General features: G+C 45.5%; 42 protein-coding genes (1 of these 42 running past the window's edge). 24 read left to right on the top strand and 18 right to left on the bottom strand.

The window, feature by feature from the left end:
- Positions 1-2450, bottom strand: partial view of a glycogen/starch/alpha-glucan phosphorylase gene (locus tag R7Q09_RS12315; RefSeq protein ID WP_005374836.1) — the 5' portion only. The gene continues 4 nt to the left of window position 1, outside the view; the window shows 2450 of its 2454 coding nt (coding positions 1-2450); its start codon is at positions 2448-2450; its stop codon lies beyond the left edge, outside the window.
- A 734-nt stretch (positions 2451-3184) separates the two neighbouring features.
- Here R7Q09_RS12315 and malT point away from each other — a divergent pair.
- From malT to sstT, 7 genes are all read left to right on the top strand, one after another.
- Complete coding sequence (gene malT / locus R7Q09_RS12310; protein ID WP_005374834.1) at positions 3185-5893, top strand: HTH-type transcriptional regulator MalT; 2709 nt, start codon at positions 3185-3187, stop codon at positions 5891-5893.
- Between the two features lie 578 nt (positions 5894-6471).
- A complete protein-coding gene (locus tag R7Q09_RS12305) occupies positions 6472-7389 on the top strand; it encodes a DUF368 domain-containing protein (RefSeq protein ID WP_031778872.1) in 918 nt (305 codons plus the stop codon).
- 243 nt (positions 7390-7632) lie between these two features.
- Complete coding sequence (locus tag R7Q09_RS12300; RefSeq protein ID WP_025768641.1) at positions 7633-8058, top strand: hypothetical protein; 426 nt, start codon at positions 7633-7635, stop codon at positions 8056-8058.
- Positions 8059-8067: 9 nt separating this feature from the next.
- Positions 8068-8682 (top strand): SCO family protein, encoded by a 615-nt coding sequence (locus R7Q09_RS12295; RefSeq protein ID WP_042522188.1) that lies wholly within the window; start codon positions 8068-8070, stop codon positions 8680-8682.
- Positions 8672-8980, top strand: coding sequence for a PTS transporter subunit EIIB (locus R7Q09_RS12290; protein ID WP_005384641.1), 309 nt, complete (start codon positions 8672-8674; stop codon positions 8978-8980). The genes R7Q09_RS12295 and R7Q09_RS12290 overlap by 11 nt, the downstream gene beginning before the upstream one ends.
- A gap of 276 nt (positions 8981-9256) precedes the next feature.
- Positions 9257-10333: a ribosome small subunit-dependent GTPase A gene (gene rsgA / locus R7Q09_RS12285; protein ID WP_258655931.1), complete on the top strand. Its 1077-nt coding sequence runs from the start codon at positions 9257-9259 to the stop codon at positions 10331-10333.
- Between the two features lie 356 nt (positions 10334-10689).
- Positions 10690-11907, top strand: coding sequence for a serine/threonine transporter SstT (sstT, locus tag R7Q09_RS12280; RefSeq protein WP_005374821.1), 1218 nt, complete (start codon positions 10690-10692; stop codon positions 11905-11907).
- A gap of 65 nt (positions 11908-11972) precedes the next feature.
- Here sstT and pdxY read toward each other — a convergent pair whose 3' ends face one another.
- The 6 genes from pdxY to R7Q09_RS12250 form a co-directional block, all read right to left on the bottom strand.
- Positions 11973-12842: a pyridoxal kinase PdxY gene (pdxY, locus tag R7Q09_RS12275; protein ID WP_318070910.1), complete on the bottom strand. Its 870-nt coding sequence runs from the start codon at positions 12840-12842 to the stop codon at positions 11973-11975.
- A gap of 101 nt (positions 12843-12943) precedes the next feature.
- Positions 12944-13132 carry an AbrB/MazE/SpoVT family DNA-binding domain-containing protein gene (locus R7Q09_RS12270; protein WP_005458312.1) on the bottom strand — a complete coding sequence of 63 codons (189 nt, stop codon included), beginning with the start codon at positions 13130-13132 and terminating at the stop codon, positions 12944-12946.
- 147 nt (positions 13133-13279) lie between these two features.
- Positions 13280-14590: a putrescine-ornithine antiporter gene (potE, locus tag R7Q09_RS12265; RefSeq protein ID WP_005374814.1), complete on the bottom strand. Its 1311-nt coding sequence runs from the start codon at positions 14588-14590 to the stop codon at positions 13280-13282.
- Between the two features lie 61 nt (positions 14591-14651).
- Entirely contained in the window at positions 14652-16832 is a 2181-nt protein-coding gene (gene speF, locus R7Q09_RS12260) for an ornithine decarboxylase SpeF (RefSeq protein WP_318070912.1), read from the bottom strand.
- A gap of 410 nt (positions 16833-17242) precedes the next feature.
- The gene (locus R7Q09_RS12255; RefSeq protein WP_005374797.1) at positions 17243-17689 is read right to left on the bottom strand and encodes a helix-turn-helix transcriptional regulator; all 447 of its coding nucleotides are present in this window, start codon (positions 17687-17689) and stop codon (positions 17243-17245) included.
- 537 nt (positions 17690-18226) lie between these two features.
- Positions 18227-19423, bottom strand: a complete 1197-nt coding sequence (locus tag R7Q09_RS12250) for a hypothetical protein (protein ID WP_318070913.1) — start codon at positions 19421-19423, stop codon at positions 18227-18229.
- Positions 19424-19969: 546 nt separating this feature from the next.
- Between R7Q09_RS12250 and pulA the strand changes: the two genes are divergently transcribed.
- The gene (gene pulA / locus R7Q09_RS12245; RefSeq protein WP_318070914.1) at positions 19970-23959 is read left to right on the top strand and encodes a pullulanase-type alpha-1,6-glucosidase; all 3990 of its coding nucleotides are present in this window, start codon (positions 19970-19972) and stop codon (positions 23957-23959) included.
- 99 nt (positions 23960-24058) lie between these two features.
- Here pulA and R7Q09_RS12240 read toward each other — a convergent pair whose 3' ends face one another.
- The 5 genes from R7Q09_RS12240 to R7Q09_RS12220 form a co-directional block, all read right to left on the bottom strand.
- Positions 24059-25675, bottom strand: coding sequence for an endonuclease (locus R7Q09_RS12240; protein ID WP_318070915.1), 1617 nt, complete (start codon positions 25673-25675; stop codon positions 24059-24061).
- Positions 25676-26006: 331 nt separating this feature from the next.
- Positions 26007-27620 carry an alpha-amylase family glycosyl hydrolase gene (locus R7Q09_RS12235; protein ID WP_104980213.1) on the bottom strand — a complete coding sequence of 538 codons (1614 nt, stop codon included), beginning with the start codon at positions 27618-27620 and terminating at the stop codon, positions 26007-26009.
- A gap of 120 nt (positions 27621-27740) precedes the next feature.
- Positions 27741-28247, bottom strand: a complete 507-nt coding sequence (locus tag R7Q09_RS12230; protein ID WP_005374788.1) for a hypothetical protein — start codon at positions 28245-28247, stop codon at positions 27741-27743.
- Positions 28248-28564: 317 nt separating this feature from the next.
- Positions 28565-29374: a MalM family protein gene (locus R7Q09_RS12225; RefSeq protein WP_005374786.1), complete on the bottom strand. Its 810-nt coding sequence runs from the start codon at positions 29372-29374 to the stop codon at positions 28565-28567.
- Between the two features lie 100 nt (positions 29375-29474).
- On the bottom strand, positions 29475-30746 hold the full coding sequence (locus R7Q09_RS12220; protein WP_025768651.1) for a maltoporin: 1272 nt from the start codon (positions 30744-30746) through the stop codon (positions 29475-29477).
- Between the two features lie 446 nt (positions 30747-31192).
- Between R7Q09_RS12220 and glgX the strand changes: the two genes are divergently transcribed.
- Complete coding sequence (glgX, locus tag R7Q09_RS12215) at positions 31193-33184, top strand: glycogen debranching protein GlgX (protein ID WP_318070917.1); 1992 nt, start codon at positions 31193-31195, stop codon at positions 33182-33184.
- A 78-nt stretch (positions 33185-33262) separates the two neighbouring features.
- Here the strand turns inward: glgX and R7Q09_RS12210 are convergent, their stop codons facing one another.
- Positions 33263-34633, bottom strand: coding sequence for an L-serine ammonia-lyase (locus R7Q09_RS12210; protein ID WP_318070918.1), 1371 nt, complete (start codon positions 34631-34633; stop codon positions 33263-33265).
- A gap of 11 nt (positions 34634-34644) precedes the next feature.
- Positions 34645-36186, bottom strand: a complete 1542-nt coding sequence (locus tag R7Q09_RS12205) for a sodium:solute symporter (RefSeq protein ID WP_005374777.1) — start codon at positions 36184-36186, stop codon at positions 34645-34647.
- Between the two features lie 340 nt (positions 36187-36526).
- Here R7Q09_RS12205 and R7Q09_RS12200 point away from each other — a divergent pair, with 340 nt between their 5' ends.
- The 3 genes from R7Q09_RS12200 (at position 36527) to R7Q09_RS12190 (ending at position 40203) form a co-directional block, all read left to right on the top strand.
- The gene (locus R7Q09_RS12200; protein ID WP_039840592.1) at positions 36527-37822 is read left to right on the top strand and encodes an MFS transporter; all 1296 of its coding nucleotides are present in this window, start codon (positions 36527-36529) and stop codon (positions 37820-37822) included.
- Positions 37823-37923: 101 nt separating this feature from the next.
- Positions 37924-38940, top strand: a complete 1017-nt coding sequence (locus R7Q09_RS12195) for a nuclear transport factor 2 family protein (RefSeq protein ID WP_005374772.1) — start codon at positions 37924-37926, stop codon at positions 38938-38940.
- 177 nt (positions 38941-39117) lie between these two features.
- Complete coding sequence (locus tag R7Q09_RS12190) at positions 39118-40203, top strand: porin (RefSeq protein WP_318070924.1); 1086 nt, start codon at positions 39118-39120, stop codon at positions 40201-40203.
- Between the two features lie 63 nt (positions 40204-40266).
- On the opposite strand, the gene R7Q09_RS12185 is transcribed toward R7Q09_RS12190, so the two are convergent.
- Genes R7Q09_RS12185 through hisD form a run of 4 tightly spaced genes read right to left on the bottom strand, consistent with a single transcriptional unit; the run spans position 40267 to position 44068 of the window.
- Positions 40267-40986, bottom strand: coding sequence for an alpha/beta hydrolase (locus R7Q09_RS12185; protein WP_318070920.1), 720 nt, complete (start codon positions 40984-40986; stop codon positions 40267-40269).
- A 1-nt stretch (position 40987) separates the two neighbouring features.
- Positions 40988-41992: a cupin domain-containing protein gene (locus tag R7Q09_RS12180; RefSeq protein ID WP_213869927.1), complete on the bottom strand. Its 1005-nt coding sequence runs from the start codon at positions 41990-41992 to the stop codon at positions 40988-40990.
- A 47-nt stretch (positions 41993-42039) separates the two neighbouring features.
- Entirely contained in the window at positions 42040-42774 is a 735-nt protein-coding gene (locus R7Q09_RS12175) for an SDR family NAD(P)-dependent oxidoreductase (RefSeq protein WP_005383422.1), read from the bottom strand.
- Between the two features lies 1 nt (position 42775).
- Positions 42776-44068 carry a histidinol dehydrogenase gene (hisD, locus tag R7Q09_RS12170; protein WP_005374756.1) on the bottom strand — a complete coding sequence of 431 codons (1293 nt, stop codon included), beginning with the start codon at positions 44066-44068 and terminating at the stop codon, positions 42776-42778.
- A gap of 289 nt (positions 44069-44357) precedes the next feature.
- Here hisD and R7Q09_RS12165 point away from each other — a divergent pair, with 289 nt between their 5' ends.
- From R7Q09_RS12165 to R7Q09_RS12110, 12 genes are all read left to right on the top strand, one after another.
- Positions 44358-45107, top strand: a complete 750-nt coding sequence (locus R7Q09_RS12165) for an HpcH/HpaI aldolase family protein (RefSeq protein WP_115386849.1) — start codon at positions 44358-44360, stop codon at positions 45105-45107.
- Between the two features lie 150 nt (positions 45108-45257).
- The gene (locus tag R7Q09_RS12160; protein WP_025768661.1) at positions 45258-46214 is read left to right on the top strand and encodes a LacI family DNA-binding transcriptional regulator; all 957 of its coding nucleotides are present in this window, start codon (positions 45258-45260) and stop codon (positions 46212-46214) included.
- Between the two features lie 268 nt (positions 46215-46482).
- The gene (locus tag R7Q09_RS12155; RefSeq protein ID WP_318070921.1) at positions 46483-47478 is read left to right on the top strand and encodes a TRAP transporter substrate-binding protein; all 996 of its coding nucleotides are present in this window, start codon (positions 46483-46485) and stop codon (positions 47476-47478) included.
- A 57-nt stretch (positions 47479-47535) separates the two neighbouring features.
- Entirely contained in the window at positions 47536-48099 is a 564-nt protein-coding gene (locus R7Q09_RS12150; RefSeq protein ID WP_318070922.1) for a TRAP transporter small permease, read from the top strand.
- A complete protein-coding gene (locus R7Q09_RS12145) occupies positions 48096-49376 on the top strand; it encodes a TRAP transporter large permease (protein WP_158173277.1) in 1281 nt (426 codons plus the stop codon). Before R7Q09_RS12150 ends, R7Q09_RS12145 begins: the two co-directional genes overlap by 4 nt.
- A gap of 513 nt (positions 49377-49889) precedes the next feature.
- Positions 49890-50864, top strand: coding sequence for an ester cyclase (locus R7Q09_RS12140; RefSeq protein ID WP_256903072.1), 975 nt, complete (start codon positions 49890-49892; stop codon positions 50862-50864).
- Between the two features lie 49 nt (positions 50865-50913).
- Positions 50914-51909: an ester cyclase gene (locus R7Q09_RS12135; RefSeq protein WP_182016042.1), complete on the top strand. Its 996-nt coding sequence runs from the start codon at positions 50914-50916 to the stop codon at positions 51907-51909.
- Complete coding sequence (locus R7Q09_RS12130) at positions 51902-53635, top strand: sodium:solute symporter family transporter (protein ID WP_005374733.1); 1734 nt, start codon at positions 51902-51904, stop codon at positions 53633-53635. Before R7Q09_RS12135 ends, R7Q09_RS12130 begins: the two co-directional genes overlap by 8 nt.
- Positions 53636-53852: 217 nt before the next feature.
- Complete coding sequence (locus R7Q09_RS12125) at positions 53853-54860, top strand: LacI family DNA-binding transcriptional regulator (RefSeq protein WP_017820101.1); 1008 nt, start codon at positions 53853-53855, stop codon at positions 54858-54860.
- A gap of 146 nt (positions 54861-55006) precedes the next feature.
- Positions 55007-55651, top strand: a complete 645-nt coding sequence (locus R7Q09_RS12120) for a recombinase family protein (RefSeq protein WP_047102429.1) — start codon at positions 55007-55009, stop codon at positions 55649-55651.
- On the top strand, positions 55648-56832 hold the full coding sequence (locus R7Q09_RS12115; protein ID WP_017820099.1) for a multidrug effflux MFS transporter: 1185 nt from the start codon (positions 55648-55650) through the stop codon (positions 56830-56832). Before R7Q09_RS12120 ends, R7Q09_RS12115 begins: the two co-directional genes overlap by 4 nt.
- A 77-nt stretch (positions 56833-56909) precedes the next feature.
- Entirely contained in the window at positions 56910-57554 is a 645-nt protein-coding gene (locus tag R7Q09_RS12110) for an START domain-containing protein (protein WP_017820098.1), read from the top strand.
- The last annotated feature ends 117 nt before the right edge of the window (positions 57555-57671 follow it).

The raw sequence follows: 57671 nt of genomic DNA, 5'->3' as shown, positions 1-57671 counted from the left end.
CGTTTCACCGCTTCAAGCTTCCAGATATTGTTCACGTAGTCGCGGATTGAGCGGTCTGACGTGAACTTGCCAACAAGGGCGGTATTAAGAATGGCCTTCTTCGCCCAGCCAGCTTGATCTTTATATTGTTCGCTCATGTCTTCGTGTGCTTTCACGTAAGAGGCGAAATCCGCGAGACATAAGTATGGGTCACCACCGTCTAGCAGGCTGTCGTATGTGGCACGCAGTAAGCCCGGTTGGCCTGGTGTGAACTCTTCACCCAATAGCAAGTCCATTGACGCTTTGAGTAAGTGATCCGCATTGTAGTAATCAAATGGGTTGTAACCTTGAGCTTTCAGCGCTTTCACACCTTCAACATCTAGACCGAAGATGTAGATGTTCTCATCGCCTACTTCCTCACGAATCTCAACGTTTGCACCATCCATTGTACCGATAGTTAGCGCACCGTTTAGCGCCATCTTCATGTTACCTGTACCTGATGCTTCTTTACCCGCTAGCGAGATTTGTTGAGAAACGTCAGCCGCAGGGATAATGATTTCAGCCATGCTCACGCGGTAGTCAGGGATGAATACCACTTTCAGCTTGTTACCGATGCGAGGATCGTTGTTCACCTTGTCTGCAATCTTATTGATTGCGAAGATGATTTCTTTCGCTAGGTGGTAACCCGGTGCTGCTTTTGCTGCGAAGAACACAACGCGTGGCGTACACTCAAAACCTGGTTCATTAAGAATACGGTGGTACAGAGACAGTACGTGTAGCAAGTCTAGATGCTGACGTTTGTACTCGTGCAGACGCTTGATTTGAACATCGAAGATTGCATTAGTATCGAGCTCGATACCCATGTTCTCTTTCACCCAAGTTGCTAGGCGTTCTTTGTTCTCTTTCTTCACTGCCATGAATTCTTTTTGGAATGTCGCGTCAGTGGCGTACTTCGCAATACCTTCAAGTTGCTCTAGTTTCGCTGGCCATTCTGGGCCGACTTTCTCAGTGATAAGCTGAGACAGACCTGGGTTACAGAACTTCAACCAGCGACGTGGCGTAATACCGTTCGTTACGTTGTGTAGACGTGTCGGGTACATTTCGTGGAACTCTGGGAATAGGTCTTTCTTAACCAATTCAGAGTGAAGTGCTGCTACACCGTTTACTGCGTAAGAGCCGATTACACATAGGTTTGCCATGCGAACCATGCGGTGGAAACCTTCTTCGATGATAGAAAGCTTCTGTTGCTTCGCGACATCACCCGGCCACATTGCACGTACGTCTTGTAGGAAGCGGTGGTTGATCTCGTAAATGATCTCCATATGACGTGGTAGCAGGTGCTGGATTAGCGACTCTGGCCATGTCTCTAGTGCTTCTGGAAGTAGCGTGTGGTTGGTGTACGCAAATGTCTTAGAGCTGATTTCCCAAGCCGCTTCCCAAGCTAAACCTTTTTCATCCATCAGGATGCGCATTAGTTCAGGAATCGCAATCGTTGGGTGCGTATCGTTAAGCTGGATAGTCTCTTGCTTAGGTAGATCCGCTAGCGAGTAGCCCGCAGCTTCGTGGCGACGTAGGATGTCACGTACAGACGCTGCTGAGTGGAAGTACTGCTGCATTAGACGCAGTGTTTTACCTTTCTCGTGGTTGTCGTTCGGGTAAAGCACTTTAGTGATGTTACCTGCGTCGATCAGTGCGTGCTGAGCTTCGAAGTAATCACCATTGTTAAAGCTTGCTAGTGAGAATGGTGCGATCGCCTGACATTCCCAAAGACGTAGCGGGTAAACCGTGTCTGATTCGTAACCCACAATTGGAAGATCCCAAGGCATTGCTCTTACTGTCATGCCTGGTACCCATTTGCGAACTTCTTTACCGTTCTCGTTAATCACTTCAACGTGACCGTAGAAACCGATCTCTTGCGCAAGTTCTGGACGCGCAATTTCCCAAGGGTAACCTTCTACACCGCGCCATGCGTCAGGTGCTTCTTGCTGGCGACCATCTTTGAATGACTGTTTAAATAGACCGTATTCGTAATGTAAACCATAGCCGACAGTTGGGAATTCTTGTGCCGCACATGAATCCATGAAACACGCAGCCAGACGACCAAGGCCACCGTTACCCAATGATGGGTCGCGCTCTTCTTCTAGCAGATCAGTTAGGTTGTAACCCAGTTCAGCCATTGCTTCTGTTACTTGTTCGTACAGACCCATGCTGATTAGGTTGTTACCAGTCAAACGACCGATAAGGAATTCTAGCGAAAGGTAGTTAACGCTCTTCGCACTTTTAATGCGTGGATCTTCTTCTGTCGCAAGCAAATCTAGAGTAGTAAATTCAGCCAGAGCATGCCCCATTGCTAGGTACCATGCGCGGCTGTCTGCGTTTTCAATCGTATGAGCGTAAGTTACAGATAGGTGTTTCTTTACGCTTTCTTGGAACGACTTCTTGTCAAATTGTTTTTGTTGAGTAGGTTTCATTACGAAATTCTCACGTCTTTTGGTAATTCATCTGCCATACATCGTGCATTTACCTCTGTGAATAAACATCCTCCTAATTCTCATCCTTTGAAGGAGGAGGGCTGAGGGCGTAGAGGGGGTACCATTGCTAGGTTAGTGATCCAAATCTCAACAAAGTGAACTTTGCACCAGTTCTTAGTGATTTTGATCACAATGGAATGTGAGAAAGGTTAAAACCCATTCATGACGCTTTTTATAGTCCACTCATCTGATGATGTGAAAATTGTAATATCGGTCACATTAACTCGGTCAGCGTAGAAGAACTTTTCGTAATCCATGTGCAACGAGATCTTAACGCTAACGAAATAAACGATATTTAAGTGACGAAAATCACAAATAAAGGGCGTAGTTGATGGTAAATCCATCAACCCTTGAGAATTAGGAAGTGGATCAAAGTAACGAACATTTCTGATGTCGTAACATCCCTCTCAGCTCACAGGATTGTACGCTTTTTATACAAACTAGAATTAGGCGATGTGAGTTATTTCTAGTTTTCGCTAGCTTTTATATCTAAGTGACCGTATGGAATGGTTTTTCAGACGGACGCAAGCCCCAACAGTAGCGACATTATCTGGCATTCAAACAGTGTTTTTGATGCTGGTGACATCATTCAGTAAGACGGCTTTCAAGGGGGCTTTACTAGAATGATCACGTTGCAGTCATTTGGGTATACATAAATAAGGACATAACTACTAATGTGGATTCCATCTAAGCTTACTCGACCAGGACGCCTGCACAATGCCATCGTGCGCCCACGAGTGTTGGACTTACTACAGCAAGCGCCTTACTACAAATTGGTTTTATTCCGATCCCCAGCAGGTTACGGAAAAACGACAATGGCAGCGCAGTGGCTATCCGATAAGCCAAACGTCGGTTGGTACAGCATTGATGACAGCGATAACGACGGCTTTCGCTTTGTAAACTATCTGCTTCAAGCATTAAACAAAGCCACCAACTTCAGTTGCGCTAACGCACAAAAACTGGCGGAAAAACGTCAGATCTCGTCTTTACGCTCCCTATTTAGCGAAGTATTCGCTGAAATGGCTGACTTTCATCAAGAGTGCTACGTGGTACTTGATGACTACCATTTAATCACGAATGATGAAATCCATGAATCCATGCGTTTCTTCTTAAAGCACATGCCAGACAACCTCACCGTTGTGGTAACCAGTCGTGCAGCGCCGCCTCTGGGCACTGCAAACTTACGTGTTCGTGATTTAATGATCGAAATCGGCAACGAGATGTTGGCGTTTGATACCGAAGAAACCACTCGCTTCTTTAACCAGCGTATCGCCGATGGTATTGATGAAGACATGGCGAACAGCCTAAGAACCTATGTTGAAGGTTGGCCATCGGCGATGCAGTTGATCGCATTACAAGCCCAACATCAAAACCGCACATTGGCACAAACTGTAGAGTCGGTATCGCAGTTCAATCACGCGCACTTGTGGGATTACTTGGTCGAAGAAGTGTTTGACTTACTCGATCACGAAACTCGTCACTTTTTAATGCAAGTATCCGTGCTTGACCACTTCAATGATGAGCTAGTGTTTGCCCTTACCCAACGCGAAGATGCACTGGGAATGATTGAATCGCTTAACCGTTACGGCTTATTCATTTATCCGCTCGAAGGGGAACAGAACTGGTTCCGGTTCCATAACTTATTTGGCGAGTTTTTATCTCATGAGCGCCAAGCTCGTATTCCTCAGCAAGAAAAAGATCTCCACCGCAATGCTGCTATCGCTTGGTTACAACAAAAAGCACCACACCAAGCGATTCATCATGCACAAAAATCGAATGATAAGGACTTAGTGGTAGAGATCCTAAACGAATTCGGCTGGAAGATGTTTAACCAAGGCGAACTCAGCACACTGGAAAGCTCAATTAACAAGTTGGACGATGATCTGTTGTTCAGCCACCCAAAACTTACGATGCTCCGAGCATGGTTGGCTCAAAGTCAGCATCGTTATAACCAAGTGGGCCACCTGCTTGAAGAAGCGGAAGAGGAACACAAAAAGCGTAACATTGCGTTAGATATTCATTATCAAGGTCAAGCAAACGCGTTGCTTGCTCAAGTGGCTATCAACAGTAACCAGCCAGAAAAAGCTCTCGAATTAGCGGAGTTAGCGCTTAGCCAACTTGATAACACAATTTACCGTAGCCGAATTGTGGCGACTTCGGTTGTTGGTGAAGTTAACCACGTGCTAGGTAAACTAGACCGTGCTTTGCCAATGATGCAACAAACTGAAAAGCTAGCTCGTCAGTATCAGGTATACCACCAAGCGTTATGGGCAATATTGCAGCAAAGCGAGATTTTAATTGCACAAGGTTACGTGCAAGCTGCCTTTGAACTACAAGATTCCGCATTCCGTCTGATTGAAGATCAGCAGCTTCAGCATGTTCCTCTTCATGAATTTTTGCTGCGTATTCGCGCGCAAGTACTTTGGTGCTGGAACCGACTTGATGAAGCGGAAGAATGCGCGTACAAAGGTCTGCAAATTCTCGAAAACCATTCACCAAGCAAGCACTTACATAGCTATTCGATGTTGGCGCGTATTGCGATTGGACGCGGTGAATTAGACAAAGCCGGTAAATTCATTGAGCATATACAGCACTTGATGAAACAGTCGACTTACCACGTAGATTGGACTGCAAACGCTTCACTATCGTTGATTCTATTTTGGCAAGCGCGCGGGAATACCGATGCAATGCAAGAATGGCTCAACACTGCGGTTCGTCCTGAATCGGCATGCAACCACTTTTCTCAATTGCAATGGCGTAACATTGCCCGCGCCCACATTAACTTAGGCCAATATACCGACGCTCGTGCTGCGTTAGATTTCCTCCAAGGTGAAGCTCGTCGCACTAACCTAATCACAGATACTAATCGCAACTTAGTGGTTGAAGCGGTCCTTTCTGCTCGCCAAAAAGATGAGGAGCAAGCCAAGGCTCTGTTAAAAGAAGCATTAGTAATGACGAACCAAACTGGCATGGTCGGAAACTTCCTGATTGATGGTGCAACCATTGGCGGTCTGCTGGAGAAGTTGAGCCTCCGCCATGAACTGGGCGATCTTGAGCGTCACCGTGCTCAACAGTTAATGAAGGACATTTCATCGAATCAACGTAGCCGGTCAATTCACTTTGATGAAGACTTTATTGAAAAGTTGGTGAATCACCCTAATGTGCCAGAGCTAGTACGTACTAGCCCATTAACACAACGCGAATGGCAGGTTCTGGGGCTGATTTATTCAGGCTTTAGTAACGAGCAAATCGCACAAGAGCTGGATGTGGCAGGTACGACAATTAAAACCCACATTCGCAACCTGTACCAAAAGCTTAATATTGCTAATCGTAAAGAAGCCATTGTGACAGCTGAAAATTTGCTGCAGTTGATGGGATACTGAACTGCTCGATAAACGGGTTAAAACGTAAAGTAAAACATAAGGGTTGGCGTAACACGTCAGCCCTTTTTTATGACTGACAGTAAGAGAAGTGCAATTTGCAAAGCACGTAAGTAACGTTGTTCATATAAAAAAATAGCCAACCGCAATAATCGCGATTGGCTTATATTTAGTGTGAACAAATTGTATTCACTAACAACGTCAGTTGGCTAGGTGACCCTCGGCTTAAGAAGGGTCGAGCAGTATTATGCATTAATCATGCCAAAACGCAAAGACTTATTTTTGGGCACAAGATCTCATATAAGCTGGATTTATTCACGCGCAAATTATCAAAATGCAATTTGATAATGCAAATTGCAATTGCACAATGCAACCAAGATTGATAATTGATAGTAGAGTTAATCATCTCAAAAATGTAAACCAAGCATTAAAAGCTCGTTACGGCGGCATTGTCTCTTGGCGGGTAATAAAGATAGGCAATAGATTGGATATAAAACCAAGTAGTTACAGCACTATTTCATACTTTTTTCATCGCAATGTTTGTATACTCTCTGCCATCGAAACGACTTAGCATTAGAGCAATGAACTACTTAATTACTTTCTTCAAGGGAATCGCCATGGGTGCAGCAGATGTTGTACCTGGTGTATCTGGCGGCACCATCGCGTTTATCACTGGTATTTACGATACGCTGCTTGAAAGCATTCGACGCATTAACCCCTCACTTTTCTCTATCTGGCGAAAAGAAGGGGTTAAAGCCGCGTTTAATCACATCAACGGATTCTTCCTTATCGCTCTGTTTGCCGGCATTTTCACCAGTATTGCAACGCTAGCAAAGTTGATTACTTGGCTTCTTGACACACACCCGATCCCACTTTGGTCATTTTTCTTTGGTCTGATTTTGGTCTCTGTGTATCACATTATTCGTCAGGTTGAGCAACGCGATCTTGTCCGCTTTGTCATTCTGCTCGTTGGTGTCGGGTTTGCTTATAGTATTACTGTGCTCAAACCTTTACACATGGAACCAACGGCCATTAATACCTTATTCGCTGGAGCTATCGCGATTTGTGCGATGATCTTGCCGGGTATCTCTGGCAGTTTTATTTTGCTGCTGATTGGCATGTATGCTCCTGTATTAGCCGCAGTGAAAGGTTTTCAAGTCGATACATTAGCGCTATTTTTGTCTGGCTGCGTGATCGGTTTACTGTCCTTCTCTCACTTATTGTCGTGGTTACTACGCAAGTTCCGTGATTTCACCCTGATGTTTTTGACTGGATTAATGATTGGTACGTTGCCAAAGATTTGGCCATGGAAAGAAACCATCACTTGGCGCACCAATTCGAAGGGCGAACAAGTGCCATTGCTACAGCACAACCTATCACCATTTGAATTTGAACACGTGACATCACAACCTTCTCAGTTAGTACTTGCTGTCGTGATGATGCTTGCAGCCATTGCTCTGGTTTTAGGTCTAGAGAAATTCGCAGACTCAGATAAATAACTTTGGTATCAAACACATACTGAACCAAATAAAAACGGAGCCAATTGGCTCCGTTTTTATTTATTGGCTAAGGGCAAAACATCTCAATTGAAAACTCTGCTGTATTTGATGCAATAAAGTCCGTCGCGTTATAAGGAAGCTGGTCACCGAGGTATAACGCACAATTTACCGAGGTCACGAGTTGGCGAGCGACGCATCTGTGCTACGATGCTCGTAATGTTAAGTGATAAATGCTGAACCTTAATGAAACTGTTACAAATCGCCGCTGTTTCAGCCGCATTAGTTGCGGGATTTTATGCCCCGACTCTAATAAAAAGCTTTTCTTCTTCCACTCAAAGCAAGTCAATAGATGAATACTGCTTTCTCTCTACAACCTCTTGCGTCCAAGAAAATGTTACGATGACGCTAAACTCAGAAACTGCTCAACCCTTGGTTCCTACCACTCTAAATGTTGAGTGGCATACAAGCGATGCTAAGCAACTCATCCTAAGTCTTTCAGGAAGAGAAATGGAGATGGGTGAGCCTAAGTTTTTGCTGAAGCAAATCGCTCCTGGCCAATATCAAGGTGACATCATTCTCCCGGTTTGCACGGAGGATGCAATGACTTGGGTTGGTGAACTCAGTGATGGAGAGAATACCGTTTACCCTGCTATAAAAATGCAAAGATAAGGAATCGTTATGAGCCGCAATTGGTCCCTATTTCTCGTAGCTGCTTTCGCACTCGGATTTGGCGTAAAGAGCTATTTAGATAATCAGAAAACGAAGCCAGAGCAAGTGGACAGTTCCACCTCTCAACAAACGGTATTGTTTGGGGAAAATAACCAAGCCGTCAATATCTTCGATGTGAATGACCCTCGCATCCGAGTCGTCTATTTTGGCTTTACTCGCTGCCCAGACGTTTGCCCAACTTCTCTTGCAATGCTGGCAGGAGCACTGAATCAAATTGACGACGCGCAAAAAGCACAACTACGCCCGATGTTCATTTCTTTAGACCCAGAGCGTGATGAGGCCGATGCATCAGCAAAATATGCCCATTACTTCCATCCAATGATTGAAGGCCTATCGGCACCACTTGATGTAACGACACCTTTGGCACACAACTATGGTGTCATTTTCCGCAAGACAGAATTGGAAGGCTCGGAACTAAAGTACACGCTGGATCATAGCTCTTACTTTTACTTCTTGAAGCCGGATGGCACGTTAATCACTAAAGTACCGCATACGCTCTCGCCGGCACCGATTGTTGAAGCCATTTCAAAACTAACGACCGAAGGCTCTTCAAATGACGGTTAAGTCAGTGCTGAAGCAATTTTTCAATTTCCTAACTCATACCAACCCCAATGTCGAACAAGACGTCGATACGATCATTGACGCCATTGGGGGCATAGAGAACCTGCTAGAAACTGGTGCATGTGCGACTCGGCTGCGTCTTACCCTCAGAGCGACGTCCGTCATCGATAAGAACGCACTCAAAAATCATGGCGCGCATGGAGTCGTGATATTGGATGATCGTCATGTCCAAATCATATACGGCTTAAAAGCCAACACGTATTCGCAGATTATGGAAGAGCGCATCACAAAACAAAGTTAATATTTTTGCAGTATAGCTACCCTCTTTAAAAAACGGCGGCTATACTCTTTTGGCTTAATTAACTCACTTATTTATTAACCAACGAAGAGGACACAAGATGATTGTATTGAATAACACTAACTGGGCATCGCAAGGGTAACCCTAACAGCACCAACTCTGTGGCATAACCACAACTTCCCCTTCTCTGCCCGGTCTTCACCGGGGTCAACTCTATCCGAATTAGACCCTAATGCGATTTGTATTAAGGCGCTTTGTTGCGTCTGGGATAATTCAATAATGAATCAAACACATACTTTTTGTGACACATTAGTTTCAACTTCAAACCCTCTAAAACAATTGGGTTGGAAACCATTTTTTCAGCAACAACTGACATTAGACGATTACGACAACACTATCTTTGCTCGTGTGATTGCGCACCACCGAAGTGGTTATTTATTGGCAACAGAAACTGGGCAAGTTCATCTTAATGCCCACCATTCTTTACCCAACATGACCGTCGGAGACTGGGTAATCTTAAATGAAGATCAGCAATTTGTTCGCTTACTGGATCGCTTGAGCCTCTTTAGCCGCAAAGCCGCTGGCAGCAAAGTGGCAGAGCAACTCATCGCAGCCAATGTGGATACAGTGTTTATCGTCTGTTCCCTTAACGACGACTTCAATTTAAGTCGTATTGAACGTTATCTTGCCTTGGCTCATGAAGCCGAAGTCGAACCCGTCATCGTGCTTTCCAAAGCCGATTTGTGTGACAATACTGATGAACTAAAAAGCCAAGTACAGAAGCTCGATCCTCTATTAGCTATAGAGACAGTCAACGGCTTAGAAATAGAGAGTGCTTCTAAACTCATGACCTGGTGCAAAGAAGGACAAACCCTCGCTTTTATCGGTTCTTCAGGCGTTGGCAAATCAACTCTTGTTAATGCATTACTCGGGCAACAAGAACAGGCAACTGGGCATATTCGTGAAGACGATAGCAAAGGTCGACATACAACTACATCGCGCTCTATCCATCTATTACCTGATGGCGGCATCTTGATTGATACTCCGGGAATGCGCGAGCTTCAACTAGCAGATTGTGAATCGGGGGTCAGTGAGGCGTTTTCTGACATTGAGGCGCTCGCTCAGCGTTGTCGCTTTGGCAATTGTAAGCACCAAACTGAGCCAGGCTGCGCAGTTCAAACTGCGATTGCAAATGGCAAACTGGAGGTTCGTCGTTTCAATAACTATCAAAAACTATTGCGAGAACAAGCCTTTAACGGCGCGACTTTGGCAGAGCAACGAGCTCAAAGTCGACAGTTCGGGAAACTCACTCGAAATGCCATGAGTGATAAGCGCAGGCGCCAACAAAGTTATTAATTTGTTGCGTTTGAGTTGTCAATAAAATCAAAGGAGACGAAAGTCTCCTTTTTAACAACTTTATTAAAAACCATTACTCATAACTAATGATAATTTTCAACATAAAAATCTTATTTAAATAACATTGAGCAAACATTTAATCCAAAAACAAACTAAAACTAGACACAAAATATTACCAAGCTAAGATATGTGATATTCAGCAAGAAAATGGCTGAATTTATAAAAACAGGATAATTGATAATCATGTGTCTTAGTGACCAGAAGCAATGCTCACCCCTTGCAATACAAGGGCATTATCGCCGTGTAATGATGGACTATTGCCCTGCCACTCTGGCATAAAATTGCAGGAATGATGTATGCAACACAACAGCCTCGTTGCCCGATATGCTCGTGGTAACCTCGTCGTCCAGATCCTTGTCGGTATCGTCTTTGGTATTTTGCTCGCGACAATTTCTCCAAGCCATGCCGAAAGCGCGGGATTAATTGGTAGCCTTTTTGTCGGTGCGCTTAAAGCGATCGCGCCAATTCTTGTGTTTATTTTGGTTGCCGCTTCAATTGCAAACCAAAAGAAAAACCAACACACTTACATGCGCCCAATCGTTGTACTGTACCTGATGGGTACATTCTTCGCGGCGCTATCAGCAGTGGTTCTAAGCTTCCTTTTCCCGACCAATTTAACGCTTGTCACCGGCGCTGAAGGTGCAACGCCTCCTCAAGGTATTGCTGAAATTCTACGCACATTGTTGTTTAAACTGGTCGACAACCCAGTAAATGCACTAGTAGAAGCAAACTACATCGGCATTCTTGCTTGGGGTGTGGGTCTGGGTCTTGCACTACACCACGCATCGGCAACAACGAAGGCCGTATTTGAAGATCTAAGCCACAGCGTGTCTCACATTGTGCGCTTTATCATTCGTCTTGCACCATTTGGTATCTTTGGCTTGGTTGCTTCAACGTTTGCGACAACGGGCTTTAGCGCACTAGCAAGCTACGCACACCTTCTGGCGGTTCTTCTTGGCGCAATGATGATCATCGCACTCGTTGTAAACCCAGCGATCGTGTTCGTTAAAACCAAACAAAACCCTTACCCACTTGTATTCCGTTGTCTACGTGAAAGTGGTGTAACTGCGTTCTTCACTCGTTCAAGTGCGGCGAATATTCCAGTAAACATGGCACTATGTGAGAAGCTAAAACTGGACGAGGATACATACTCAGTATCTATCCCTCTAGGTGCGACCATCAACATGGCTGGTGCTGCAATCACTATCACAACGCTAACGCTTGCAGCTGTGCACACTATGGGTATCGAAGTTGATCTACTGACTGCGCTACTTCTAAGTATTGTAGCTGCGGTTTCTGCATGCGGCGCATCAGGTGTTGCAGGTGGCTCTCTACTACTTATCCCACTTGCGTGTGGCCTGTTTGGTATCTCAAACGACGTAGCAATGCAGGTTGTAGCGGTTGGCTTCATTATCGGTGTGATTCAAGACTCTGCTGAAACTGCGCTAAACAGCTCAACAGACGTTGTCTTTACGGCAGCAGTTTGTAAATCAGAGCAGCAAAAAGCTCAGTAAGACTGACAGAACAAATAGAAAGGGGAGCCGATGATGGCTCCCCTTTTTTGTTTAATTGCGCTCAATTATGCGGTGACCAGAGCCACTTCTTCAATCGGGAAGTGTTTGCTTGGCTCAACAAACTCTTGCTGCGCCGCAATAGTTTGCAGCTCCCATTCGCCTGCATGGTACGTTGCACTCAACACCCCGTAACACGCGTCGTGACAATGTTGGAAAGCTTGTTTAGGAGACCAGCCTTTTAAGAGTCCCGCGGTAAAGATAGCTGAAATAAGATCGCCCACGCCAACAGGTTGTTTAGCAAACTCAAATTGAGGACGCTTCGCAAGGTAAATGCCTTCTTGCGTAGCCAATAGCATGTTGAAGCTGCCATTTTCTAGGCAGTAAAGGTGCTTAACTAGCACCACTTTTGGACCTTTCTCTAGCGCACGTTGGCATGCGGTGATCGCATCGTCTAATGAGTGGATTTCCATCTCAGCAAATTGACTTAGCTCGAATTGGTTCGGAACGATCACGTCCGCCATTGGCATCAAACGCGTTAGAAGATTTTCAGCAATGCCCGGAGCCACAATGCAGCCTTTGTCTGGCGCGCCCATCACAGGGTCGCAAAAGTAAAGTGCGTTCGGGTTCGCTTGCTTCACTTTCGTCACGGTATCTTCAACAGCAAGGCATTGCTCTGCGCTGCCTTGGTAGCCCGTCAACACCGCTTGGCATTTTTCCAATGCACCGATGTTTCCAAGACCACGAACTAACTCGCTGATGTCTTCAGCCGCAAACGCTCGCCCAGTCCAGCCTTCTTGATACTGCGTGTGGTTAGAAAATTGAACGGTATGAATTGGCCATACTTCGAAACCCATGCGTTGCATTGGGAAAACGGCACTGCTGTTACCAGCATGACCAAAAGAAACATGAGATTGTATAGAGAGGATACCTTGCATAGTACCTTACCTCTTATTGTTGTTATCGATAGTTCAAAGACAGCGGCAAGCGCCAGTTTTGCGAAACCAGTAGTGTATCCGACAAACCAAGATTCTCTAACTCAATTCTCCTCAATATCTTCAGAGTAAGTTGGAGTGCTGGTTTTCAACACCATCTTCTTAATTTCCATTTTGTCTTTATTCAGTGCGATTTCTAGGGTATCTCCTTCCCTTATCCCGAGCTGAGCCAGGATTGCGCTTGGAATGACTACGGCGGTATCGTCACCGATTTTAACAGGTTGACTTATCATCTTTCGTCCTCCAAATGTCGAAAATGAGTTTTCACGTCATTGGATGTCTAGCCTCAAATACTTTGAGCTGACTTGGATTTGGCGTAAATGCCTAAAAACAAAGAGCCTTCCACACCGCGTTTGGGAAGGCTCTTTCAGTATTATTTTTTAATTTGCTAAAGGCTCATGCTTCGCAGCAATCAGACCGTAAGCACTCCAGCCTAGGAAGGTTACGATAGAGCCCCACATCATCGCTTCGTAGCCGGAGCCATATAGCGCGTAGAAGCTGTACAGAGAGCCAATCAGAGCGATAACGTTGGTGGTTTTCATCTCGCGCTCCGGCACGTGCGCCACTTGCTGCATGATGAAGATTGCGCCCATACATAGAATGTAAGGAATAACGTTTGTTACTACCGCTAGGTTAACCAGCGCTTCGAACTGCTCGTTCAGCGTTGGAGAGATCGTCATTAGAGACAATACAGATTGGATGATAGTAATCGCGATCATACCTTTGATTGGCGTACCACGTTTGTCCACTTGAGAGAACAATTTAGGGAAGAAGCCAGCATCAGAAGACGATTTGAACACTGACGCGATAGTGAATTGCCAACCCAATAGAGAGCCCGCACAAGCCAATACCGCCATACCCGCAACCACTTTACCAGCGGCTGAACCTAGCATCACTGTCCATACGGTTGAGAATGGCGCTGTAGATGCAGCAAGCTCAGAGTTTGCAACGATACCAGAACAGATGTTTGTCGATACAATGTAAACCACAGCCGCGATTAGTGTACCGCCCAGTACTGCGATTGGTACGTTCTTCTCTGGGTTTTCTACCGCTTCAGAGTTCGCACAAGCTGATTCAAGACCAAGGAATGCCCATAGCGTCATCGCAATAGAAGCACTCACTGCTTCACCAAATGGCAAGCTGTGTGGGTTCCAAGCTTCAATGTACATGGTTGGGTTAAACCAGAACCAACCAACAATACCCAATGAACACACTGGTAGGATTACGCCCCACACGGTGAATGTACCAATTTGACCTGTGATTTTCGCACCACCGAAGTTAGCGAAAGTACAAATCCAAAGAATAGCGATGGTGTACAAACAGGTTTCGACCGGAGATAGGGTCACTTCAAAGAATGCGGAGCCGTAACCCACACAAGTAATCGCGATCGCAATGTTCGCAATAAGGAGCGACAAACCGTAAGTCCAGCCCGCCATAAATGCACCCGATTTACCGAATGCATAAGACGCGTAACCGTTCATACCGCCGTCACGTTTACTAAAGCGACCACATTTTGCGAACACGTAAGCCAACGCCAAAGAGCCCGCCGCCGTGATCAGCCAAGACAACACAGAAATGGTGCCCACTTGCGCCAGTTTACTTGGCAGCATGATGATGCCGGAGCCGGCCATGTTGATGAATGTCAGAATGGTTAACTGCACCACCGACATTTTTTTAGTTTCAGTACTCATAAATTATTCTCCACGAATAAGCGGTTCGCACCGACGCCAGAGCGTGGTGCGAACGGGTAGATTAATCTTTTAGGACATAACAATGTGCGGTAGTGCGACCGTTAACATCTTCAAGGTACACACCTTGAATTTCTGGCGCGAAGCCTGGGAAGCGGTTGATGCCTTCTTCTAGAGATAGGAAGTAATCCACCACGTGTGGGGTCCAGATTTCACCAGTGATCACACAGATGATGCCTGGAGGGTAAGGAAGTGCACCCTCAGCGGCTACGCGACCAACGGCCTCTTTAAGTGGTAGGTAATCGCATTCACCACGGAAGTATTTGCGTGTTGCCACGTCTGGTTTGTGAACCATTTGTGGGAAGTACTCGCTGCGGAACATCGCTTTTTGTAGCTGTTTCACGTTCAGCTCTTTGTACATGTCATGCATTTCCTGACATAGCTGACGGATGGTGTAGCCACGGTAGCGTTCTTTATTCGCTTCGTAGACGCTTGGAAGTACGATACTTAGAGGCGCATCATCACGGATGAATTTTTCGAATCGGTTAATTTGAGCCACAAGGTGACGGATCTTACCCATATCTTCCGCAGGAGTGAGTAGGAACAAGATAGAGTTCAAGTCACACTTCTCAGGGATGATGCCGTTTTCACGAAGGAAGTTCGCCAATAGCGTTGCAGGAATACCGAAATCTGCATAGCTGCCGTCTTCTGCAATACCCGCAGTAGTTAGCAACAATTTACATGGGTCAACGAAGTATTGACCTTCACCGTAACCTTCAAATTTGTGCCAGCTTGCGTTTGGCTCAAACATGAAGAATTTCTTATTCGTTGCGATCACGTCAGTGTCGTAGCTGCCCCAAGGTTGACCTTCGACTTCGTCTGGAATGAACGGACGAATCAATTCACAACTCTTAAGGATTTCTTTACGCGCTTCGATACCAGTCTTAACCGCATCGCGCCATAAACGCAGACCTGCTTCGCCATCGTGGATCTTCGCGTTCACATCAAGCGCAGAGAACAGTGCGTAGAATGGTGAAGTCGATGCGTGCATCATAAACGCGTTGTTAAAGCGTTTGTGGTTACAGTAACGAGCTTGACCTTTGATATGGCGGTCTTTTTTGTGGATTTGCGATGTTTGAGAGAAGCCAGCTTGTTGTTTGTGAACAGACTGAGTCACGATCACACCTGCGTCTTCTGGTTTCAAATCCAGCAGCAGTGGTGAACAGTCTTTCATCATCGGGATGAACTGCTCGTAACCAACCCACGCAGAGTCAAACAGGATGTAGTCACAAAGGTGACCTATCTTATCCATCACGTAGCGAGCGTTGTAGATAGTACCGTCATAAGTACCAAGTTGGATAATAGCAAGACGGAAAGGACGTTCATCGCGTGCACGTTCTGGGTCCACTTTCGCGATTTGAGCACGAATGTATTCTTCATCGAAACAGTGTTCATCCATACCACCGATAAAGCCCCAAGGGTTACGCGCCGTTTCTAAGTAAACTGGCATACCACCCGCTTGGATTAACGCACCGTGGTGGTTCGATTTGTGGTTGTTACGGTCGAACAGTACCAAATCACCTTCAGTTACCAGCGCGTTACAGACTACTTTGTTTGAAGCAGAAGTGCCGTTAAGTACGAAGTAAGTTTTGTCCGCGTTAAATACTTTTGCAGCGTGCGCCTGCGCTTGATGTGCAGAACCTTCGTGGATCAGCAAGTCACCTAAATCCACGTCCGCATTACACAAGTCACTACGGAACAGGTTTTCACCGAAGAAATCGTAGAACTGTTTACCAGCTGGGTGTTTTTTGAAGAACTGACCACCTTGGTGTCCCGGACAGTCAAACGCTGAGTTACCCATCTCAACATAGTGCGTTAATTGCTTGAAGAAAGGAGGAAGCAGACGACATTCGTACTTGGTTACTGCTTCGTTGATTTGACGACAGTAGTACTCAATAGATTGTCTTTCTAAATCGATAACGCCAGTTAGCAAAACGTAATCTTCTGCCGAAACTGGGTTTTCATCCGTTACTAAGAAAACTGGAATACCGTAACCCGTTTCGGAAATCATTTTATGCAGACCTGCTTTAATGTCTGCTGAAGTAATAATAGCCGCACCAACGTCGGTTAATTCAACTTGCTCTAAAGGTTGTAAATGACGATTAAATTGTTCATCTAAAGATTCAGCTAATAAACTGAAGTCTTCTGGCATGTAATTACTAACACCTATAATTAAACTTTTCATTTGGAATATCTCTTTTTTGTTCTTTAAAATTGACAAGTACAGATATTACAAACTAAAACGATATTTAAAATTCAAAAAACAAATTTCGTGATTAAATTTTCACATTTAAAAGACTTATTTCCTCGAATTAAAATTTCGCGACCTTCATCACTTTCCAATTGATAGTCCAATGATATTGAAACCAGAATTAAAAGGAAAAATAATTAAAAATTGTGTGACCACAACCATTATTGTTAGAAATAAAATATCAAGAAAATAATTTTTTGAGATGTCCATCACTATATAATTATTAGGACTATATTATTAGGAATGATAAATGTTTTAATTTTAACTAAATTTAAACACATAATAAAAAAGCCATCAACACATGTATTGATGGCTTTTTACTTTAGGTGCAAAGGAAACATAATTCAATTAAATAAATGACTATCTAGTTTGACTCCATCATTCGACCATTGCTGATAACGTTTTACAGACATGCCTGACGAGTACATAGTGTGTTTACAATCCATGCACTCGACAAAATACAAGCCACTCATGCCAGCCATAACGTGCAGTCTACGGCTATCGCAACGCTTGCAGGACAAGCGTTTTACTTTGGTATTGACGTCAATACGACGAGCAAAGTTTAACGTTTCATGAGAACATAAAGCATCAACAGCACTATCTTTAAATGGATGTTCACTCAACAAGTAATTAATGGCGTAATCATACACCGGGGGGATTGAAGATTTTCCACTTTCAATATTACTTATTTTAGCGACGGAAACACCTAATAAAGAAGCGAACTCAGCCTTACTGTACTCTAAGATAAACCTTGAAGAGATAAATTTATCTGCACTAATGATTCTCAACATACACAAATCTCTAATATAAATAAAAACAGAGATAAAAAATTATCTCTATTTATTATGAAACATGTAATGAAAAAGTTACTTTCTAGTGTAATTCTGCATATTAACTATGCTATTTTATTTTTACGTTATCTTGCGCCTAATTAATCATAAAATCAATAATCAACACCTAAATATAAAAGAACAATTTAAGATTTATAATACATTTTTTAATTTACATTATTAGATAAAGTAATGAGTACTATTCACCTATAAATCGGGGCATCAAGTATTGCTCTTCAATCATTATTACTATCAATTGAAAAGTCTTGATCTAAGCCCAATAGCGGAAGTAAATAAAGAGGGAAAAACCTCTTTTTTAAGGTAAACAGATCCCATCTTAGTTAAGTACTAAAAATATGTTGAAAAATCGCATAAATAGTATGCACATCAGTAAAATGACTGCTTAAGTAAGTTTACATTCTGTTGTCGTGACTGATAGAGATACTGGCAAAAGAGCAAAAGAAAAGCCTCAATCTTGAGGCTTCTGGATAAGATAGGTTATGGTTGAAGGAAGTTTTGAGTGAAATCGAGCGCCTCTTTAGAAAGTTTTTTTTCGTTGGGCGATGTGCTTGCCTGACCTTCTGCTGTTACCGTTGTCATGTTAGGCTGAAAATCTAGTGTTGATGCCTCCTCCCAAGCCTCGGAGGCTTCTTTACTCTCGTCATTCAACACCGCATTGAGCTCCTCTTCCGCAGGAAAATACGCTTCGCGTTTGTACACTTTGTTAAGGGCTCGAATAATAGAGTGCTTTCTCACCATTCCTGATGCCAGCTTTCTTTGCAACGGCTTCGCTATGGACTGCAATCCAACGACAACATCAACACCAATATTGGTTGCCACTTCATCACGCAACGTACGTGCAGGTTGGTAGCCCATATTGGCAGCAAGAAACAGCCAAACGTAAGCAATTGCATTACCCGTTTTACCTTTATCCTTCCACGCTTCGCCAGCATGATACATCGCTTTAGCACTGCCACTTTCCGCGGCCCGTTCCAGCCAGTAGCAACCTTTAACCATGCTTTTTTCTGTACCAATGCCATTTAGGTAACATAAGCCGACTTGGATCTTGCCATCCGCACTGTCTTTTTCCGCCGCTTTCATAAACCAGTAAAGCGCATCTGCACTGCGTCCTGCACTATTGTCTGGTGAAAGCTGCCATTCCCCCATATAAATCATGGCATCAATGCAGCCTTCTTCGGCGGCAGTTTCAATCAGTTGGTTACCTTTTGGGATATTTTTTTCAGTTCCTCGACCAAAGACCAAGGCCTTGCCCGTCGAAAATTTCGCTTCGGTATCCCCTTCCATTCCCGCAATTGCGGTACGCCAGAAGTTTGCCTGCTCTTTTAAAATCACATCTTCGCGCATGCGTTCACTTAAGCGAACAATGCCGTACATCCCCGTCACATTGTCCAGTTTAGCGGCTTTATCATACCAATACAGCGCTTGACGAATGTTGTCCTTTTCGGCTTCTTTCGCTAGAAATAAAATGGTGGGGATATGCCCGGTTTCTGCTTTGAACTCTCGCTCTTTACGCTCTTGCTCTCGCGCTTTATGCATCGCCTTTCGATAAGCGGCTTCGCGAGCTTTCCTCTCTGCCTCGAGTCTCTGTTTCCGCATCGACAACGAGATCATCCACACAAATATCAGGACGAGTGAAAGGCCAGTTGCCGCAATGGCAATGCCCATACTACTCATAAATAGCCTCTTTTGGTTTCAGGGCCCAATTCAACTCCCTTTCAGGGAAATCTTATGATTACGCGCCGACATAACGCCGACTACCTTCATTATATAACGACCACTTAGCGAAAATCTGAAGCTTGCGAAGACTTAATGGCGGTATTTTATTCAACATCACTGCAACTTATTTTTAAAAGAAAAATATAGCCCTCATTTTTATAGAACTTAATCACGGTTTTGGGGCTGAGACATTCTCATCCCCTATCATCCCCCCTTACTCATCCCATAAAAATTTACATTTTAATGATGTGCAGAATCTCTCACTATGCGCCTATTTTATTATTTAATTTGTGAACAAAATCGACTGTGACAGAAAATTTGCATCTGTAAAAAACTTAACAGCCTGCTCTCACATTTTGCTGATGATTCAGTGTATTAGCATCTAATTGAACATTTCCTTTTTTGGCATCTGCCTTTCTAGCGTGTGCAAAACCTTCTTGATGATTGAGTCAACGAAGGCAGCGCGCAGCTCAATATCAATTCAATAACAATGGATTTGTAAACGTGGACAATAAGACATTTAAATTATCAACAATTGCCAAAACCGTACTGCCTTTGATTTCCGTCGCGGTAATCAGCGGTTGTGGTAGTGATAGCACGAACGAAGATACGACGAACCCTGGCTCAGGCTTGTACCCTGCGGGAGAGAACGAAGTCGTCATTTATTACAAACGTGATGTAGCATCAGCTTCAACAGCAAGCGACTACGAAGGTTGGGGCTTGCACCTATGGAACGGTGAGGGCTGTACCAGCACAGATTTAGACGCAATGGGCATTCCGGGAACAGGAACGGATTGGTCTGCGCCACACCCATTCGATGGCATCAACGACACCTACGGTGCTTACTACGTACTGAAAATAAACCCTGACGCCTCTGACCCACACGAATGCATGAACTTCATTCTTCACAAAGGTGATGAGAAAGCGTTCGGCAGCGCAAACTCAAAAGTAGAGTTGACGAAAATCGGCGAATCGAAAGGTTTGTTTGGCTTCCACGGCAGCAGTGAACTTTACTACGAGCCAATAGAAGAGCGCCCTGTTGATATTGATGGTCAAAAAGCCCATTGGTTAGACGCCAACACCATTGCATGGGAAGCGGCGACCAGTGCGGATTCCATGAAGCTGTTCTACAGCCTTAGCAATGACATCAAAATGGATGAAGATAAGCAAATCTCTGGCGGTACAGCGGTTGAGCTGACAAAAGCTGGTGAGTTGTCTGATGGTCTGAAATCACGCTTCCGTCACCTTGCTAGCCTTCAAGCTGCGGGTATCGATGTCGATGACGCGACCTTGCGTACGATCCTGAAGTCACAAATCGTTATGGTGGCTTACAACGCAAATGGTGACGTCATTTCTGCAACTGAAGTGCAAAAACCGGGCGTTTTGGATGCGGTGTTTGCCGATTCCAAGGCAGGTAACGCGATCGGTCAAGAACTCGGTGCGATTGTGGAAGGCAGTGCCGCAACCTTCAAACTATGGGCACCAACTGCCCAAGATGTTGATCTGATAATCTACGATGAAAACTTAGCAGAAGAAGCGACCGTTGCCATGACGGAAGACCCAGCAACAGGTATCTGGGTTTCTGAGGCACAAAGCAACGTTGTCAACAAATACTATCGCTACCAAGTTAAGGTATACCACCCAACAACTGGCGTCGTTGAAACGCGTTTGGTAACAGACCCATATTCAATGAGCTTGTCTAAGAACTCACGATACTCGCAAGTGGTTGATTTAGATGATCCAAGCTTAATGCCTCAAGATTGGAAAAACTACGCACGCCCAACGGTTAAAAAAGACGAAGACCACGTCCTTTACGAGTCACACATTCGTGATTTCAGCTTTAACGACAGCAAAGGCACACCAAGTCTTGATGGCAAATATCTGGCGCTTACAGAACCTGAGCGTGAGTCTGTATCTCACTTACAAGCTTTAAAAGATGCTGGCCTAACAACGCTACATATCTTGCCAGCATTTGATATTGCAACCGTGGATGAAGACGCTGACAAGCGAGTCGATATCACCGACACCGTGGGTAAACTTTGTGGCATCAAGCCAGAAGCCTCCATTTGTGAGACCGAAGATGACGGCAAAGTAATTGAAGAGGTATTAAATAGCTACGACCCAACAACGGGCAAAGCACAAGCGTTGATGAACGATCTTCGCATGCTAGACAGCTTCAACTGGGGTTACGACCCTTACCACTACACCGTGCCGGAAGGCAGTTATGCGACCGATCCTAACGGGTCTAAGCGTATTCTTGAGTTCCGCGAAATGGTTCAAGCGACGCATAAAATGGATCTGAAACTGGTCATGGACGTCGTGTACAACCACACAAATGCATCTGGTGTGAACGAAAAATCAGTACTGGATAAGATTGTCCCTGGGTACTACCACCGCCTAAACGTCAACACTGGCGGCGTCGAAAACTCAACCTGTTGTGATAACACCGCAACCGAGAACTTGATGATGGGTAAACTAATGGTTGACTCATTGATGGTATGGGCGGATGACTATAAAGTCGATGGTTTCCGTTTTGACCTTATGGGCCACCAGCCGAAAGATGTGATGGTTTACGCACTTGAAAAAGTCCGTGAAATTGACCCGAATACCTTGTTCTACGGCGAAGGTTGGGACTTTGGTGAAGTCGCACAAAACGCTCGCTTCGATCAGGCGACACAAGTCAACATGGCAGGGACAGAAATCGGTACTTTCTCTGATCGTCTGCGTGACGCAGTTCGTGGCGGAAGCCCGTTTGATGGCGGTGTAGATTCTGAAGGTAAGCACCCACTTCGCTTTAACCAAGGCTTTGGTAATGCTGCTTACCCTAACGAAGAAACCAAAACTGACGCAGAATCGGTGAATGGTCGTTTACACAACCAAGATCTGGTTCGTCTAGGTATGGCTGGTAACTTGGCTGACTACATCCTTCTTGATTACAAAGGCGAAACCAAACTGGGTAAGAACGTTGATTACAATGGTGCGCCTGCAGGCTACACAAAAGTGCCATCAGAGAACATCTCTTACGTGTCTAAGCACGACAACCAAACATTGTGGGATAACAACGCCTACAAGATTGCGACAGGCACTTCATCTGCCGAGCGTGCACGTATGCAGTCTGTGTCCCTATCAACGGTGATGCTTGGTCAAGGCATTCCATTCATCCACATGGGTTCTGAGCTATTGCGCTCTAAATCCATGCAGCGCGACTCGTACGATTCTGGTGACTGGTTCAACCGTGTATTCTTCGACGGAAGCGACAATAACTGGAACGTTGGTCTACCACGTGAAGACAAAGACGGTGCAAACTGGGAGCTGATCAAAACCATCGTTGGTGACAGCACGGCGAAACCAGATTCAACCGACATCGAGCTGACTAAGCAACAATTCCTAGAGCTACTAAAAATCCGTAGCACAAGCGAACTGTTCCGCCTAGATACCGCGCAAGAAGTGATGAACCGTGTGGACTTCCGCAACGTAGGGAAAGACCAAGTGGAAGGCTTGATTGTGATGTCTATCGACGATGGTACATCAGCAGGTGCCGATTTAGATTCGAACTACGATGCTGTTGTGGCCGTTGTGAACTCAACATCAACTGAGAAGTCTTTCAAAGTTGCTGGCGCAACTGGTTTCGAGTTACATGAAGTTCAACAAAACTCTGCGGATGACATCGTGAAAGGTGCAAGCTTCACCAATGAAACGTTCACAGTACCAGCACTGACAACAGCGGTATTCGTGCAGCCACAAGACGGCGCACAAGGTGCTGGCCTACCAGTAAACACGGATAACAAAGACGTATCGAGCATTCCTCCTTACGGCGAAACCGTTGTTTACGTGAAAGGCACGATGAACGAGTGGTCTGATAGCAGTGATTGGGCGATGACCTTTATTGGCAACGGCATGTACTCTGTAACTGGCGTTCTTGAAGCAGGTGAGCACGAGTTCAAATTCGCGGACTCTGGTTGGGCAAATCCAAACATCGGTTGTGATGCTGCGAATATAGCTTCTGGTTCACTAGACTTAGGTTCAGAAGGTAACTGTAAGCTGTCTGTTGCTGAAACAGGTAAGTACAACTTCACTCTGAACGCGCTGCATGTTCAAGATGAAAGCGTAGAAAAACCGGTCGTGTCAGTGACCAAGTCAGCAGATGCACCAACATTCGGTGAAACAGCACTTTACTTACGTGGCACTATCACTACATGGGATGCTCCAGCACAAGACTCAACAGCGAAGTTCAGCTATGTTGCAAATGACGTTTATTCGCTAGACATTACCCTAGCGGCGGGCAACTACGAGATGAAAGTTGCGAGCGCAGACTGGGCAGCAGACACCAACTTCGGTGGTGAAGGCAGTGTTGAGCTTGGTAAAGCGCTGACGATGGAAGCCGGTGGCGGTAGCGCAAACCTAAAAATTGCGATTGCAGAAGCAGGAAACTACAACTTCCACTTCAATGCGGCTGACAAGTCGGCGCCAATCGTGACGGTAACGAAAAACTAGTTTCATTTAAAAACATCCGTAATGAAAAAGGGGAAGCATCACGCTTCCCCTTTGTTTTGTTGGCGTCACTAAATGGTGGATACCAAAATCAAAAAGGTGTTAGTTTCCCCAAATCTGTTCAACAAACTCAGGATGATCAATGAATGGATTACGATTGCCCTGAAAATCAAACACTTGTTGATTGCGGTTTCGTTCTTTTTCACTAACGGGATCATTTTTGTGCCAACGCTTAAGCATGTTTAACACCCAAGGTTCAAAAACCGTCGAACTTGAACCATCAAGGACAGCATCCGCATTGCTTGAATTACCTTCCCAATTACCTACAACATTTTCATAGCGGGTTGCCATGTAGAAATAAGCACGGGCGAAGTCGCCCTTAAACTCATCAATCGGCTCAAACACCGTACCGGAGTAGCCCAGATTAGTGCTTGCTTGGCCAAGTTTAGAGCCATTACTAGACACGTAGGTCGCGGTGCCCACTTCACCAAATGGCCAATTACTGCGCTTCGCGTTTACATAACCATCAGTCGCAAACAAGTGATGACCGTCTGAGTTCATCGGCTCAACCTTACCGCCAAACCAGCTTTTCGGAAAAGAGTGCTCACGGTTGTAGCAATCCCCTTCCGTTTTGTATTGGCCACATTGGTCTGTGACTTTGGTAAAGCTTACTGTATCGCTACCAGATGGCTTTTCAGAATACATATCGAGAATAGAGCCATCATTTTCGTAATAACGATCAATATCGGCATCTTTTACCAAGGTCCAGACCGCAGAATAGCCTCGGCTGGAGTGATTATTGATAATGTTAAACAACGCTGTTTTTAGAGCGTATCCCGTCTTACCAGATGCCACTTTATAGTAACCATCAACCACTGGTGGGGTCGTCGTTGTGTCACCTAAGTTAAAATTGGTGGTTTCACTTTTCGAGAATTCAGCGCCAGAAGCAAGAGTCTTATCTCCCTCAGTCAGAATGTACGACCCCGCGCCACTGCCACAACAAATGCCGTCACCATACTCGTCTTGAATCGTGAATTGGTAATTACCGTCAGCTAAGCACATGCTCTTTTCAATGGTGGTTGCTGACTCATATCCCTGACCAGAAAACAGCTCTTCGTCTTGGTTGTTTTTTAACGTCCAGCTGGTTTCTGAACCATAGTTATCGGTTGTGAGAGTCAAGACCACTTGGTGATCACTACAACTTTCTACAGGAGGTTGTGTACTCGTCTCAGTCGGTTGAAAATTATCGACGTAGACAACTTCTGAGCCATCAAAACTGGCTTCATCGTAAAAACGCAAACCGACGTTGATGGTCTTGTTCGAGCTCGCTGTGTAGTTGTGCGCAAGCTCTTGCCACTGGTTTATCTGTTGTGGGTTCGAGTAATTGTGATAACCATCAACCACCAGACGTGCTTTTACATTTCCTTCGGTATGATAAACCGAGACAGAAAACGGATAGGTTTTCCCTTGCTCCACATTAATGGTTTGCAAAAGGTCAGTGTTGCTTTGGGTACCTGTATTCACGACGACTTGAGCAGCCAGGCCGCCCGATTTGATTTGTTCGCTGCTTGGCGACACCGCGATGCCAGCGTCAATCACTGACCACTGCGTAGGCGCACTGCCATTCCACTGTTCAAAGTCACCATTGAGAATTTGGCTATATGCAAGCGGAGAGCTAATAACAGCAAGAAGACAGAGGGGTTTCGTTATGGATTTCATTATACTTTTCCATTAGTTATATAAATCCCAAACACGATAAACATATTAGTGGGGCATAAGTAATCCTTCAGTCACATTTTTACGTTGCACAAGTGTTAATTTACTTTTTAATGTGCAGCTTATCTCACAAATATTCACCTGCTGAAAACAAACGCCAATACAAAAAGCGAAGCAACTTGTTGGCTACATCGTCGTAAAACCATTAAGGGAAAAGTAAAACAGACAGAAAAAAGCCAAGTGTGCGCCTATGGGGGTCAGCAACAACACTTGGCTTGTTTATAAGAAAGCTTGTGGTCAGCTCAACTGGTGAGCATCAATTCTGGATAATTCCTTAAGGTTTTACCGCAAAGAATCGTCCTTGTAGTGGCGACATCGGAATCTGATATTGACCATTGCTCGGAGTAATTTTTTCATTCGTGAGCAAATCCACCAACTCACCAGTACCAACACTCTCCTGAGTAAGAGTGACGCTTCTAGCGCTCTCTAAGGTATTTAGCGCAAACAAGACTTTGTCCGAACCAGATTGTTTCAAGTCCACATAACTGCCGTTACTCGCAACTAAATTCGTGCGTGACCCCTGATAAAGTGCAGGATGCGCATCGCGCATTGTCATCAGCGATGCCACATAAGATTTGAGATCGGCTTGGTTTGCATCAAGCGTCGCCGTCACACCTTCAATTTTTGCACTGCTACGCGCAACGTGATCATCACACAAACCTTGAATGGCGCAGGTGTTGTTGTCTTCTTTTGCGGCAAAACCATCCACTTGATCCCCGATTTCATCACCGTAGTACAACGTGATTGGCCCGGTGTACGCCGCTTGGAAAGCAAACGCGGCTTTATGGCGTAACCAATATTCTACATCATTCACATCCGCCAAGTTTCCGCGCTGTAACAAGTCACCAAAGCGCACTAAATCATGGTTGCCGATCATCAAATTCGGCTGCGCATGTGTTGGATATTGGTTGTGTGTGCTGTAACCGTTGTCTAGCCAATCCACACCGCGACCACCCACGCCACTCTCATTCACGGCCAGAGTTTCAACGAGGCGATAGCGCATAGGAAAATCAAATGCAGAGCACAGTGCCGGATCGCTGTTCGATCCATACGCCTCATTCGCGATCTCAGACTCCCCTTTCCAAATCTCTGCCACCATGTAACCCAACGGATTCACTTGTTCGCCTTTGCTATTGGTGTACGTCACACTTTGTGAGGCTTCATCGACGGCTTTACGAAGTTGTGTCCAAGCGTCTGTCGGAACTTGATAGGCTTGATCTAAACGCCAGCCGTCAATCTTCAGTTCTTTGATCCAATACGTTGCCACTTCTTTGTAGAAATCGAGACTGGCCGGGTAATCAACGGGATTGCTCGATCCCGATGGCAACAAACCGGAAGGAGATGGTTTGATCAAACCATCTTTGTGATGACCAAATACACCATCAAAAAACACGTATAAGCCGCGTTTGTGTGCTTCCTCGACCAAGGTTCTCGCCGTTTCTAAATCACCAAAACGTGGATCAATGGTGAAGTAATCCGTTGCAAAGTAGCCCGTGGCATCCAGACGATCGGCCCAGTGTTCTTGGCCCGCTATCGCTTCCGATTCAAAAACTGGCGTCAACCAAATCGCGTTCATCCCTAAATCTTGGATGTAATCGAGTGAATCAATCACTCCTTGCAAATCGCCGTTATGATGGCTGGTGCCATAACCTGTACCGTGACCAATGCTCGCATCACCATCCACAAAACTCTCTACCATGATTTGATAAGTACGAAGTTGGTTACTTTGCGCCATGACATTGGCTTGGCAAGCATAACTGGTATCCGGTAGCGGAGTGCTGCTATTAGTGTCGCCACCACCAGAAGAATTACACGCAGATAAAGCACCAATCACACTTAACGCAAGCAACGATCGAGACAGGCGATGGTTACGTAGGATATTACGCATTTTATTCTCCCTAACTTACTCAAATAAACTACGGAAATTTGAGTAATAAAATTAACCCCGACATGTGTTTCATGCAGGGGTTAATAAATAAAAATAGATTTTAAATAACTGAATGTAATATTATTGGCACTTATTTACCATGACATGAACAGGTTTGCCTTTTCCTTCAAACTGAAGACTCCATACATATTTACCATCTTCTTTAATATCAACCGAAGTATCCGTACCGTAACCACCAAATGTTAATGGTGTTAATTCACCAACGTTCATTCTATTACCTTTTGCGGTAAATTGTGGGAACCACAACTCGGTCGCGTACTGCATTTTGTAGGAGCCTACTTTTTCTTGAACCACGGCTTGGTAGAAATTATTCCCTTTGTAGGTGTATTGACGCTGAGGCACGTGTTTCCAATCGGAATCCGCAAAAGTACCCACCACAAATAGTGGTTTAGAAATAGGTCCTTTCGCTGTGCTATCTGGGTTGTCACACGCTTTCATGAAAGCAACCACTTCGTCTTGAGACATATTAACAACAGGCTCTGCGGCCGCTTCTGGTTCTGCAGTCGATTGACAACCCACTAAGGCAACAAGTAGAGCAGCAGCAAGAGAGGTCTTCATCATGTTCATTTCACGTAATTCCTTTTTAGTATATCCAAAGCAAAATAAACTCAACGATTAAAAGAAATATTAATCGTTATTAAAATGGAAATATCAAACGCCAAATAAATATAGTCAGATTGCGAATTTAAATCACTTCGAGAAGTTTGTTTATTTCCTAAGTACAAAAAATAAATTAGGAACTGCCATTAATTATTGATCCAACCTATATAAAAAACAAAGTAATAAAAATAATTATGTGAATAAGGTAACTCTATGTAGGGGTATTTTTATTAGTTTATTTTCTATGAAAAAGGTCAGCATTTCGCTGACCTTTTTTTATCTGATTATTTTCTATTTACGGCTTTCACAAACACTTGTTGTGCACCTTCAATACCTAGCTCTTTTGCTTCATCAAGCAAAGTGAGCGCTTTCGGAATATCATTCGCTGCGACTGCCGCTTCAATTGAGCTGTAGTAGTAGCTAGTAAGGTCCGTACCTTGGGGAATGTTGTCGTTTTTCGCAACAATCTTAGTATTCACAATATCATTCGCGGATACCGAAAAGCGGAACTGACCTAGTGGGCTATGTTTCGCTAGAGGGTCTGCAATATCTGGCGGCTGAGTGTGACGCGCCATGGCGAAGGCTTTTGCAGGGTGTAAAACTTGTGTACTTCCTTTTAGATCGGCGGAAGTAGTGTAAACCAACACATGCAGATCGTTACCTGTCATGTCTGGAATCACATTGAGATCAAGTACGAATTTATCGTTGTCCAACAGTTTTGCTGGTTCGTACTTAAACTTTGAAAAATCTGCTTGGTAAATGGTTTCTCCTGCCGAGTTCATCACTGCGACATTAGGAGCATAAAATTGAAGTTCTTTACTTACGAATGTCTCTAATTTGATATCGAGACTGCCACGGTTACCTGGAAGAGCAAACGCTGCAATAGCGCCAGCACTGTTACCATCCAACAACATTTGGCTTTTATCAGTCAAAGCGAATTCAGTAACCACAGGCACGTTAAGCGGTACCCATTGAATATCACCCGATTGCGTGATCACTTGTTGCTGACCTTTTGGACTCATCTCTACTTGTTCTACAGACGCACAACCAGTAGCCAACATGCCCAGCAGTACGGGAGCAAGCCATTTTTTCATTACTGTCTACCTCGACTCTTTATTGTTTTTTAAATAAATACAGCCAGATAAGTTCTGGCTGTATCATTCTAGGACAATTTAGGACTTAGTGGTTAGATGATTACCACCAAGCTTCAGCTTGTACACCGAATTGGAACGTATCGTCTGAACGACCGCCGTTAAATACTTTTGAGCTGTTGTCATCATCAGCTGTTAGGTATGTAGCGTATAGACGGATCTCTGGACGGGCCCAGAAGCTAGACCCAGCAGACCATGCCTGCGCCACTGTGAACTTACCGTAGTCACTTTCGAAACCATCGTTATCGTCCATACCGTAACCTGCTTCGAAGATAGTCTTGTGGTTATCATCCCATTTGTACATAGGGCGAACTACTACAGATGCAGTTTTCCATTTTGATGACCAAGAACCCATGTCTTCGCCTACACCGTACACTAACTGGTGACCCATTTCCCAGTTTTCACCCATGCCGATTACACCCCAGTTGATTAGGCGGTAACCTGAAGCACCATCTTTAGTTTCTGCAGCGTACCAACTACCGCCACCGTAGAATGCCATTGTCTGTGCATAACCTTCAGTACCATACTGAACTACTGTTTTGTTGAAGCCAGAATCTAGACCTTGAGTCAATTCAGCAGTGAACATTACGCCGTCTTGTGCGTCTTTAGCACCAGTAGATGCATCATCAGATTCGTTTAGAAGAGCGTAATTAACACCAACTTCTAAAGAGCCATTTTCCCACACTGGAAGACCAGCATAACGTACGTCTAGAGTGTTTACGTTTAGAGAGCCACTCTTGTTGCCAGAATCTTCAAGAGAATCACGGTCGTTACGAATCCATGCAAAAGATAGCTTACCAGGACCAGCTTCGATGTTTTCTACACCAGCACCTGCACCAGATGTATCCCAGTAGTAGAAGTCAGAGATATGGATGTCGTGACGTTGGTAGTAGCGTTTACCTGCCCATAGTGTCGCTTCAGGAGCAAAGTTTAATACGCCTTTAGCTTGAACATTGAACTGACGTAGAGCAAATTGTGCATCATCTTTACAAGTTAGGTCTGAACCACTAATACTACAGTTAGTTGCAGTACCTTCCCAGTCGTTAGAACCATCAGATGTCATAGCGAACATAGAGTCTACGTAGAACGTTTTACCGTTGTTATTGTAAACTTCTTTACCTAGTTGGACTTCACCATAAACGTCACTTTCGTTACCTAGACGACCGATTTGACTCTTTTTGAAATCGATTTGTTGACCACCGTCAGCGTTCACGCCAACGCCAGCACGCATGTAACCGTGGAAATCCACTGCGAACGCAGAACCAGCAGCTAAAGTTGCAGCTACAGCAGCAGCAATTGCACTTACTTTTTTCATTCTTAACTCCATTAAGGGTATTTATAATTCTGTCTTCCCTGCTCACTCTTTTAGGTGAATATAGGCAGTAAAAACACACCTAAAGAAAGAGAGGTAAGATGGGAACGAATCCCCGTTTGTTTCAACAGTTGTGAGATTACCCGAGGCGTACAAGGATGACTTCCTCCGCCCTAAACTAATTTAAGGGGGATGAGAAGGGAGTAGAAAATTTACCGAATGGTGTTTTTTCGAGTCAGATCACCAATCTAGGGAGGAATTAGTAAGTTTGTTCGGTTTTGAGCCGCTACAAAGTGATAGCCATTTCATATTTTTGACTCTAAGCCGTCACATAAAGTAATTAAATTACACGAATATTTTTATATTTAGGGTGGTTGACCTTAGTAAGACAAAGTTTTTAACTTATAGTTTCCTAAAGGTAGCAATAAATATTAAATAAAGTATCTCCGATGACACGACTTCTCTCTCGCCCCTACCCGCTGGGCGCAACATTGAATAAAGAAGGCTGCAACTTCTCTATTCATGCTCCGGGCGTAAAAGACATTCAACTGGCATTGTTTGCAGACGATGGCAGCTACGAGCTTCACGGTTTACCGAATGAATACGCTGGCATACGTCATACTTTTATTCCAGATATTAAGCCGGGGCAAAAATACGGTTATCTTGTCTCCCACAAGGACGAGCCACTGTTAATTTCTGATCCGTACGCAAAATCAATAGATAAAGCCCTCCACTATCATCCTCCCTACTCTCCAGCCAAAAGTTTCGATATGCCGAAGTGCGTCGTTATCGAAGATGATTTTGACTGGCAAAACACGGATCACCCGCGTATACCCAGAGAAGAGATGGTGTTGTTTGAGACGCACGTCAAAGGGCTTACCCAACGCCACCCTGAGGTTGAGGACAAGCTGAAGGGGCGCTATTTAGGTCTTGCATCACCTGAAATGCTGGCCTTTTACAAACAGCAAAACATCAACACGCTGCAATTGCTACCTGTCGCAGCATGCATGCATGAGCCTCACCTACTAGAGATGGAAAAGGTCAATTATTGGGGATACAACCCTTATCTCTTTATGGTGCCCGATCCGCGCTACGCAGAACAAGACGCCGTTACGGAATTAAAAACAACAATTCGCGAATTGCATAAAAACGGTATCGAAGTGATTCTCGACGTGGTTTACAACCACACTGCTGAAGGTGGTGAAGGGCCTACAATTTTCAACCTGAAAGCCCTCGACTCCTGTTTTTACATAAAACATGGCAACCACTTCGCCAATTACACTGGCTGCGGAAATACAGTGGATCTCACCTACCAACCAGCCTTAAACCTTGTGATGGATACATTGCGCTACTGGGTTAGCGAATTTAAAGTCGATGGCTTCCGTTTTGACTTGGCTGCAACGTTAGGTCGACAGGGCGATGATTACACCCCAGAAGCAGCTTTCTTTAAAGCCGTTGCGCAAGACCCAATTTTGCGTGAAACCAAATTGATTGCCGAGCCTTGGGATATTGGTCCAAATGGCTACCAAGTGGGTAACTTTCCATTTGGTTGGAACGAATGTAATGACAAACTGCGTGATATTTCCCGCAGTTTTTGGCGCGGTGATCAAGGCTATTTAAAAGAGTTTGCCACTCGATTAATGGGCTCTCGTGACATTTATAGTGCAGCGAACTGGCCATACAAACTCACCGTAAATTACATCACGTATCACGATGGCTTCACACTGCAAGATTTAGTGTCTTACAAGCACAAACATAACGAAGCCAATGGCGAAGAAAATCGCGACGGTCACGGTGACAATCGTTCAGAAAACTACGGTGTTGAGGGCGAGACAGAAAATCTGATGATCATCGCCACGCGTGAGAAGCAAAAACGCAACCTTATTGCTAGCTTGCTGTTTGCCTTCGGTATCCCACACATTCTCACTGCTGACGTGTTGTCTCACACCCAAGGTGGTAACAATAATGCCTATTGCCAAGACAACGAAACCAGTTGGCTGAACTGGGAAGAGACAGAACGTAAGCAACATTTCAAAGCATGGATGTCACAAATGGTCGCCAACCGAAATCAATACATGGTGCCATTTATCCGAGCTTTCAGTGGCGAAAACCGCAATAACAACCGTATTTTCTGGCGCCGTACAGACGGTCGCTTAATGGAGCACGATGATTGGAACCGTTTAAGCTCTGTCGCACTTCACCTTGGTATCGGTAAAGAAGGGCAAGAGCTGGTTTACCTCATCAACCAAACTAACGCCACAGCGCGCTTTAAGCTCCCCAATGAGCGAAAGCAAGAATGGGTGACGATCTGTGATACAAACGTACGTAACCTCAACCCAGGACATGCTGAAGGCGAAGTCTTGCTGTCACCCACCTCGATGGTGATTTTGCACTATCAACCAATCCAAAGCACACCAAAAGGTGAGCAAACGCGTAGCTAAGTTATAAACGCTCCAAAAAAGGAAAGCCGATGCATCTCAGTGCTTCGGCTTTTTTGTTGGTTAGATTTGCCTAACTCATTATTCGCAAGGCGGCGCTAGGTGGATCAAAGCCAATCCACCCAGTGACGTCTCGCGGTATTTCTTGTTCATGTCTTTGCCCGTTTGATACATGGTTTCAATCACCTTATCCAACGAGATCAAACATTTACTGTTACGCTTTAATGCCATACGAGAAGCATTGATCGCTTTCATTGCGCCCATTGCATTACGCTCAATACACGGAACTTGCACTAAGCCCCCAATTGGGTCACAAGTCATGCCTAGTGAGTGCTCCATGGCAATCTCGGCCGCAATACAAATTTGCTCATTGCTACCACCACGCAGCGCCGTCAAGCCAGCTGCCGCCATGGAAGAAGACACGCCAACTTCGCCCTGACAACCCACTTCGGCACCCGAGATAGACGCATTAGTTTTGTACAAAATGCCAATCGCACCGGATACAGCAAGGAAGTCTTTAAGCTGTTTAGTATCGAGCTCTTTGATGAAGCGATGGTAGTACATCAATACCGCTGGAATCACACCCGCCGCACCATTGGTTGGCGACGTTACGACTTGTCCACCAGCCGCGTTTTCTTCACTCACAGCAAAAGCAAACAGGTTAATCCAATCCATGATTTCCATTGGATCGTGTTCAATTGCTGCATTTGCTTCAAGCTTCTTCAGCAAGTTAGGCGCACGGCGGGTCACATTCAAGCCGCCATCCAAGATACCTTCTGTCTCGAAACCGCGCTCCATGCAACGCGTCATCACACGCCAGATCTGTTCGGCACGTTGATTGATGGCTTCCATATCCTGAAACGCTTGTTCGTTTTTCAGAATCATGCCGCCAAGGCTCATGCCATTCTTCTCTGCCTGTGCCAACATTTCGTCTGCACTGGAGAATGGAAACTCAACTTCTACGGGAGCAGTCGCACTGCCATTTTGCAGTTCATCCGCCGTTGCGATGAAACCACCACCGATAGAGTAGTAAGTTTCAAACCCAACCTGATTGCCGTGCGTATCTAAGGCAGTAATCGTCATGCCATTCTCATGCAGAGGAAGGTTCTCTTCATGGAACAACATGTCCGTTTTGTAGTTGAATTCGATTTCATGACGGCCATCGACAGACATCATGCCCTCTTCAATCGCCTTGCGCATCGCTTTGTTCGCAGAAGCGATTTTGATGGTATCTGGTTTGTTACCCAACAGACCCAAAATCGTTGCACGGTCTGTATGGTGACCAATCCCCGTTAACGAGAGTGAGCCATATAAATCGACTTGAATACGAACCACTTTTGCCAAGTTCGATTCAATCAAACGAGTGAAGTGGTAACCCGCGATCATTGGACCATTGGTGTGAGAGCTAGAAGGGCCCACACCAATCTTGTAAATATCAAAGATGGACAGCATAAACTTACCTATTACGACAATGCAGCATAAAGCCAATCAGGGAGAACCATACAAGCAGCGATGGTCGCCACAGCGAACACCAACAATCCGTAATGGCTTGCGGTTGGCTTTGCAAAAAGATGTTTTTGATTATTGATAAAGATTTGTTGCTCGGCAGTCACCGCGCCCCAACGACGACTCACTAACACACCAAACAAAAGGAAGACGAACGTACCAATTGGCGCGAACCACGGCCAAGCCACGTCGAGATACATCGCAGTAAATACCGCAATCACACTCATGATACTGCCAACGATCACGCCTTTCTCATTGGCTTTCGCCCAGAATAAACCAAGCACGAATGAACCCAATCGGATACCAACGAAGATAGAAGTCAGGCTAGCGATGGTTTTGAGTACCGATTCATTCGATACCGCTAGAAGAGCTGGCACTACCACCATGGCCGCAGCGAGCAAACTCATCTTTCTCGCGACTTTTTCGTAGTGCTCATCATCGGCACTTTTGCGAACGAAACGCTTGTAGATATCGAACGTTGCGACGGTCGCCATTGAGTTGTAGGTCGAATCCAGCGTCGACATTGCGGCGGCCGCCAATGCGGAAATGATCAAACCAACGACGATTGGGTTAGTGTGGTTGAAGACGAAATCCAAAATCACTTCATTGCTGTTTTCAAACGATTGATCTTGATAGAAAACACTTAGAAGAACACCGAGTACCGCGAAGAACAAGTACACGAAAAACGCACCGTAACCACACAACAGCATCGATTTCTGCGCGGTCTTTTCACATCTCGTCGCTAACGTGCGTTGGATGATCAATTGGTTGGTGCCGTACACACTCAAATGCAAAAAGCTCACAGCAACCACGCCAGCCCAGAGTGTGGTATCTACACCCAAATCAAAGTCTAAGTTGATGATATTCAGGTGATCACGAGAAAGGTAATCTGCCGCATTAATCTCTGTCATTAGAATGGCAAAAATAGCGATGCTGCCCGCAACCAATACTGCAGATTGCAACATATCGGTCCAGATAACCGTGGAAATCCCGCCCGCATAGGTATAGCAAGCGGTGAAAATACTGATGTAGATAATGGCTTCAGAAATACTGATAGGCAGAACTTGCACTAAGATCAGCGCCACGGCATACAAAATCACACCCGCTGAGATACATTGAACCACAATGAACACAATCGAGTTGATGGTTCTTGCATACACCCCAAAGCGGTGCTCAAGGTATTCATAAATCGAAGTCAGACCCAGCTTATAGAAAACAGGCACAAAGAAAATGACGGTGAAAAAAATAACGATGGGATAGTTAAGGTGAATACTCATCGCTTCCATGCCAGAGCTATAAACCCAACCTGGCATCCCTACAAACGTCATCGCACTAATGTAAGTCGCAAGTATCGAAACACCTGCCGTAAACCAGCCAAATTGCTTTCCACCCGTAGAAAAGTCGCCACCATTGCTGTAGCGCTTATTCACTAAATAGCTGATTAATATGGTGATTAACACGTATAACGCAATCACCACAAAACTTGAGTACGTAACCATTTCAGGGTTTCCATAATTCTGGGTGCTAATTATTTGTTGCTTGGATATTACTTTAAAAAAGCATATCTAAACGATAATCCCGCCATAACTGTGACTAAAATCACCAATATAGACGGTTATATATTCAAAAATGCCAAAAAGACCGATTTAATGAGACTCCCATCACTAAAAACCACTAATTGGGTACGCATTCATTTTAAAATTGATATTGATCACGGATCTAATGACCTTAAAAAAACTATGATTCACCACGACACGAAATCGAAGATGATCCCAATAAGATCGTGTTCTTTAAGTTTGAATAGCAACAAATCCTAAGTAAAATAGAGGTTTATCGGTCATGAATGCCAAAAGACACATGAGCGAAGTTCCTATGATTCAAAGGGTAGCTGCCTATCTAGCGATACTGGTTGGTTACTTTTTCTATTGTTATAACTTTGTAATTATTGACTACGTACGCCCATACATCGTTGAAGCGTATGATGGTATTAGTCTGTCAGACACTGCCCAGTTCTATACATGGCAGTCGGTTGGTGCACTTATTGGTGCATTGAGCTGTGCTTGGTTCGCAACAAAATTTGGTAAGAAATCCACTCTTATTACCATCACAGCCCTAAACGGTGGCGCTACGATCATCAATATGATGTTCACCGACTACACAACATGGGCAGCAATGCGTTTCATCATTGGTTTGTCACTGGGTGGTTACTTCACCGTGGCAGTAAGCTTGATGATCGGCCTATTTACGCCAACGGTACGTGGTAAGTTGACGGCATTCGCGTCTTCTATGTTCTCTGTAGCACTGATGGTAATGGGTGCGTATGCAGCATTTATTGCAAGCATCGATGCACCATGGGAAAGCCTAATGCTTGTAGGTGGTATCCCACCATTGGCAGCCGCTGTTGTCATGATCTTTGTACTACCTAGCGACAGCAAAGTGATCGCTTACGGTGAAGAAGAGCAAGCAAAAGTAGAAGAATCAAATGCACCAGCGAAAAAAGGCTCTTGGGGCGAAATGCTAAGCAAGCCTTACCGTAAGATCACACTAACGTGTCTATTACTGGCTGGCCTTAACTTCTACGGTTTCCAATTCTTTGGTGGCTTCGTAACCACATACCTACGTGATGTACGTATGTTCGACGGTGCAACCATCGGTCTCATCTTCTCTATCTCAGCATTTGGTTCACTGTTTGGTGCGTGGTTCTGGGGTTGGGTAGCTGACAAATTCGGTCGTAAGGTGAACGCGTTTGGCTTCATCCTAGCGGGCATCATGGTTTCAATCTTCTTTGTTGCACCTGGCGACATGGTGATTGGCGGCCTAAACATGCTGGCTCTACTTGGTCTGATTTACAACTTCGGCCTGTCTTCTTCAGCGGTATGGGGTGGTTACTTCTCAGAACTGTTCCCAGCACACCTACGTAGCTACGGCGCGGCGCTATTCCACGGCGGTCGTATCCTCGGTATGTGGGCACCAATGGTACTTATCTTCATCCAAGAGCGTACCGACCTACAAACCGCAATGTGGGGTTCACCAATCGTATGGATCCTTGCTGGTCTTCTATGGCTATCACTGCCAGAGACACTAAAAGGCGGCGTGTTCGATAAGAGCAAAAAAGCCGAAGCAGCAAAAGCGTAACTGAATTTCAAAAACTCCGGCTGGCTCCCCGGCCGGATGAAAAAACTTAATTTCGAGTCCTGTTCCCAAAGCCGACTCGACAGCAAATAAGAGAGTTTATTATGTCTAAATATCAAGAAGCGAAACGCGTTGTACGTGAATACTTCAGCGCAATGGAAAACGCAACTCACGAGAACGTGGCAGAAGTACTAAAAGCACACACTTCAGAAGATTACCTATGGCGTGGTGTTTACCCATTCCGTGAGCAACAAGGCGCTCAAGCAGCGGCTGACGTTTTCTGGGCTCCTTTGATGAAATCAATGACTCGCATGCAGCGTCGTCAAGACATCTTCATCGGTGGTGAGAACGAAGTAACATCAGGTGAAATCTGGGTAATGAGCATGGGTCACTTCATGGGTCTATTCGACGCTGAATACCTAGGCATGCGCCCAACTGGCAAAATCATGAACATCCGTTACGCAGAATTTAACTGTGTTGAAAACGGCAAGATCACTAAGACTGGCCTATTCCTAGACCTTCTAGGTGCAATGGACCAAGCTGGTTGTTACCCACTACCACCATCAACAGGTAAGCACTTCGTATACCCTGGTCCTCGTAACCACGACGGCCTACTGTTCGAAGACGCAGCACCAGAAGAAGGCGTAGCAACACTAGCACTAGTGAACAAGATGGTTGATGACCTATCTGCACTAAACGACAGCGGCGCAATGGGTTGCCCACCAGAAGTTCTTGAAAAGAGCTGGTCTAAAGACATGATCTGGTACGGTCCATGTGGTATCGGTGCGTCTTACACAATCCCTCGTTACCAACAGCAGCACCAATTGCCGTTCCGTAACAACCTGAAAGACAAGAAGTTTAATGGCCACGTATGTCGTTTCGCAGAAGGTAACTTCTCTTGTTTCTTCGGCTGGCCAAACCTATCTAACACACCAATCGGTGGTTTCCTAGGTATGACAGGTGGTGAAGTACGTGCAGACATGCAAGTGGTTGATGTTTACTACCGTGACGGCGACAAGCTATCTGAGAACTGGGTACTGATCGACCTTCCTTACTGGCTAAAACAGCAAGGTCTAGACGTGTTCGAACGTACTCAACAGATCCTAAACCCTTCTCTATAAGAAGTCCTAGGGGCGGATTGTCAACCCGCCTTTATGTTGCCTGAATACCCTCTCGGTTCAGGCGACATGCTCCCAACTCGTGCCTCAAGGATGGGGCACAACCTCAAGATAGAACCCTTATTCAAAACGGGCATGAACGCACGGTGGCTTTCTGCGCCCTGAATAATGAGATTGATGATGAAAAAGTCGACCCTTTCTGCAGTGATTCTAGCAGCGCTTACTTCTAGCTCAGCCTTTGCTGCACACACTTTTGTTAATGACGCTGGCGACAGCCTAACCATCGATGGCCGTTTCGATCTTCGCTACCAAGACCGTGGCGGTGATGACAACGGTGAATGGAACAGCGGCAGCTCACGTTTCGGTTTGAAAGGCCAAATGGGCCTAGATAACGGCTGGACTGGTTTCGGTCACGCGGAATGGGGCTACAACTCTGGCGCGAACGGTGACAACATTTACGACCGCTTGCTATACGCAGGTGTTGATCACGAAAAATACGGCAAGATTGCTGCGGGTACTAAGCAGTGGTCTACCTTCTACGACGTAGCATGGTACACCGATTTAGGTCGTGTATTCGGTACTCGTGGCTCAGGTGTTTACAACCTAGCTGACTGGGGTATCGCATCCGGCGCGGGTCGTGCAGAAAACTCAATTACGTACCGTAATTCAATCAATGAAAAAGTGAGCTACGGCTTTACTTACCAAACCACGCGTGAAGATGTTGCTCTAGCAAGCAATGCGACAGCCTCACTGAAAAACGGCATGGGTGCGTCTATCACTTACAAACCGGTTGATGGCGTAACACTGGGTGCGGCTTACCATCAAAATGAAGTTGCGGATCTAGACACAAGCGTGGTTGGCGTAGAAAACGGCGACAACATGCGCATCATGCTATTGGGCGCAAACTACAGCAACGGTGGCTTCTACGCAGGTGCGACTTTCCACGTTGGCGAAAACTGGGAAGCAGTGAGCCAAGGCGGTACGGACGTAATGTTCGATACCCTAGGTGGCGAAATCTACACTTACTACCACTTCGACAACGGCCTACGCCCAACATTGAACTACAACTACATGGAAGATCGTGGTGACGAGACGCAAGGTTACGAGCGTAACTTGCTGATCCCTGGTCTTGAATACCACTTCCAGAAGAACAAATTCCTAGTTTGGACTGAATACCAGTTCGACCTAGGTAAAGATCAGTACGATGGCAGCAAATTCGAAAACCGTGATGATCAATTCGCGGCAGGTATTCGCTACTACTTCTGATAATACTCATCGCTCACCACCTATACCCAAGTAACCTTAAGGTGGTGAGTGATGAAGTTCTTATCAACACAAAGCAAAGTTATCTTGAAGCCAAGTAGTCATCACTTCACTAACAATTAAAGGCTGCTCAAGCGTAGATAGATGCCCACACTCAGGGATAACATGAAGCGTGACGTTTGGGATGCATCGCTCCATGAGCAGATGATTGTCTAGCGGACAAAGCTTATCTTCTTTACCTGTTATCACCAACGTAGGAACTTGAATGTCCGCCAATAAAGGTCGAGCATCCGGGCGAGTTGCTAACGCTTTAGCATGTGCTTCAAATGCCTCCAAACCTACATTGACCGCCATGCCTTCAATACGCTCTGTCAACACTTTGTCTTGCAAACGGCTGGGATGAATCAGCACAGGCATCAGAGTGTCAGGCGTAATGCGTTCAAACTCACCACTTAACGCACGGCTAACCAGTGCATCACGCTTTTGTGTCACCTCTGGCTTTTCATCTGCTGCATTGGTATCCATGAGGATCAAGCCTTTGACTCTGTTTGGCGCTTGACGGTACACCTCAAAGGCAAGAATCCCACCCATTGATAAGCCCCCCAAGACAAACTCCCGCGGTGCGTCTTGCAACACTCTCTGCGCCAGCTGTTCCATTGACGGCAATGAAGCCAGCGTCGGGCATGTAGGCTCAACCCAACTTGGCAACGCTCGGTTGATATCCTCAAACAATGTGCCATCACAAAGTAGTCCGGGTAGCCAAACTAACGAGGTGGGTTGCGTCATTTTATTCTCCTGCCAGCGGCTTTGGTTGATCAGAGCCAAGAATGCAATACGTCAAACTATTACCACGCAAGTTCGTCAGTGAGTATGACGCACCTTCTGGAACATTCAGCACATCACCGCGCGTTAAAACAACACTCGCTTGTTCGCCTTGATGCGTGAGGACCACTTCAGTATCGCCATCAAAGTTGATAAGCACTTGTTTTTCTTCTCGCCAGTGTTGAGGAATCGAGCCACCTTCAGAAAGCTCATAAGCCATGATGCTCACTTCATCTTCACTCTTTACTTGGAAGTCATAACTCGCCAAAGGATGACCCGTTAAGGCGTATTGTTTCACGTTGCTTCCGCCGAAATCGCCTTTGATTTCACGATAATCTTTTTGCAGAGCGACAAATGGCATCATCTCTTCTGCGGTGTATGTATCGAAGGTCGCGAGCTCTTCTTCGGTAAGCAGCGGCATCAATTCTGATTCTTGTGGCACCGGGTCGCCATTAATGGTGTCCACGAGTGTGCCATCGGCTTTGAGGTATAAACCATAACCTTGACTGTCTTTAATAACGTTTGGATGCCAAATAACGCCGCCACCTGAATCGTCGCCGCCAAGTACCGAGAACATAAAGCCGTAATCGCGGCCAACCACTTCAAATCCACGGAAGAGATTGGTTGGAATCGAGATGACGTCACCGTGAGACAACACCGCCTCATGCTCTCCATCGTTCCCCCAATAAAAACGGAACTGACCTTTGAACACCAAGAAAAGCTCGGCGGTACGATGAGAGTGCAACGAATTTTTGATGCCCGGCGGTTGGCCTGCGGCACCAATGTTAAAGCCCGCCGTATCGCGAATATGAACATGCTGACGACTGCTCTCTGCCACCCCAGCACCGATAATGCAAAAGTTATCTTTGAGATCACTGCCTGGCGTGCGCGCATCAATAAACGCACTCGTACCCGGAATCAGTTCCATGTAGCGGACCAGGTTATTATTCATTTTAGATTGTAGAGTCATTGTAAATCCTTGTTGTCCTTGTTTGGACCTAGCCTTTGAATTGTTAGTTACAGACCTAAAGGTCGCCCACCATCAACCGCGATAGTATTGCCTGTCGAGAAGGTCAAAACGTCTGCTGCGGCGTACACGGCTTGAGCGACTTCTTCATCATTGGCTAAACGCTTAAGCGGTGTGGATTGTTCTTGTTGATTACGCCATGCGTCATCCAAGCCTTTGACAAACTCAGTGTCGACAAGCCCTGGAGCAACAGCCAAAACGCGAACCTCGGGAGACAGAGCGCGAGCTAAAGAACGGGTCATGTTCTCCGCGGCAGATTTACTTGCACAGTAAGCAATGTTGCTCCCCATCGCAGTCTGTGCCGCGATAGAAGTAATGTTCACCACACAACCATTGGCTTGCTTAAGCCAAGGCTCAAACGCTCGAACCATGGCAAAAGGCGCACGGACGTTCACTTGGAAAATTTGGTCAAACAGCTGGTCATCTAAACTTTGCAAATCAGAGTGCGCGACGAATTTCGTCATCCCCGCACAGTTGACCAACAGATCCAGCTTGTCGCTTATTTCACTGACTTGATGTTTAAGCTGTTCAATCGCACTAGAATCTGCCACGTTCAATTTGAATGCTAGATGCTCGTTACGTGGCAGCGAGGAAAGCACATCCTCGGCCGCTTTCTGATTACTGTTGTAAGTCAGAATTACGCGATATCCCGATTCAGCTAGCTTGCGACAAATGGCGGCACCCAGTCCGCCACTGCCGCCTGTGACTAAGGCAAGTTTCGACATATTACGCCTCTTCTACTTTGCCTTTGTAACGGCGCACACGAATATCCGCTTGCTCTTTGTGGCCAGCAAAACCTTCGAGTGCACACAAGCGAGAGCAGTACTCACCGACTTTGAGCGACGCAGCTTCCGTTACACGCTGGTAAGTACAGGTCTTGATAAATTTACCTACCCAAAGACCACCGGTGTATCGCGCCGCTTTCTTCGTTGGCAGTGTATGGTTGGTACCAATACATTTATCACCGTAAGAAACGTTGGTTTCACGACCTAGGAACAAGGCACCGTAGTTGGTCATGTTATCTAGGAAGTATTTAGGATCTTCCGTCATCACTTGAACGTGCTCAGAAGCGATATCGTCTGCCACTTCCACCATTTCTTCGTAGCTATCACACACAATCACTTGTCCGTAATCTGCCCACGCTTTACCCGCGACTTCAGCCGTTGGAAGAATGGTTAACTGACGTTCAATTTCTTTGATGGTTTCTTGCGCAAATGTTTCGCTATTGGTCAACAATACAGCGGGAGAGTTGTAACCATGCTCAGCCTGACCAAGCAAATCTGCCGCTGCTAATTCTGGGTCACAACCTTTCTCATCGGCAATGACTAGGGTTTCCGTTGGGCCTGCAAACAAATCGATACCAACGCGACCAAACAACTGACGTTTTGCCTCTGCTACAAATGCGTTACCCGGCCCTACAATCATATCGACTGGCGCAATAGTCTCCGTGCCCAATGCCATAGCTCCTACCGCTTGAACACCACCGAAGCAGTAGATTTCATCCGCACCCGCCATTGCCATCGCAGCGACAATCGCCACATTCGGTTGGCCATTAAACGGAGGTGCACAAGCAATAACACGTTTTACGCCCGCGACTTTCGCCGTCAGTACACTCATGTGAGCGGATGCAACCAATGGGTATTTACCGCCAGGGATGTAACAACCCACGCTGTTGACTGGAATATTTTTATGCCCCAGTACCACACCAGGCATGGTTTCTACTTCGACGTCTTTCATTGAGTCACGTTGAATTTGAGCAAAGTTTCGAACTTGTTGCTGAGCGAACTCGATATCATGACGAGTCGATTCATCAAGCGCATCCACACAGGCTTGGATTTGCTCTTCTGACAGGCGGAATTGCTCCGGCGACCAGTTATCAAACTTTTCAGACAACTCACGTACAGCGCTATCACCTTTCGATTCAATATCAGCAAGAATGTTTTCGACAATCTGACGCACTTTTGCGTCATTTGATGCTGATGCTTCTTCAGTGATTCCGTTTTTTAAAATGCGTGCCATTGGGTTTCTCCTTGAACATTGAGGCTGACGAACGGTTACTTTTATGCTTTTGGATACGAATGCAAAATCAGATTAAACACTTAATTAACATTTGACAAGTTAAGTCAACAAACCACAAAAACAATCCTTAAGCCTTTGTATTTATTAGTTTAAACAAATAAAAGCAAGTAATAAGGACCTTAATTAAGTTTAATTTTCAATCAAAAATGAGTTTTAGATCACATCATTTTTACTCATCATTTACATTTCTATATGTTAGTTTTTGCATACCTTTGCAAAGGAGAGAATCATGAGCAATTTTAAACAACGTCTGAAGCAAGAAACGATATTAGGTACATTTGTTAAAACCCCTCACCCTCACATTATCGAAGTATTGGCACTGGCAGAGTTGCCTTTTGTGGTACTGGATGCAGAGCACGCACCTTTCGATCGCTCCTCGCTTGATCTGTGCATCATGGCGGCCAGAGCGAATGACCTCGCGTGCGTGGTACGAGTACAAGACAGCGCCCCTTCAACCATTTTGAACGCGCTTGACTGTGGCGCGGCGGGTGTACAAATTCCCCATGTTTGTACTGCTGAGCAAGCGACGCAACTGGCGAAAATCTGCCATTACGGAGAAGGTGGCCGAGGGTATGCTGGTTCCAGTCGAGCAGCGCAATACGCCACTAAGCCCATGGTTGAACACTTAAAAGACAGCCGTGCGAATACGATTGTCATTGCACAAATTGAAGACCCTCAAGGGGTTGAAAATGTTGAAGCGATTGCCAATGTTGAAGGAATTGATGCGCTCTTCATTGGCCAAGTTGATCTCACTGTCGCTTATGGTGCTGATAGCGTTCATGATGAGAAAGTCGCACAAGCAAGTATGCGAGTAATCGAAGCGGCCAGAGCCGCCAATAAACCTGTTGGCATGTTTGTCGCGACGGCTCAACAAGCTCGGGAATGGCGTGAACTCGGCGTTAGCTTCTTTTGTGTTGGCTCTGAACACAAAATGATCATTGATGGCTTCAAGCAAGAGAGAAATGTGATGAATTCTTGAGTTTTCTCTGATATTTACGCCTTATCAATGTAATGCTCTAGACACAGAAATCCCCTAGCCCATACACTCAGCACGTATGAGAAGGTTCAATGGCCTTAAATAAGGAGTATCACCATTAAAGCGAAAGTAACTTCGATCGACGTCGCGAAGATGCTCGGCGTCTCTCAATCGACGGTATCTAGAGCATTCAGCCCGACTGCGAGTATTAGCGAGAAGAAACGCAAAATGGTGATGGATGCCGCAGCTAAGCTCGGATACACACCGAATGCCATCGCCCGAGGTCTGATTTCGAATCGTTCAGGCTTAGTGGCGATTGCGTTAGATAGCGAATCAAACCCAATGTACGACATGCAATCTCGTGCTTTGGCTGTCGAAATTCAAAAGCGAGGCGGACAAGTTGTGCTTTGCCCTATCGACAAGGACGACCTCGATCTCGCCATTTCACGCGCCATTGAATACCAAGTGGACGGACTCGTTATCGCCACCAGCCGTTTAACCTCACGCGCGTTTGCCCAATGCGAAAAGTTTGGCGTTCATTTAAGCTTGATCAACCGCTACGCCGAGGGTATTAATGCCAACAGCTCTGGTATTGATAACCGCTTGGCGGGCCAACAAGCAGCCGAGTATTTAACGCAGAAAGGCGCAAAACAGTGTGCTTATATCAGTGGCGATGCTGGCTCCATGACCAGTGAAGAGCGTTGGCTGGGTTTCTCTTCAAAATTGCAAGAACTCGGCTCCCCGTCACCAACCTTTATCCAAGCCAAGTACAGCTTTGAAGCAGGCTTAGAAGCGGCGAAAGCGATCTTGTCGCACACTAGCAAACCCGATGCAATTTTTTGTGCAAACGACATCCTCGCCATGGGTGTGATGGATGGCTTGCGACAAGCCGGAGCAAAGATCCCCCAAGACTTCTCTGTGATGGGTGTAGATAACATTCCGATGTCTGCATGGCCGAGCTATGATTTGACCACCATTGCTCAACCAGTCGACAAAATTGTTAAACGAGCGGTTGAAGACTTGATGAATCGAATCAACGGCAACCTGGATGCAACTGGCGAATACCTTTTCGAGCAAGGCACCTTGATCGAACGTAGTAGCACCATTTAATAAATCCATTTTTATTCATTCTTCATAAAACAAAATGCCTTGCTTTCGAGTAAGGCATTTTCTGTGATCACGATTAAATTTTCACCAATCGTTATTTAATTCCTCATCAATTCATCAATCTTGTTATTGACTTGTTACTTTAATGTTTTATTTTGGATTCGTATGCAAAATGGATATGAATTGCTCAACTAATTTATAAAAACATAAAAAGTTGTGTGACTTGCCAACGAATGCCCATGGCAGGTCATACCAGAAACAAGGAAGAACGATGAAGAAAGCAATCCTTACTTCACTTACCGCACTGGGGCTTGCATTTAGCAGTATGAATACGTTTGCAACCAGTGTTATTCGTCTTGCTCATGACAGTCAAGAAACCTCTCCCGTACACAAAGCAATGCTCTATTTCGAACAAGAAGTGGAAGCTCGCTCAAACGGTGAGATAGAAGTTGAAATCTATCCGGCGAGACAACTAGGCGATGTGCGTGAGACGACTGAACTCGTACAGCAAGGCAACTTACAAATGACGTTTGGTGCGTCAGTTTTACTCTCTCCCTACGTCCCAGAGTTTAACGTGCTCGACGTGTTCTACCTTTTTGATAGCGAAGAGCAAGCACACAAAGCGCTCGACAGTGAGAAGATCGGACAACCATTGTTGAATGCTATGGAATCAAAAGGCTTTCATGGACTTGGCTTTATGGAGGTCGGCTTTCGTAGCGTGACCAACAACAAACAGCCAATTGATAGTATTGAGGACCTGAAAGGGCTGAAGATTCGTTCTGCGTCGAACCCAACTCAGATCAGTGCGTGGAAATCCGTGGGTACGGCACCAACGCCTCTTTCTTGGGGTGAAATATTTACTTCGCTCCAACAAGGTCTGATTAACGCTCAAGAAAGCGGCATCTATTCGATCTATGCCGAACGCTTTTATGAAGCGCAGAAATACCTCTCTTTGACTAACCACATTTACACCAACTACGTGCTGTTCATGAACAAATCGTTTTGGGATTCACTACCTGCAGAGCAACAGGCGCTGATCAGTGAAGTAAGCAAAGAAACCATCGCTAAGCAGCGCGAGCTCGCCGCTAAGCAAAATCAAGAAGTGATCAAAGATCTCGAAGCGAAAGGCATGACGGTTAACATCGTCCCAGATGACGTACGCAGCATCATGAAAGAAAAAATGAATGCAGCCGTGTACCAAGATCTGCGTAGCAAGACAGGTGAAGACTTGTTTGACAACGTGATTGCCGAGATAGAACGCCTATAAATCCCACTCTTTTGCACGATCTGGAAACAGGTCGTGCTTTCCGTTTTGGAGGTGAATATGAAGTGGTTTCGCTTACTAGACAAATACCTAGAACCTACCCTTATCGTTATCGCGATCTCGACGATGACAACTTTACTGTGCTTGCAAATCGCACTACGCCTATTTGACGCAACGATCGCGTGGGCTGAAGAGTTGGCTCGTTATTTATTCGTATGGGCGATGTACCTGAGCATCAGCTACTGTATCCGAGATGATCGACACATCCGTATTCTCGTGTTCATCGATAAACTTCCGGGCAATTGGACACAATTCAGTTTGATTGTCTCTGATCTTATCTACCTTGCCTTTAGTGCCACTGTCGCCTGGTTTGGATTTAAGGTCATCAACCGAAGCCTGCAACTCGGTCAGATTGCTCCCGCAATGGAAATACCTATTGCTTGCCTGTATGCGTCCGTTTTGGTTTGCGCAATCTTAAGCTGCGTGCGCTTGGTAACCAGCATTTATCAACGCACTCGCGCTCTTTCGAATACCAGCGAACGGATACGCTTTTCTCGCCAACGCTATCGCCATATCAAAGCAAAGTATCGTACTTCTAACCGACTATTGGAGTTTAACGCATGACATCTGCACTTTTGTTTGGCAGCTTTGGTCTGCTTCTGCTCATTGGCGTTCCGGTCGGTATTGCTCTGGCGGCAGCCAGTATGGTCGCGATACTCAGTCTGCCGTTTCTTAACATCGAGTTTTTAGTCCAAGGAATGGTAACAGGGCTCGACTCTTTCCCTCTCCTCGCCGTCGTTCTATTTACCTTGGCAGGTAACCTTATGAGCCAAGGAGGGATCTCAAAACGATTATTACACGTGGCGGAGGTCTTCTTTGGCCACTTTACTGGTGGGCTTGGCATCGTCGCCATTGTGGCGTGTATGTTCTTCGCTTCCATCTCTGGTACAGGGTCTGCCACCGTTGCCGCTATCGGCCTGACGATGATTCCCTCTATGGTGAAGAAAGGCTACGATCGCAGCTTTGCCGGTGCCTTGATCGCCTCTTCCGGCGGAATTGGCGTCATTATTCCACCCTCTGTGGTGATGATCGTCTACGCGATCACTGCTGAAGTTTCAGTCACCAAGATGTTCATGGCGGGCATCATTCCAGGCTTGGTCGTCGGTATGGTATTGATCGGCTACTGTCTAATTGTCTCCAAAATGCGGGGCTACACAGGTAACGAGCACAAAGCGACTTGGGCAGAGCGTCTTGATGCGTTAAAAGAAGCCAGCTGGGCAATGCTACTACCCGTTATCATTCTCGGTGGCATCTATTCCGGAATCTTCACGCCTACCGAATCAGCCGCCATTGGTGTGCTCTATGGCTTGTTCTTTGGCATGTTTGTTTATAAAGAACTCAAACCAGCGCAAGTGGTGAAAATCATTCTAGAATCGTCACTGTTAGTTGGCGCTGTGCTTGTCATTGTGGGTGCATCCGTGACGTTTGGCCGCATATTGACCTTAGAACGTCTACCGACCGAGATTGCTCAGTTCATTCTATCGATTACCGAAAACAAACTTCTGATACTGCTTTGCATCAATGTTCTGTTGTTGCTCGTCGGTACCTTTATGGAAACGCTGGCGGCCATTGTTATTCTCACGCCAATTCTGCTACCCATAACGTCAGCACTCGGCATGGACCCCGTTCATTTTGGTATCGTGATGATCGTGAACTTGGCCATTGGCTTTGTTACGCCTCCTCTGGGAGCCAACCTGTTTATGGCAAGTCAGGTAGGCAAAGTACCGATAGAGTCGCTCTCTAAAGCCATCATGGGTTGGATTGGTGCAATGATAGTGGCCTTGATGTTGATTACCTTCATCCCTGCCATCTCGCTATCGTTACCTGCGCTTTTATCCTGATCGTTGCACTCATAGAGCGCTTATGACTGTTATAGCCACTAGATAAATACCTTTCTAGTGGCTTATTCGTTATCTACTTCCGATTTAATAAAAAAGCCTTTAAGCATTCGTATGCAAAAGGAAAATTTGAAAGATATAAGGATAATTGACACCAAAATAGCTGAATATTAGCGATAAAGTCTATTTGGGTGCCTTGATCTGCATGATTATCAGTTTTGGCTTAATCATTTGTTTCCATTCAAACAGATCAAAATAAATTAAGCGATTAAAAAACAATAAGATATTAGGAAATTCATACAAAAAACTTTGACCTCCTTTCTTATTAACACGTCTCGATAAGAGATAGCTTCCATCTCGCCTGTACTTTTTTAGTTTATTTTCCGCTCAATTGTTAAAAATCTGATCATCAGCACGCTATTTAAACAATCGGAAAACAATCCGTTGACAAAATGGCAACATGATATATTTTGAATACGTAATCAAAACATAATTATTCAATTACGGAGGTGATTTATGGCCATGGTTGGCTTCGATGAAAAGTGGCGTGATTTTCCCGACTACATTCTTGGTATCACAAAAGAGATTTGGGAAGACCGAGGTTTAAACACCTTAGAACACTACTACTCTCCCGACATTGTTGTGCGTACTCCACTCTCTATCGTTCAAGGAAACGAAGGGGTGATCAGTGCAACAATGGCGACACTGGCCGAGTTTCCCGATCGCACGCTATATGGCGAAGACGTCATTTGGTCAGGCACCCCGGAACAAGGCATGCTTTCTTCTCATCGAATCATCTCTACTGCAACACACAGTGGCAACGGCTTCTACGGGCAAGCCTCGAACCGCAAACTTCGTTTCCGTATTATCGCAGATTGCCACGCTATCAATAACCAAATCAATGACGAATGGTTGGTTCGCGATCAAGCCGATATCGCGAAACAACTGGGTATGACGTCAGAAGAGTTTGCACGCCAACAAATCGAATTTGAAGGTGGCGTGGAATCAAGCCCATTTCCGTTCACACCTGAAATCGACATTCCTGGACCTTATTTGGGCGTAGGCAACGACAACGAATATGGTCAGCGATACGAAGCAATTCTCAGAAGCCTTATGAATGCCGAGTTCTCTATAGTACCGAAAGAGTACGACCGCGCTTGTATCGGCGAATACACTGGCGGTCAAACTGCCCTATCACACTCGGAAGTCGATCATTTTTGGATGGCACTTCGTGCGTCTTTCCCAAATGCTCAATTTACCGTTCACCATCGTATTGGCCGAGATGACGACATGATGTCACCACGCGCTGCAATTCGATGGTCTTTGCACGGTAAGCATGAGGGATATGGGATGTTTGGTAAGCCTTCAGGAAAAGAGGTTTATATCATGGGGATCAGCCACGCTGAGTTTGGCCCTTGGGGTCTTCGTCGCGAATTCACTTTGTTTGACGAGGCCGCAATCTGGAAGCAAATCCTGCTTCAGCAAGGCTAACGGCTGACTAAACACTATTTATTAAAATCACAGACAGTAAGGAAGCAACATGTCACTCAACATCATCGAACAGTTCTACCAGAACTACTTCAAAGCCGCAGACATCGAGCAAAAACAGGCCGCTCTGCAAACTTTGAACCCTGACGTAAAATGGTGCGTGGCGCACCCTGTGAACGATCTTAATGGCCCAGATGCAACCCACGAATCTTTCCTCTCACCACTTGTTAATGCTTTGCCTGACGCCGAGCGCCGACCAATAATTGTGATGCACGGCGAATACGAAGGTCGCACTTGGTACAACTCTACCGGCTATTTTATCGGTACATTTGAACAACCACTGTTTAGCATCCCAGCAACAGGGAAAACACTCTACTTGCGTTACACCGAAATGGTGTGTGTGGAGAACGACCAAATCACCGAATCTTACATGATCCCAGACTTCATCGACGCGATGAATCAAGCAGGCTGCAACCCTCTTCGTAAAAGCTTAGGTCACGATGGCTTGGTCCCTTCTCCTGCGACTTCTAATGGTATCCAACATTCTGTTGTGTCTTTGGAAGAAAGTGAAAAGAGCGCCCAGCTGGTTGAAGATATGCTGTCTTGCTTGGGTCGTTTTGATGGTCAAGATCTTTTCTCGATGGATCTTGAAAACTACTGGCACAATGACTTCATGTGGTACGGCCCTGCTGGTATTGGTACTACGCGCGGTATCAAAGGTTTCCGTAACCACCATCAAGCGCCATTTGTGTTTGCCTTCCCTGACCGAAGTGTCGATATTGAGGTCAATTTTTTGGCCAAAAATGACTACGTATCCACAGGTGGTTGGCCACATATGCATGGTACTCACACTGGTCACAGTGGCTGGCTCGGTCTTGCCCCAACCGGAAAACACATCGAACTTCGCGTTATGGACATTTGGCGACGCGAAGGCGATTTACTGAAGGAAAACTGGGTGGCGATCGACATCGTTCATATCCTGCTGCAACTTGGCTATGACGTGTTTGCACAAATGAAAGAACAGTTAGAAGGACCTAATTATGCATGAGTTTGGCGCACTTAACTGGAGCATCCTTGGTGGATACATAGCCCTAACGCTAGTATTGGGTGCGGTGATTGGTAAGCGAGTAACTTCAGCTAGCCAATTCGCTTTGGGTGATAAGAGCATCCCTTGGTGGGCGATCGGTATTTCTGTCGTTTGTACTTACGTGAGTGCCATGTCGTTCCTTGGCGGGCCAGCTTGGTCTTACAAAGAAGGCCTGTCGGTTATCGCGATTCACCTCAATTATCCGCTGGTGATCTTCTTCATCGTGGCTGTGTTTATGCCGTTTTTCTACAACAACGGTTTAACCTCTATCTACGAGTATCAAGAACGACGCTTCGGTAAGGCTTCACGACTGACTTTGTCGTTTATCTTCCTTATCAAACAAGCATTGAGCTCGGCAGCCGTACTCTATGCGACAGCAATGATTTTAGAGTTCATTACTGGTATCGACGTGATGTACTGCATCATGATCGTCACTGCAATTGCCCTTATCTACACCGTAATGGGCGGTATCGCGGCTGTCATTTGGACCGATGTGATTCAAGCAGTAATCTTATTTATTGGCGCATTCATCATCATTGAAGCCGTTTGGAATGGCATGCCTGCTCCAATGACGGAGGTCATGGCAGAACTCAAAGCGAAAGGAATGACCGATGCCCTACAGACAAGTTTTGACCTAAGCCAAGTAACGACGGTATGGGCTGGTGTTATCGCAATGACGATGTTCCACACCACCGTGTATGGCGGTAACCAGATGATGGTACAACGATGTATGGCCGCGAAAAACATGGGCGATGCGAAAAAGGCAATGCTGATGATGGGCTACGTGGCCTTCTTTATTTACTTTGTCTTTATCTTGCTTGGCGTCCTGTTCAACGCTTATTACGACGGTAAAGAGTTCGAAAACGGCAACACCATCATTCTTCATTATGCGAGTGAATATGGAATGCCAGGCTTGATGGGCATCATTGCCGCTGCGATTCTGGCGGCAAGTATGTCGAGTCTCGATTCCGCATTTAACTCAATGGCGACCGTTTCTGTGGCTGACTTTTACAAACGCTTCTACAAGCAAAACGAGTCGGAAGAGCATTACTTGAAGGTATCGCGTTTCTTCACGGTAGCGTGGGCGATTTTGGTCATCATTCCAGCGATCATGTTTGCCACCAGCACAGGCTCGGTACTGGAAGTGCTGAGTAAGGCAGGCTCTTACTTTGTCGGTGCAAGCTTCTGTATGTTTGTCCTTGGGTTCTACTCAAAACACATTACGGAAAAAGGCTTGTTGATTGGCGTTGCTGCTAGCTTCTTGGTGATTTGGTATGTAGCCGTTGCGACCGATATTGCGTGGCCTTGGTATTGCGTGATTGGCGTCCTTGTGAATGCCGTTGTCGCTTACATTGCTAGCCTTCTCCTGACGGGTAAACAAGATGAAATGCATCTTTACACAGTGAAAGGCCAGCAAGCGGAATATGCTCGTCTAAATAAACCAATCAAGGAAGATGGTTGGTATGTCGTTCCCGGCAAAATCGATGCTCCATGTTATGGCTTACTAGTGATGTTTGTATTCTCGATCGTGATGCTTTGGGGGATCAACGCGTTTACCGACAACGCTCCTATGCTGATTAACTTTATGCGTGGCTGCTCTATTCTTGTCGCTACCGCTTGCATCGGATACATGGGGTATTCACTCCTCTCCCCAAAACGTAAAGTTGCAGTCAAACAAGCAAATTAATGTTCTTTACGTAGATACTGTACGTCCAACAAACGGACAGTATCTACGCTCTAGATCTAGTGCTAGTTCAAAGCAAACCAAATGGGTTAACCCACATTTTGCTTTTTAACACTCCAAAACCATTATTCTACTTAGGATACCCCGTCAGAACATTTATGAATACGTACCTATTTATGCTAGTCTTATGACCTCAATTACTGGCAACTAAGTTTTATTCATGAAATCAATTAAACACGTAGTCACATCAAAAGATGTGGCAAAGATGGCAGGCGTCTCTCAATCTACTGTATCGCGCGTGTTTGTTCCGGGTAGCTCAGTATCCGAAAAGACCAAGCAAAAAGTCTTTGAAGCGGCTAAAGCCCTTAACTACCGCCCTAACGCCTTTGCACGTAGCCTGACCACAAACGAATCGAAATTGATAGGTTTGGTGTTTCCTGATGCGGATTACCCTATCCATATGAAAACACTGCAATTAATTTCCAGTGAGTTACAGAAAAAAGGTTATTCTGCCGTATTGATTCCATGGCAAGTGGATGAAGAAGAGGGCCACTCAATCCCAAATATCTTCCAGTATCGCGTCGATGGTGTCATTGCTGCTTCCGCAACCTTCAATAAGTCCCTTTATGAAGAATGTGAAGAGTTTAATATCCCAATTGTTCAATACGCACGAGTTGTTGAAGGTACTAGGAGTAGCTACGTTATCAGTGACAACTACGAAGCAGGCCAACAAGCTGCGCAACTTCTGCACAAAAGTGGCGTGAAGAACGCGGTTTATTTGACGGGAGAAGTGCCAACCTTTACGAATGACGAACGTCAAAGCGGCTTCTGCTCTGAATTTGAAGACCTAACCGGCAAGACGCCACGCATCATTGAAGCCAGCTATGACTACGCGAGCTCACTTGATAAAGTCCGTGCCATACTGGCAGACAAAAATCGGCCTGAAGCGGTGTTCTGTGCAACCGATAACCTTGCGATGGCGGTCATGGATATCGCCCGTATAGAATGCGGGTTGAGGATTCCTCAGGACTTACAAGTCATTGGTTTTGATAATATTCCTCAGACAGAATGGTTAAGCTATCAATTAACCACGTTCCGCCAGGATTTCCGTCGCCTCGCTCGCGAGTGCGTGAAGATCATTGTTGATCAAATTAATACGAAAAACGGCAGCCTAGTAAAAATGATGGTGCCAGTGAAGTTAATCGAGCGCCAGACAACAAAAGCTTAAATAGCTATAGCCAGCCATTCGGTTGGCTTTTTTATTTGCCTCTGACTCCCAAACGGCTCATTTAGTGTTGTAAGCATTAATGAACCCATGTATATTTATGAGCTATTACACTATATGAACCAAACAAAAAGAGGCTCATAATCCTTATGACCACGTATCTTTACACTCGTTATTCGCCAAAAAATCGAGCTTACCAAGAGCACCTTAATACTCTAAAAGCTTTTGCGCCCGAAGCTCAGCATTTTGAGGATAAGGTTCGTGGTTGCATGCCTCCAACCGAGAGAGAGGCATTCTTACGACTGCTCGATTCCGTCAGAGCTGGGGATACGATTGTGCTCTGGTGGCTGACCGCATTTGGTCGCGACTTTAGTCAAGCATTGAACACGATAAAAATGCTACTCGATAAAGGGGTAACATTGAAAACTGTATGTGAATCAATAACTTTTGAGCCAGGTTCTGTTCAGACTCAAACACTACTCACAGTGTTATCTGGATATGGGAAAGTGCAGACTGAACATCGCCTGTTTGCCGCAGAGCAAGGGCGACAGGCCATTAAAGAGCAGCCAGAATTATGGAAACAGAAGTTTCGCGGCCGCCCCGCAAACAAAACCAAACACCAACAGATCGCAACGTTACTGCTAGAAGGCTACACATTGCAAAACGTAGCAGAGCAATGCGAAGTCAGTCTATCGACTGTGAAGCGGGTCAAAGCAAAGCTAAATGAAGTGGATGACGAAGGCGGCTTAAGCTCACGACGCCAAAAAGGTTGTTTGAATGGAGACCAGTCATGAGTCGCCCAATCAACTTTCATACTATACTACTCGCCTGTCTTATTATTAGCGTTGGCCAGTTGAGCATGGGGCTAGTTATGCCCTCTTTGCCATGGATAGCAAAAGACTTTTCCATCTCCCTCGACCAAGCTCAACTGCTTGTGAGTATTTATTTGCTCGGCTTCGGCCCCTCTCAATTTATCTACGGGCCAGTGTCAGATGCTTTAGGACGAAAAAGAGTATTACTTACCGGTTTACTCATCGCGATGTCTGGTCTGCTGATAATTATTTTCTTCAGTGACACATTTACAGGGATGGTGATGGGGCGCTTTTTACAAGGGTTAGGTACAGGATGCTGCGCGGTACTCGCGAGGGCGTCGACTCGAGATAGATTTAGCGGGGATGAACTCCCAGTGGCAATGTCTTACATCGCCATGGCGGCTTCAATCACGCCACTTATTGCACCTGTGATTGGCGGCTTTATCAACTTCCACTTCGGTTGGAGTATGGTGTTTATTTCTCTGTTGGGCTATGTCTCGCTGGCTTGGGTAATCATCGCCTTTAAGTTCACAGAAACCATCACAAAACGTTCTGTCATTCCGTCACCCCGAAAAATGTTACTCCAATACAAGAGCTTACTTACGTCTCGTTACTTTATGAGTTTCGCCAGTATCAGTTGGTTAAACTTCAGCTTAATGATTACGACAGTCTCTGTGATGCCATTTATCATGCAAGATCAAATTGGCATGACCTCCGCTCAATACGCGATGTGGGCGCTCATTCCCGCTTTGGGTATGTTATGTGGTACCACGATTTGTAACCGAGTAAGGCCAATTATTGGCAATAAAAAAATGCTGCTCTGCACCCCATTTCTTCACCTCGCTGCCGCAATATGGTTATTTTTCTGTCCTGTTGAGCCTCTATTTCTGATGCTAGGACAGCTATTAATGATCTTGGGTAATGGTATTGCCCTACCTTGTGCACAAGCGATGGTAATGCAACCTTATAAAAAGCAAGCAGGTGCCGCAGCGGCAATGTCTGGTGGTGGACAAATGGTCGTCTCCTCATTGGTCAGCTTAACTCTGGTGCAGCTTGGATTGAGTCAAGCATGGCATCTAGCGATCGTTATCGTAATATTTGCATCGCTTACCTTCACCAACATTCAACGTGGCTTCAGTGCAGAGCAACCTTCAGAACGATAACAAAAAACATACTATTGTCCTTATAGTTACGACAAATCGTATAAACTTAAATTTAGGAAAAGTTGGCGGATACTAACATGATGTTGCATTTAAGAATGGGCGCCTTAACACTCGCCACATTGATATCCGCTGGCACTGATGCGAGCGCCAACGAGAACTGGCAGTTCGAGAGTGACAAGAATGGAATCACAATTTACTCCCGAGAACATAGTGACGGTTTAGTTGAGATCCGTGCCCGGATGTTCACACCCACCAGCTATGGTGCATTTTTAACGCTACTGGAAGACAGTGACAATATCCCGAACTGGATTGACAATGCCAGTCATAGCCGGGTTTTAAATCAGATATCGGCCACCGAGAACATCGTTTACACCCAGTTTAAAGCACCATGGCCTGCCAAAAATCGGGATATGGTCACCTACTCAAAGTACTGGGTCGATGAGCTGGGATTCACCATAGAAATCAAAAGCGCACCTGACTCATATCTTGCTGAACAAAATGGTTATGTTCGAATTCGCTCGGTTGATGCGACTTGGGAGTTACAAAAACTCACAAACGATACAACACTCGTGGAATACAAGGCGTTTGCTGACCCCGGAGGTCTATTGCCAAACTGGCTGATCAACAAACTCTCAAAAGAAAGTGCATGGGCGACATTTAGTAATTTAAGAAAAGAGTTACCTGAATATCAGCAATACTCTCATCCTCAAATAGATGAGTAAGCGTCGCTCTTCCCACTCGCTTTTTAATACGGTACATAATAGTAAATTACCACCTTCTAAAGAAGGTGGCTTTGTGTGAGCCCCCTAAAAGGGGGCCTTTGTTTAGTCCAGCGCCAA

It is taken from the genome of Vibrio sp. 2130-1, from assembly GCF_033339515.1.
The sequence above is the reverse complement of the archived record's forward strand: the minus strand, read 5'-3'. Positions and strand labels throughout refer to the sequence as shown.

What these genes read in the sequence shown, in the direction of transcription:
- malT (WP_005374834.1), top strand. Translation starts at nt 3,185, where the DNA reads ATGTGGATTCCATCTAAGCTTACTCGACCAGGACGCCTGCACAATGCC.
- R7Q09_RS12305 (WP_031778872.1), top strand. Translation starts at nt 6,472, where the DNA reads ATGAACTACTTAATTACTTTCTTCAAGGGAATCGCCATGGGTGCAGCA.
- R7Q09_RS12300 (WP_025768641.1), top strand. Translation starts at nt 7,633, where the DNA reads ATGAAACTGTTACAAATCGCCGCTGTTTCAGCCGCATTAGTTGCGGGA.
- R7Q09_RS12295 (WP_042522188.1), top strand. Translation starts at nt 8,068, where the DNA reads ATGAGCCGCAATTGGTCCCTATTTCTCGTAGCTGCTTTCGCACTCGGA.
- R7Q09_RS12290 (WP_005384641.1), top strand. Translation starts at nt 8,672, where the DNA reads ATGACGGTTAAGTCAGTGCTGAAGCAATTTTTCAATTTCCTAACTCAT.
- rsgA (WP_258655931.1), top strand. Translation starts at nt 9,257, where the DNA reads ATGAATCAAACACATACTTTTTGTGACACATTAGTTTCAACTTCAAAC.
- sstT (WP_005374821.1), top strand. Translation starts at nt 10,690, where the DNA reads ATGCAACACAACAGCCTCGTTGCCCGATATGCTCGTGGTAACCTCGTC.
- pdxY (WP_318070910.1), bottom strand. Translation starts at nt 12,842, where the DNA reads ATGCAAGGTATCCTCTCTATACAATCTCATGTTTCTTTTGGTCATGCT.
- R7Q09_RS12270 (WP_005458312.1), bottom strand. Translation starts at nt 13,132, where the DNA reads ATGATAAGTCAACCTGTTAAAATCGGTGACGATACCGCCGTAGTCATT.
- potE (WP_005374814.1), bottom strand. Translation starts at nt 14,590, where the DNA reads ATGAGTACTGAAACTAAAAAAATGTCGGTGGTGCAGTTAACCATTCTG.
- speF (WP_318070912.1), bottom strand. Translation starts at nt 16,832, where the DNA reads ATGAAAAGTTTAATTATAGGTGTTAGTAATTACATGCCAGAAGACTTC.
- R7Q09_RS12255 (WP_005374797.1), bottom strand. Translation starts at nt 17,689, where the DNA reads ATGTTGAGAATCATTAGTGCAGATAAATTTATCTCTTCAAGGTTTATC.
- R7Q09_RS12250 (WP_318070913.1), bottom strand. Translation starts at nt 19,423, where the DNA reads ATGAGTAGTATGGGCATTGCCATTGCGGCAACTGGCCTTTCACTCGTC.
- R7Q09_RS12240 (WP_318070915.1), bottom strand. Translation starts at nt 25,675, where the DNA reads ATGAAATCCATAACGAAACCCCTCTGTCTTCTTGCTGTTATTAGCTCT.
- R7Q09_RS12235 (WP_104980213.1), bottom strand. Translation starts at nt 27,620, where the DNA reads ATGCGTAATATCCTACGTAACCATCGCCTGTCTCGATCGTTGCTTGCG.
- R7Q09_RS12230 (WP_005374788.1), bottom strand. Translation starts at nt 28,247, where the DNA reads ATGAACATGATGAAGACCTCTCTTGCTGCTGCTCTACTTGTTGCCTTA.
- R7Q09_RS12225 (WP_005374786.1), bottom strand. Translation starts at nt 29,374, where the DNA reads ATGAAAAAATGGCTTGCTCCCGTACTGCTGGGCATGTTGGCTACTGGT.
- R7Q09_RS12220 (WP_025768651.1), bottom strand. Translation starts at nt 30,746, where the DNA reads ATGAAAAAAGTAAGTGCAATTGCTGCTGCTGTAGCTGCAACTTTAGCT.
- glgX (WP_318070917.1), top strand. Translation starts at nt 31,193, where the DNA reads ATGACACGACTTCTCTCTCGCCCCTACCCGCTGGGCGCAACATTGAAT.
- R7Q09_RS12210 (WP_318070918.1), bottom strand. Translation starts at nt 34,633, where the DNA reads ATGCTGTCCATCTTTGATATTTACAAGATTGGTGTGGGCCCTTCTAGC.
- R7Q09_RS12205 (WP_005374777.1), bottom strand. Translation starts at nt 36,186, where the DNA reads ATGGTTACGTACTCAAGTTTTGTGGTGATTGCGTTATACGTGTTAATC.
- R7Q09_RS12200 (WP_039840592.1), top strand. Translation starts at nt 36,527, where the DNA reads ATGAATGCCAAAAGACACATGAGCGAAGTTCCTATGATTCAAAGGGTA.
- R7Q09_RS12195 (WP_005374772.1), top strand. Translation starts at nt 37,924, where the DNA reads ATGTCTAAATATCAAGAAGCGAAACGCGTTGTACGTGAATACTTCAGC.
- R7Q09_RS12190 (WP_318070924.1), top strand. Translation starts at nt 39,118, where the DNA reads ATGAAAAAGTCGACCCTTTCTGCAGTGATTCTAGCAGCGCTTACTTCT.
- R7Q09_RS12185 (WP_318070920.1), bottom strand. Translation starts at nt 40,986, where the DNA reads ATGACGCAACCCACCTCGTTAGTTTGGCTACCCGGACTACTTTGTGAT.
- R7Q09_RS12180 (WP_213869927.1), bottom strand. Translation starts at nt 41,992, where the DNA reads ATGACTCTACAATCTAAAATGAATAATAACCTGGTCCGCTACATGGAA.
- R7Q09_RS12175 (WP_005383422.1), bottom strand. Translation starts at nt 42,774, where the DNA reads ATGTCGAAACTTGCCTTAGTCACAGGCGGCAGTGGCGGACTGGGTGCC.
- hisD (WP_005374756.1), bottom strand. Translation starts at nt 44,068, where the DNA reads ATGGCACGCATTTTAAAAAACGGAATCACTGAAGAAGCATCAGCATCA.
- R7Q09_RS12165 (WP_115386849.1), top strand. Translation starts at nt 44,358, where the DNA reads ATGAGCAATTTTAAACAACGTCTGAAGCAAGAAACGATATTAGGTACA.
- R7Q09_RS12160 (WP_025768661.1), top strand. Translation starts at nt 45,258, where the DNA reads ATGCTCGGCGTCTCTCAATCGACGGTATCTAGAGCATTCAGCCCGACT.
- R7Q09_RS12155 (WP_318070921.1), top strand. Translation starts at nt 46,483, where the DNA reads ATGAAGAAAGCAATCCTTACTTCACTTACCGCACTGGGGCTTGCATTT.
- R7Q09_RS12150 (WP_318070922.1), top strand. Translation starts at nt 47,536, where the DNA reads ATGAAGTGGTTTCGCTTACTAGACAAATACCTAGAACCTACCCTTATC.
- R7Q09_RS12145 (WP_158173277.1), top strand. Translation starts at nt 48,096, where the DNA reads ATGACATCTGCACTTTTGTTTGGCAGCTTTGGTCTGCTTCTGCTCATT.
- R7Q09_RS12140 (WP_256903072.1), top strand. Translation starts at nt 49,890, where the DNA reads ATGGCCATGGTTGGCTTCGATGAAAAGTGGCGTGATTTTCCCGACTAC.
- R7Q09_RS12135 (WP_182016042.1), top strand. Translation starts at nt 50,914, where the DNA reads ATGTCACTCAACATCATCGAACAGTTCTACCAGAACTACTTCAAAGCC.
- R7Q09_RS12130 (WP_005374733.1), top strand. Translation starts at nt 51,902, where the DNA reads ATGCATGAGTTTGGCGCACTTAACTGGAGCATCCTTGGTGGATACATA.
- R7Q09_RS12125 (WP_017820101.1), top strand. Translation starts at nt 53,853, where the DNA reads ATGAAATCAATTAAACACGTAGTCACATCAAAAGATGTGGCAAAGATG.
- R7Q09_RS12120 (WP_047102429.1), top strand. Translation starts at nt 55,007, where the DNA reads ATGACCACGTATCTTTACACTCGTTATTCGCCAAAAAATCGAGCTTAC.
- R7Q09_RS12115 (WP_017820099.1), top strand. Translation starts at nt 55,648, where the DNA reads ATGAGTCGCCCAATCAACTTTCATACTATACTACTCGCCTGTCTTATT.
- R7Q09_RS12110 (WP_017820098.1), top strand. Translation starts at nt 56,910, where the DNA reads ATGATGTTGCATTTAAGAATGGGCGCCTTAACACTCGCCACATTGATA.